We start from the raw sequence: 57671 nt of genomic DNA on the forward strand, positions 1-57671 counted from the left end.
TTAATGTATCCTAAATAGAAAAATGAAGCAGTGATAAAAATCATACTTTTGATTGAAAATGAGACGAATTTCAAAAACAAAATTGGAATTTGTAAGGTTTGTGAAACATAAGGGAGGAGAGAGGGAGGTATACGATTTTCGTGAATGGAGATATCTGTTTGGTAATAGATAAAACGGGATTCATTGAAAAGAGGTCGTTGTTCCTCTTTTCAATTATCCTGTTTTATTCTTATTTAAACTTGTGCAATTGCACGCGGAAATAAAACGTTATTTTCTAAATGTATATGCTCGAATAAATCAGATTCAAGAGCTTCAAGTCGTTGATAGACAAGACGATAAGTGCCACAAGCGCCTACTGGAGGAGTAAAGTCATTTGTAACTTTACGAAGTTCTTTAATAATATCACCAGCGTGGTTGTGTTCATTTTCTAATTCATCTACTACTTTGCGTAATTTCATATAATTTTCATCAGTTGGATTTTGTTCAAATGCTAAAATCAAAGGGAAATCTTCTGTTTCTTCTTTAATTAAATGTTGCTCTAATTCTGTTTTTAATTCATGGAATAGTTTATGAATTTGAGCTAAATGTGGTTGTCCTGCCCCATGAACGCGTAACACTTTTGTTACGTAGGGGCTTAACAACGGTAATTCTTCATTTAAATAGCGATGATGTTTATTCACAATATAATCAATTAATTCGCTATAAGAAGCTGTTTTCCAATCAAATTCAGATTCGTTTAATTGTTTTGTTTCATGATAGAGCGTATTTAACTTTGTTAAAATTTCTTCTGCGGATAAACTTCTTTCATTAATAGCATCGATAATCGGTCTATTACCACCACAACAAAAATCTATTCTATATGATTTGAAAAGGTCACTTGCTTTTGGAAATTGTGTAACAATATCGCCAATAACGGAATTTTCGGTAAAAATACGTTTCATATGAATACCTCCATAAAGTTTAAATGTTTAATCTGGGTTAAGGATATCAACAATTTAGCGTTCATGTGGTGATATAAATCACTTATAATGAGTGAGTTTTATCGTTAGTGATTTTCATATATGTTAGATTCACTGCGCTACAAGGTTGGGATATTAAATGATGAGCTGGATTAAAGGTGTGGAATTCATTATGGATGAGCGCTGCTATTATTAAAGTTTCACTTTATGGTATCTAGGTTTTAGTAATCTATATGAATTTAGGAAACCTATAATAAATGAGCCATTCATATGAATTTAAAATTGCAAAGAAAAAATAATGCAGTGATTTTACTCACAGTATCCTCTTTGAACATAGCTTATCTTTAATGAAAGAGGATATGGGGAATTTATTTTATATAGATATTGACCTCGATCCTTTTGTTTGATTCAGCAGCAAAGCATTATAAAAAACATTTGAAATATTTTTGTATGTAGTACGATATGACATTATTGATCAAAACTTTGGGGGAGAGTGTCGAAAGAATGAAGTTAATTATTCCAAAGCAGCATGGAGCGTGGGGAATGTTGCTTATTCCATTTATTTTAGGTGTATTAATTGGCAAAGGGACGTGGTACCATATTCCACTTTTTTTGGCATGGTTATTCGTATACTTAGCTACGTATCCTTTATTAATGTATGTAAAACACCCCCGAAAGAAGTATTACCTATATTATTTCTTTCTTTATTTTAGTGTGGCTTGTGTGTTCGCGATCGTTGCTCTTATATATGAATGGCGTATTTTGTTGTTCTCCATTGTTATGCTTCCATGCTTTTTCATAAATATTTATTTTTCACGTCAAAAAAACGAACGAGCTTTGTTAAATGATATATTTGCTATTATTTTGTTTTGTATAGGTGGAATAATTAGTTATTATTTCACAATGAAAACAGTTGATGAGAAAGCATGTGTAATTGCAGTGATATCATTTTTATATTTTATGGGAAGTACGTTTTATGTAAAGTCGATGATTCGTGAGAAAAAGAATCCAACGTATCGTTGGGTTTCGTGGGGGTACCATTCTTTACTTGTGATTATTACTTTAATTGTATCACCGTGGTTTAGCATTATCTTTATACCAAGTTTAGTACGATCCATAATATTTTATGGTAGAAATATTTCAATTTTAAAATTGGGTATTTTAGAGATTGTAAATTCGATTTACTTTTTTATTACAGTAATGTTGTTAGCCAAAGCCTTACTGTAATAATTTCTCGTAATTATTACAGTAAATTTGTGATGGTTCAGTAATATTTTGATAAGGAAACTGATTCAAATAGCTTTTTTACATTTCATATATATTATCCTGCTATTTGCGGGTAGTAATTGATTATGATTTGAATGCTAGATACTGAAAGGACTGTATAAATAATGACTTTCCATCAAACGTTAACGCCATATTATGATGAACTTTTTCCTGCAAATGAGAAACAAATAAATTTTATAGTCTCTTATTTACAAAAAGGTAGCTCTATACTGGATGTGGGCGCAGGAACAGGTAATGTAGCCCAAGCGCTAGTTGAAAAGGGTTTTGCTGTTACTGCAATGGAACCAGAGAAGACGCTGGCTGCAAAAATTCGAGAGAAGGCTGCAGTTTACGAAGGGATATTTAGTGTAAATACATTTGGGATGCAACAAATTGAAAATGTGCCTGGAGTATTTGATGGTATTTATTGTATTGGAAATACACTTGTTCATTTAGATAATACGAAAGAAATCTTTAATTTTATCTGTGGATCTTATGAAAAATTAAAAGCAAACGGAAAACTAATGATTCAAATTGTAAATTATGAAAAAGTATTAGATGAAAATAATTTCAAATTTCCGGTACTAGAGAAGAAACATTTCTCCTTTAAGCGTAATTATACGCTAGAAGGAGAAAAAGTATTATTTACTGCAACATTGAATGTGGATGATAAGGAATTGTCAAATAGTATTCCGTTATATCCTATTACGAAAAAACAACTCCTGCCTATGTTAAAAGAATGTGGTTTTCGGGCTGTAGAAACTTTCGGTAATTTTAAAAAAGAGGCGTATTTACCTAATGGGTCTGCATTAGTTCTTGTAGCTACAAAATAAATATGTGAAAAAGTACTTTAGTAAAGAAAAAGATTTTCATTTACTAAAGTACTTTTTTTATTTGTTTTCGCAAAATGTGATTCCAGTCATCTTTTTATCTTAGGGAAATTTTTATAATACATTTGTTGTTAACAGATAACAATCAGGAGGAATGAAAAATATGAATAGAGAAATTAAGCTAACAGAGGATATATATTGGGTTGGAAAAATTGATAATAGAGAAGTTCCGTTTCATCGTTTAATTTTAGCAAAAGGAACAACTTATAATGCGTATCTTTTAAAAACTGAAAAACCAACAGTGATTGATACAGTTGATCTAGAGTTTGGAAGAGAATTTGTAGAATATTTAAGTGAATTAATTGATCCACAAGAAATTCAATATATTGTAGTGAATCATACAGAACCTGATCATTCAGGTGGCTTGGCAGCACTAGCATCAAGGGCTACAAAAGCTACAATTGTATGCACAGAAATTGCAGTACCTGAGTTGCAAGAAATGTATAAATTGCATAACAGGAATTTTTTAGTTGTAAAAGATGGTGACACATTAGATATTGGTGGAAAAACATTGAAATTTAAGGAAACCCCATATCTTCATACAGAAGAAACAATGATCACGTATTGCATAGAGGATAAAATTTTATTCTCATGTGATATTTTTAGTACTCACGTAGCGAATGATGAAATTTTTATCGATGAAGCGAATGTAGATATCACAGAAGATTTTATTGGTTATTATAATGCAATTATTCATCCACATAGAAGATATGTTAGAACGTTAATAGAGGCATTAGAAGGTTTAGATGTACAAATGATCGCTCCATCTCATGGGTACATTTTACGAAAAGATGTCCAAAAATATATCGATTTATATGCAGAAATGAGTAAAGATACAACGCAAGGTAAAAAAGTAACAATTGTATATACAACTATTAAAAACAACACGAAAAAAATTGCGAATATCATTAAAGAAACATTCGAGGCAGATAATATTAAAGTAACAGTATTTAATGCTGATAAATCGGATAAAGCTCAGATTCTAGGAAGTATTCAAGAAGCAGATGCAGTCTTCATCGGATCGTCAACTAAATATGCAGATATGATTGGAAACTTAGAAGAAATTTTAATAGAAGTGAAGGAAATGAACTTAGAAGGGAAAATCGCAGCTGCATTCGGATCATACGGTTGGAGTGGTGAAGCAATCGAGGTAGTACAAGATTACCTAAATGAAACAAACATGAATGTCCAAAGTACATCAAATGTTATTAAATCTACAGGTATGACTCATGTTGAATTCCCTATTCGCATAAGATTCTCTCCAAAGAGTGAAGAAAAAACACAACAAATCAAACATGCAACAACATTTGTTACAGACTTATTATTAAGCTCTATTTAATAGAAAAACGTAGGTGAAGACATGGAAAAGAATTTTGTTATTATCGGAAGCGGAGTAGCTGCTGTAAATGCTGCAAAAATAGTTAGAGACCATGATAAAGATTCAAATATATTCATTTTTGGTGAAGAATCGCCTTTACCCTATAACAGAATTAAACTATCAAAAGAGTTATACACAGATTTGCATAGCGAAAAAGTTTTAATCAAAAAAGAGAAGTGGTACCAAAAAAATAATATATCAGTTTTTACAAATACAAAGGTGGTAAAAATAGATACGAAGCAGCAACATATTGTTACAGCGAATAATGAAAAAATTGCTTATTACAAACTGTTAATCTGTACAGGTGCAAATAATAAGAAGCTACGAATAGATGGAATAAATAAAAAAAATGTCTTTACGATTAGAGACATGCATGACGCGGATGATTTTAAAACATGTTTAGAAGGTAAAAAGAGTGTTGTAAACATTGGGGGAGGCGTACAAGGATTAGAAACAGCTTGGTCTATCGTGAATGCAGGTAAAAAAGTAACAATTGTAGAAGTTGCAGATAAATTAATGGGAGGACAATTAGATGAGAAAACGTCTCTTTTATTAAAACAAAAAATTGAAAGTGCAGGAGTAAAGGTATATTTAAATACAACTATTGATTCTATTCTCGGAGGAGAAGAAGTAACTGGAATTAAAGTAAATGGTGATCAACGAATTGCTTGTGATAGTGTTGTGTATTCAATTGGAGTCACTCCTAACATTTCACTAGTGAATCATACTCCTATCCACTTAAATAGAGGTATTGTTGTCAATGAGATGATGGAAACGAATGTGGAGTCTGTATATGCTGCTGGGGATGTAGCGGAGGTAAATGGTGAAATTGACGGTCTATGGGGACGAGCAATGGATCAAGGGAAAATTGCAGGTAGTAACATGGTTTCTATTTCTGCTACTTACAAGAAAGCAATTCCAGTTACAATCTTTAATGCGTTTGATATATCTTTATTTTCAATTGGATGTATTGATGAAAAACAATGTGATACAACGATTGTTGAAGAGGATGGCAAAGAGAAATATACAAGGTTGTTTATTAAAGATAATAAAATAGTAGGTGTTATCTCATTAGAAGGAGTAGTTGCATCTATCCCTTACAAATCCGCTATTGAAGAACAAGTATCATTGGAAGAGATCAATATAAAAAATACGAATATAAGTGAAATAATGAGCAAGGTAAAAGAGAAACTACAATCTTAATATGGTAATAGAAAGAGGCATTATAATGAAAAAATATATTTGTTTACCATGTGGTTATATTTATGATCCAGAAATTGGAGATCCAGACGAAGATATAGAACCAGGAACAAGTTTTGAAGATTTACCAGAAGATTGGGTGTGTCCAGTATGTGGAGAAGATACTGAACATTTTGCGCCAGTAGAAGAATAGCAAAAAAAGTAACGAGAAGATTATTTAATCTCTCGTTATTTTTTATAAGGAAAGAGTTTTTTATGTGATTGGGGTCACACGTGGGTACTTTAAGAAAAGATATAATAATGTAGATACGATTAGAATTCAGCAAAAGTAGAGAGGTTAGGCAAGGGATAAGAAAATTCTTACTGATTAAAGTTTCACTTTATATAATATATTTAAAGTTAGGTGAGGTAATGTGAAAGAAAAATGTTATCGTAAAAATACAGTGAAGCCTTGTCCAAGAAAGGTCCTCATTTTTCAGTCCCTATCTGATGAAGAAATTTTAAAAATAGCTTCAATGACAAAACATAAGCAATTTAAAAAGGGGCAACCATTAATTCATGAAGGAGAGAAGTCAGATACATTATTTATTATTAATCAGGGGCAAGTAAAGTTATCCAAATTAACTCTTCAAGGAAAAGAGCAAATCTTGCATATTTTAACAAGTGGTGAATGTTTTTGTGAATTAAATATATTTAATTGCGATGAGAAGAGTAATTTCAGTGCATATGCTATAGAAGATACAAAAATTTGTATGTTAACAAAAGTTGATATGGATAGTATTATGGAGCGGAATCCAGGTATTGCATTAAAATTGTTAAAAACCGTTACACAACGGTTAGCACACACGGAGAATTTAGCACACAATTTGGCAACAAATAATCCGGAAGTTAGAATCGCCTATATAATTCTAGAATTTTGTGAAACGTATGGTAAAGATACTGATAAAGGAATACTTATAAACTTACCATTGACACGAGAAGAAATGGCAAACTATATAGGAATGACAAGAGAAACAATTAGTCGTAAATTAAGTAAATTTGAAGATTTAGGATTTATGACGTCAATTGGAAATAAGCAGATTATAGTTGAAAATAAGTTAGCTTTTAGAGAATATATCGAGTAACTGGATAGGGTATATTAAACTAGATAAAAATCAATATTAAGGAGACTATGCATAATATTGAATTCCTTTCTACTTTTGGAAACATACTGCTCTTCACTTGTTCTTTCGTAGAATGAGCTCCTATCTCAAGATTCAGAGGGAGAATTAGGTGGGAGAGAAAGTGAAATTTTAACCAGTGGTACTGATTAAAGCTTCTATTAGCGTTTTGTTTCGAAACACTTTCGCTATTCCATAAGAAAAAAGCTATCGCATATGCGATAGCTTTTTTGTGAAGCAACCTTTTTAAACGAGCCGCTTCCGCTTTTAATCTATTAACGATTTGTAAAGATTTTATCGATTAAGCCGTATTCTAGTGCTCTTTCTGCTGTCATGAAGTTGTCGCGGTCTGTGTCGCGTTGTAGAACTTCTAATGGTTGACCTGTACGATCAGCAAGAATTTGGTTTAATTTTTCACGTAAGAATAGGATACGTTTTGCAGCGATTTCGATTTCAGTCGCTTGACCTTGTGCTCCGCCAAGTGGTTGGTGAATCATTACTTCACTGTTTGGAAGTGCATAACGTTTTCCTTTTTCACCTGCTGCAAGTAGGAACGCACCCATAGATGCTGCCATACCGATACAAATTGTTGATACTTGTGGTTTAATAAACTGCATTGTATCGTAAATTGCCATACCTGCTGTGATAGAACCGCCAGGACTGTTGATGTAGATGTGAATATCTTTTTCTGGATCCTGAGATTCCAAGAATAAAAGCTGGGAAACGATTGAGTTTGCTACGTTGTCATCAATTGCGCTACCAAGCATAATGATGCGGTCTTTTAATAGTCGAGAGTAAATATCGTAAGCGCGTTCTCCACGATTTGTTTGTTCAATTACTGTAGGAATTAAATTCATCTGTTATTTCCTCCTTTGAAAGCTTTCTTAGTCTTATAATACAATTATGGTCAATAAAGGTCAAACGAAACCACTTTAAATCAAAAAATATGTAGTTGTATCATGATTTATTCGCTATGTTTTTGGAATTCCCTGCTTATGTATCTTCAACATCATAACCGAATTATATAAATTTAAACGTAATAGGAGAAGTATGTTATTTATAAAAAACAAAAGAACGCCTTTTTTGTAGAAGCGTCCTTTTGGTTCCTATTCTTTTAAGAGGTAGGTTACTTTATTTAAAATGTGTTCGATTTGTTGTGCATTTTTACTATACATTTGGCTTGCCGATTTCGATTTTGTTTCTAAAGAAAATAATTCAAGATCAGCATGACATTTTTTTAGAGAAGCTAATAGCAATGGCTTATTTTGAGGCGAAGGCATTTGGATTTTGTCATTATAGATGTCGATAGTAAGTTGTCCGTAAGAGTCGACTTGTCCAAGAAAGACATTTTCTATTACAACTCCAATCTTCTCTAACTCCATGTGAAGCCAAGCGCGATTATGACCGCTAGCTGAAAGTGGTTCATCTAGTACATTGCCATCCATAATCACTGTATGTGTTTCCTTTTCGTTTGGCACTTTTAGTCCGATGTCTTTTGCGGTTAGTGGTTGTCTATCCTTCTTCAATAAGACGTTTAATTCGCCATTTGGCTCTAATACAGCAAATTCAACATCAGCTATGTTGAATACATCTTTTTTACGAAGGAGTTCGAGTAATTCATCGCTTGTATATTTTTCCTTCTTCAAATTATCTTCGAGTACTTTTCCATCTTTTATAAAAACAGTAGATTTTCCCTCAAAGAAGTCTCGTACTGTTTTGTTTTTTAAAGAAGCAAGTCCAGCGAGAAAAGGTACGATCGCAAAAACAAGTATACTGGAAACACCGTGGAAAAAGTTTTGTTCTAGACCAGTCGATACTTCAGCAGCGATATCACCAATTGTCATACCGGCTATGTATTCGAAAAAAGAAAGCTGAGAGATTTGTCTTTTTCCAAGCCATTTTGTGATAGCGAATAAAATAATCAAGATACATAAAGAACGTATAATGACAAGTGGCCATTCTGGTATGTGAATGTGAGGCATATAAATTCCCTCCAGTTTGCCTAAAATCCTTTATATTGTGGTTCTTCCCGTTCTAACATCGAAATTCTGTTCTTTAAATCAGCGATAACACTATCCATTTCTAACATACATTCATGGAAAACGCGTTTTGCTTCTTCGTCAGCCGCGTCTTGTGAAAGGGTACTTAAACTTGCTTGGGCACCTTTTAAACTAGCGAGACATGTTTTTACACTAGCAACAACGGTCATGGGAACACCTCTTATCCTTTTGGTTTAAATAGTAATGCGCCGATAAATCCGAATATAATGGCTGCGGAGATACCAGCACTGGTTACTTTAAACATACCTGTTATAACGCCGACAATCCCGTGCTTTGCCGCTTCTGCCATTGCTCCATGAACAAGGGCGTTTCCGAAACTTGTAATCGGAACGGTTGCCCCAGCTCCGGCAAAATCGATTAGTGGTTCATATAAATTAAATCCATCTAATATAGCACCAGCAACAACGAGTGTTGCCATTGTGTGAGCGGGCGTGAGCTTACCGACATCAAACATAAGCTGTCCGATTACGCAGATGAGTCCACCGATGACAAAAGCCCAGAAAAAAATCATTGCTCTACACCTCCAAATTCAATCGATACGGCATGAGCGATGCACGGAATGGTTTCTTCTTGTTGAAATGTAAGAGGAGACAATAAAGCGCCGGTCGCTACGACAAGCATTCTTTTGAACTCACCCTTCTTCATTCGGTTTAATAAATGTCCGTATACGACTGTTGCTGAACAACCTGCCCCGCTTCCGCCAGCTAAGACGGGTTGGCCTTCCCGATAAATGAGCAATCCACAATCTTGAAATTGCTCGCTCTTTACTTTTGTTCCGTGTTTATGCAGTAAATCATAGGAAATTTCACGTCCGACATGACCTAGGTCGCCCGTTACGATTAAATCATAGTGAGATGCATCAATTTGCATATCGCGTAAATGTGCTTCGATTGTATCGACAGCAGCTGGAGCCATCGCGCCTCCCATGTTAAAGGGGTCAGTTAAGCCCATATCAACAATCCGTCCAATTGTTGCGGATGTCACACGCGGTCCATCTCCTGCACTACTTAAAAGCGCAGCCCCAGCACCAGTTACGGTCCATTGAGCGGTAGGTGGTTTTTGACCGCCGTATTCAGTTGGATAGCGGAATTGTTTTTCCACGGCTGTATTATGACTTGATGAACCTGTTAATAAATATTTTGCACCTTTTGCATTTACAATGCTTGCACCGAGAGCAAGGCCTTCCATAGAAGTAGAGCAAGCACCAAATAATCCAAGATAAGGAGTGCCAAGTGTACGACAAGCAAAGCTTGAAGGTGTAATTTGGTTAATTAAGTCTCCGGCGAGTACAAATTGAATATCTTCTTTACGAAGTCTTGCTTTCTCCGTTGCGCGGCTACAAGCTTCTTCAAATAAAATTTTATGCGCCTTTTCATAAGAATCTTGCCCGAGCCATAAATCTTCATGAAGAGTATCAAAGTCTTCAGGGATTTTTCCTTTTGCTTCAAATGGCCCACCGATTACACCTGTTGAAATGATAACTGGTTTATTTTCAAATACCCATGTTCGGTGTCCTTGTAACATTTACAAGCCTCCCCATTGAATAAGAATGGTTTTAATAAGAGCGATTACGAAAGCAGAAAATACACCAAATAAAATAACGGATCCTGCTAATTTAAACATATTGCCACCTACCCCAAGGACAAAACCTTCCGTGCGGTGTTCGATGCATGCGGCGATAACAGAATTGCCAAAACCAGTAACCGGTACAGCTGTACCAGCGCCAGCAAATTGTCCAAGACGGTCATACACACCGAATCCAGTTAGCAACATAGAGATGAAAATGAGTGTCGCTACTGTTGGGTTTCCAGCAGATCTTTCAGTGAAATCGAAATAGGTGATATAAAAGGTAGAGATGAGTTGGCCAATAAAACAGATAAGACCGCCAACAAAAAAAGCTTTTATACAATTTTTTAAAACAGGCCGTTTCGGTTCGCGCTGTTGTGCGAATTTTTTATATTCCTGTTGTACAGGTGTTAAATTTTTGTCTTTACTGGACATTTGAATCCTTCCTTTTCTTTTAGAAAACGTACAATTACGTATCGGATTTTATTTCTGATTGAATGAGCTTTAATTGTTTTTTAATCTGATCCTTGTTTACTTCTTTTTTCTTAATTTTGTTCTCTAGCGTATCTAACAGCATGAAAATTTTTCGATCTGTACTTACTCGAATATCGAAAGTAGGATACTCATCGCTTAATTGTTTTTTGATTTTGGTGCGCAGAGGTTTTAAACCAAATCTTTCGTGATGCTCTGGTTTGACAGCTATGTAAAGATCTAAGTTGGAGTTAACGGCTGTGGCTTTTATTATTTCCTCCATAGCAAGTACTTTCTTCTTTGCCTCTTGAGAGATAGACTGATTAAAGGATTCTGTACTCATCTTCGTTAACTTTGGACCATTCTTTTCCTCTGTTCGTTTCGCTTCTTCTTTTTTTACTTTTTTATCTAATGGACTCCTACCACAGCCGGTAAATGAGCTGAGTAGGAGTACGAATAACGCGGTTATGATTCCAAGTTTTCGCATTACGATCATTCCATTTCTATTGCTTTATGTAATCTGAGTGAAAAAGGATGATATGGAATCATCCTTTTTCTGTTTCTCAAAAAGTGAGTGCCATGAGATGGTATAGTACTTTCACTTATTGTTGTCCGTATTGAGGCTCTTCTTGCTGAACTTCATCAACACGTGGGTTTAAAGAATCAATAATAGATTGTGTTTGTTGTGCAGCTGTTTGGAAAAGTTGTTTTGCTTGTTGGTTGTCCGTATCAAGAGCGAACCCTTCTAAGCTTGCTTGCGCACTTTTTAATCCAGAAACAGTTTGTTTTAATTTTGTAATTACAGTCATTGAATGAAGCCTCCTTAAGAATATGAATTCAATGATTATAATTTGTGAGTAGGACCTAAATTATAATTACCAAATTTAGGATTGATGATTTGTTTTTGAAGAAATAGTGAGGAGAGCTTTTTTATATGATAGTAGTTGCGTACATTGGCATAAGAAGATATAATTACCAATATATCATTTATGCGCCCATAGCTCAGTCGGATAGAGCGGTGGTTTCCGGTACCACGTCTGCCGGGGGTTCGAATCCCTCTGGGCGCGTCAAAAAGTCTTAACTTACATTTGTAGGTTAGGACTTTTTTATTTCCTTCTTGTTATATCTGTTCATAAGATTTACTATTAGTATGTGGTTATAAAAAATGATTGTTATATATTCATTTTGATTTTCAAGCGTATCAGTCGCCGTTATGAAGAACAAAAGGTGACCTGCATTTGGTCTCTCTCTTTGTTTTCACTTGGCACGGGGCTAAAAAAGGCACTGACCGCTTCTTTTTTGAGCGGATCCTCTCTTCTACTCAAAAAAGAAAGGTTTTATGTCAGTTCTTCAACTTGTATTTATATATATTTTTTATTGTTTTCTTTCAATATTATCCATTTTTCAGTTGTAAGATGTAAATTTCATTAATACATATAAATTAATAATATTTGGAATGGGTATCTGCGCAGGATTCTCCTTTTAGGGAACTTATTGTACAATAGAAACAAGGGGGAGATTAGTTTGAAGGCAAGTCTTTTACAAGAACAAAGCTTACGTTTGGCCATGACACAAGAGTTAAGACAAGCGATTACAATGCTCCAATATAATGTGCAGGAATTATCGGAGTTTTTGTATGAGCAATCGTTAGAGAATCCCCTTATTGAGTTAGGTGGCTTTGAGAGGGAGAAGAAAAAGAGCTCAAGCAAAAGTAAAAGTACAAGCAAACAAATTGATAATCAAATGGAAATTTACAGTGTGGATTCGACAACGATTCAGCAACACTTATTAGATCAAATACAGTATTATAAAATAGATGAAGAACAGCGAAAAGCAGCTTCTTTCATCATTATGAACATGGATGAGAATGGTTATTTACAAGAAACAAATGAAGAATTAGCAGAACTACTTGCAGCACATATTGATGTAGTGGACTGTTCTATGGAGCTTGTCCAGTCATTAGAGCCAGCGGGGGTGGGAGCACGTAATATTCAGGAGTGTCTATCACTTCAATTGAAGCGCTTACAAAAACGAGATGAGCTGGCAGAAATGATTGTGGATGAACATTTCGCGTATTTTGTTAAGAAAGATTGGCGGAAACTTAGCCATGTTATGAAATGTAATAATGAAGAATTACAATCAGCTGTTGATTGTATTACATCGCTTCAGCCAAAACCAGGGCTTGCGTTTAGCTCTGAAAAACCGCTTTATATTGTTCCTGATATGGCTGTTAAAAAGGACGGCGATCGTCTCGTTTTACAAATGAATGAACGTAACATGCCAAGGATTGAAATTCATTCAGAGTATAGTGCACTTCTTCATAATAGTGAAAGTGAGGTTGCTTCTTATGTATCTGAGAAGTATCAGCATGTGCAGTGGATTATGCGCAGTTTAAAGCAACGGAAACAAACGCTTTTGCAAGTGATGGAAATCATTATGAAGAAACAACATGATTTCTTTTGGCAGGGGCCAGAGTACTTAAAACCACTCTCCTTAAAAGAAGTAGCTGAAGAACTAAGTGTACATGAATCTACAATTAGCCGTGCTACCCGTAATAAATATGTACAAACGCCGCACGGATTGTTTGAAATGAAATCATTTTTTAGCAATGCAGTGGTGACAACAGAAGATGAGGCCGTTTCTACAAAACGTGTAAAGCAATTGATGCAAACGCTTGTAGAAAAAGAAAACAAGAAAAAACCACTTTCCGATCAGAAAATTTCAAAATTGTTAGAAGAAGAGCATGAAATCGTTATTTCTCGTAGAACAGTTGCAAAATATCGAGAACAAATGAACATTCCTGCTTCTTCTCTTCGAAAAACAATTGGATAGGTGAAGAAGATGAAGGTTGTTTTATATACGAAAACAGATTGTGGCCTTTGCGTGAAAGCAAAACAGATTTTGAAAGAGGTACAGCATGTATATTCTTTTGAAATCGAGGAAATAGATATATATGAAGACGATGAGCTTTTAGAAAAGTATCAACTTATGATTCCGGTCGTGGAAATTGACGGAAAACAGGCGGGATGCGGTGTCATTCACAAAGATGTCATAATAAACTATATAAAGAATGCAGTTAAGAGTTGAATAAGTTTCTATCTCCTGTTACAATAATAAACGTAGCAGGGATTATTTTTTTAAACCTAGTGGGACATAAAATGTCACTACGGGACACAAAGTGACCACGAGGGAAAATGAACCGATGCAGTGAGGAGAAAAGATATGCGCTCATGGATTCAAAATACAAAAAAATTATTACCTGATCTGCTACCTGTTATGCAAACGAGAATGCAAATTCTTCAGCACATTCGTCTCATGCAGCCGATTGGCAGAAGAAATTTATCTGCAAGTCTTGGTATGACAGAACGAGTATTGCGAAGTGAAGTACAAGTTTTGAAAGAACAAAACTTAGTTCACGTCGCCTCTTCTGGAATGACTTTAACAGAAGAAGGAACAACTGTGGTTCTTGCTTTGGAAGACTTTATGAAAGAAATTTCCGGGTTAAAGGTTTTAGAAAAACAACTTAAGGAAACATTAGACTTGGATGAAGTTTTCGTTGTTCCTGGTGATAGTGATGAATCACCCTGGGTCAAGCTGGAGATGGGCCGTGCTTGTGTGACTTGTATAAAAGATCATCTGACAGCGAATAATATCGTTGCTGTGGCTGGAGGAACAACGCTAGCTGCTGCTGCGGACATGATGCAACTAGATTGCAAAGATTTACATATGCTATTTGTCCCAGCACGTGGTGGAATTGGAGAAGGCGTCGAATTAGAGGCCAATACCATTTGTGCAAAAATGGCACAGAATACGATGAGTAATTATCGCTTATTGTATGTTCCAGACCATGTTAGTAGCGAAGCATATGCTTCCATTGTAACAGAGCCTTCCGTGAAAGAAGTTCTTGAGTTGATTCGATCTTCCAATATCGTCATTCATGGAATAGGTGATGCGTTAACAATGGCACGTCGCAGAAGTACTTCAGAAGCAGATTGGATGAAAATTAAAACAAGTGAAGCAGTCGGCGAAGCTTTCGGTTATTACTTCAATGAACAAGGTAATGTCGTTCATAAAGTACAAACAGTAGGTATGCAGCTAAAAGATTTACATCATGTATCTCACGTTGTTGCAGTCGCTGGAGGTTCTTCAAAAGCAAAAGCAATACAGGCTGTAATTAAACAAGGGCACACTTCGATTCTAATTACAGACGAAGGTGCAGCAAAACAGTTAACAAAGGGTATTACCCTTTAATATAATCCCCCAAGGAGGAAATTCAAATGACTAAAATTGGTATTAATGGATTTGGACGTATCGGACGTGTGGTATTCCGCGCAGCTCTTAACAACCCTAACGTGGAAGTAGTAGCAATCAACGACTTAACAGACGCTAACACTTTAGCTCACCTTTTAAAATATGACTCTGTTCACGGAACAGTAAACGCAGAAGTATCTGCTAACGGCGACAGCATCGTTGTTAACGGTAAAGAAATCAAAGTTATCGCTGAGCGTGACCCAGCACAATTACCATGGAGTGACTACGGAGTAGAAGTAGTAGTAGAATCTACTGGACGCTTCACTAAAAAAGCAGACGCTGAAAAACACTTAGGTGGATCAGTTAAAAAAGTTATCATCTCTGCACCAGCTTCTGACGAAGATATCACTGTTGTTATGGGTGTTAACCACGAAGAATACGATGCATCTCAACACAATGTAATCTCTAACGCTTCTTGTACTACAAACTGCTTAGCACCATTCGCTAAAGTTCTTAACGAGAAGTTCGGTATCAAACGTGGAATGATGACAACAATTCACTCTTACACTAACGACCAACAAATCTTAGACTTACCACATAAAGACTTACGTCGTGCACGTGCAGCAGCAATGAGCATGATTCCAACTACAACTGGTGCAGCTAAAGCGGTAGCATTAGTATTACCAGAACTTAAAGGTAAATTAAACGGTGGCGCAGTACGTGTTCCAACTGCTAACGTTTCTCTTGTTGACTTAGTTGTTGAACTTGACAAAGAAGTAACAGTTGAAGAAGTAAATGCAGCATTCAAAGCAGCAGCTGAAGGCGAATTAAAAGGTATCCTTGGATACAGCGAAGAGCCATTAGTATCTATCGACTATAACGGATGCACAAATTCTTCTACAATTGATGCATTATCTACAATGACTATGGAAGGCAACATGCTTAAAGTTCTTTCTTGGTACGACAACGAAACTGGTTACTCTAACCGCGTAGTTGACTTAGTAGACTACATCGCTTCTAAAGGTCTTTAATTCTTAAGTTTATAAGTTCTCAATGACAAAACGAGGGAGAGGGTTTGTTCCCTCTCTCTTCTTTCGTTTTAGAAGCAAATGTGATAAGCTTTTGAATGGGTTTTGTCAATCCTAACTAGTCGGAGGGAAATCCAATGAACAAAAAATCAATTCGTGACGTAGATTTAAAGGGTAAACGAGTATTTTGCCGCGTTGACTTCAACGTACCTATGAAAGATGGCAAAGTTACAGACGAGACTCGTATTCGTGCAGCTCTTCCTACAATTCAATATTTAGTAGAGCAAGGAGCGAAAGTTATTTTAGCAAGTCACTTAGGTCGTCCAAAAGGCCAAGTAGTAGAAGAAATGCGTCTTACTCCAGTAGCTGCACGTTTAGGTGAGCTTCTTGGTAAAGACGTGAAAAAAGCAGACGAAGCATTCGGACCAGCTGTACAAGAAATGGTTGCAGCAATGAACGAAGGCGACATATTAGTTCTTGAAAACGTACGTTTCTATGCGGGCGAAGAAAAGAACGATGCAGAATTAGCAAAAGAATTTGCAGCTCTTGCTGATCTTTTCGTTAACGATGCATTCGGTGCAGCTCACCGTGCTCATGCTTCTACTGCAGGTATTGCAGACTACCTACCAGCAGTATCAGGCTTCTTAATGGAAAAAGAGTTAGAAGTATTAGGTAAAGCACTTTCTAACCCAGAGCGCCCATTCACAGCGATCATCGGTGGTGCGAAAGTAAAAGATAAAATCGGTGTAATTCGTCATCTATTAGACAAAGTAGATAACTTAATCATCGGTGGTGGCCTTGCTTATACATTCGTTAAAGCGTTAGGTCATGAAATCGGACAATCTCTATGTGAAAATGACAAAGTTGATTTAGCAAAAGAGTTTATGGAACTTGCGAAAGAAAAAGGCGTAAACTTCTACATGCCAGTTGATTGCGTAATTGCAGATGATTTCTCTGAAACTGCAAACGTACAAATTGTAGATATCGATTCTATTCCTGCTGATTGGGAAGGTGTGGATATCGGGCCGAAAACAAGCGCAATTTACGCAGATGTAATTAAAAACTCTAAGCTTGTTGTATGGAACGGACCAATGGGTGTATTTGAAATGACTCCTTTTGCAGAAGGTACAAAAGCAGTAGGACAAGCATTAGCAGATGCAGAAGGTACATACTCTGTTATCGGCGGTGGTGACTCTGCAGCAGCTGTTGAAAAATTCGGTATGGCTGATAAAATGAGCCACATTTCTACTGGCGGCGGTGCGTCATTAGAATTTATGGAAGGTAAAGAACTTCCAGGTGTAGTTTGTCTTAACGACAAATAAGTAGCAGCCAAAGAAAAAGGACGGTGCAAAGCATGCGTAAACCAATTATCGCAGGTAACTGGAAAATGAATAAAACTCTATCTGAAGCAGTTAGCTTCGTAGAGGAAGTAAAAGGTCAAATCCCAGCAGCTTCAGCTGTTGATGCAGTAGTTTGCTCTCCAGCTCTTTTCTTAGAGCGCTTAGTAGCAGCATCTGAAGGAACTGACTTACAAGTAGGTGCACAAAACATGCACTTCGAAAAAAATGGTGCATTCACTGGCGAAATTAGCCCAGTAGCACTTAGCGACTTAAAAGTAGGCTACGTAGTACTTGGCCACTCTGAGCGTCGTGAAATGTTTGCTGAAACAGATGAAACAGTAAACAAAAAGACTCTTGCAGCATTTGAACATGGTTTAACACCAATCGTTTGCTGTGGTGAAACTTTAGAAGAACGCGAAAGCGGAAAAACATTTGATCTAGTAGCAGGTCAAGTGACAAAAGCACTTGCAGGTTTAACAGAAGAGCAAGTGAAAGCAACTGTTATCGCTTATGAGCCAATCTGGGCTATCGGTACAGGTAAATCTTCTTCTTCTGCAGATGCAAATGAAGTATGTGCGCACATCCGTAAAGTTGTTGCAGAAGCTGTTTCTCCAGAAGCTGCAGAAGCTGTTCGTATTCAATACGGCGGTAGCGTAAAACCAGAAAACATTAAAGAGTACATGGCACAATCTGACATCGACGGCGCTTTAGTTGGCGGTGCTAGCTTAGAGCCAGCTTCCTTCTTAGGCCTTCTGGGGGCGGTAAAATGAGAAAGCCAACAGCTTTAATCATTCTTGACGGTTTCGGACTACGTGAAGAAACTTACGGGAATGCTGTAGCACAAGCTAAGAAACCTAATTTTGATGGTTACTGGAACAAGTTTCCTCACACAACGCTTACAGCATGTGGCGAGGCAGTGGGTCTTCCAGAAGGTCAGATGGGTAACTCTGAGGTTGGTCACTTAAATATCGGTGCTGGCCGCGTAGTATATCAAAGCTTAACACGTGTGAACGTTGCAATTCGTGAAGGTGAGTTCGATAAGAACGAAACATTCCAAAATGCAATTAAAAGCGTAAAAGAAAAAGGTACAGCTCTTCATTTATTCGGTTTACTTTCTGATGGTGGTGTGCACAGTCACATGAACCATATGTTTGCTCTTCTTCGCTTAGCAGCAAAAGAAGGCGTGGAGAAAGTATACATCCATGCATTCTTAGATGGCCGCGATGTTGGACCACAAACAGCAAAAGGTTATATCGATGCAACAAATGAAGTAATTAAAGAAACAGGTGTAGGACAATTCGCGACTATCTCTGGTCGTTATTACTCCATGGACCGTGACAAGCGCTGGGATCGCGTTGAAAAATGTTACCGTGCTATGGTGAATGGCGAAGGACCTACTTATAAATCAGCACATGAATGCGTAGAGGACTCTTATGCAAATGGTATCTATGATGAGTTCGTATTACCATCTGTAATTGTTAATGAAGATGAAACGCCAGTTGCAACAATCAATGATGATGATGCAGTAATCTTCTATAACTTCCGTCCAGACCGCGCAATTCAAATTGCACGTGTATTTACAAACGAAGACTTCCGTGAGTTCGATCGTGGTGAAAAAATACCTCACATTCCAGAATTCGTATGTATGACACACTTTAGTGAAACAGTAGATGGGTACGTGGCATTTAAGCCAATGAACCTTGATAACACATTAGGTGAAGTTGTTGCGCAAGCGGGATTAAAACAACTTCGCATCGCGGAAACTGAAAAGTATCCGCACGTTACATTCTTCTTTAGCGGTGGTCGTGAGGCTGAATTCCCAGGAGAAGAACGTATCTTAATTAACTCACCGAAGGTTGCAACGTATGACTTGAAACCTGAAATGAGCATTTACGAAGTAACCGACGCTTTAGTAAATGAAATCGAAAATGATAAACATGATGTTATCATTCTTAACTTTGCAAACTGTGATATGGTTGGCCATTCTGGGATGATGGAACCAACAATTAAAGCAGTAGAAGCAACTGACGAATGTTTAGGAAAAGTTGTAGAAGCGATTCTTGCAAAAGATGGTGTAGCACTTATTACTGCGGACCATGGTAATGCTGATCAGGAGTTAACTTCTGACGGTGGGCCAATGACAGCTCATACAACAAACCCGGTTCCTTTCATCGTTACAAAAAATGATGTTGAGCTTCGTGAAGGCGGTGTTTTAGGAGATATCGCTCCAACAATGCTTACACTTTTAAATGTGGAACAACCGAAAGAAATGACAGGTAAACCAATTATTAAATAATTAAATTGCATATATAAAAGGAGAGAAAATATTATGTCAACAATTATTGATGTTTATGCTCGCGAAGTCTTAGACTCTCGTGGTAATCCAACTGTAGAAGTAGAAGTTTACACAGAAAGCGGCGCATTCGGACGCGCTATCGTACCAAGTGGTGCATCTACTGGTGAGCACGAAGCAGTAGAATTACGTGACGGTGACAAATCTCGTTACCTTGGTAAAGGTGTTGTTAACGCAGTAAACAACGTTAACGAAACTATCGCCCCAGAAATCGTTGGTTTTGACGTAACTGACCAAGCTGGTATCGACCGTGCTATGATCGAATTAGATGGCACTCCAAATAAAGGTAAATTAGGCGCTAACGCTATCCTTGGTGTATCTATGGCAGTAGCTCACGCAGCGGCTGACTTCGTAGGTCTTCCATTATACCGTTACCTTGGTGGATTCAATGCAAAACAATTACCAACTCCAATGATGAACATCATCAACGGTGGTTCTCACGCTGATAACAACGTTGACTTCCAAGAGTTCATGATCTTACCAGTTGGTGCTCCAACATTCAAAGAATCAATCCGTATGGGTGCTGAAGTATTCCATGCATTAAAAGCTGTATTACATGACAAAGGTCTTAACACTGCAGTAGGTGACGAAGGTGGATTCGCTCCAAACCTTGGTTCTAACCGTGAAGCATTAGAAGTAATCATCGAAGCTATCGAAAAAGCTGGTTACAAAGCTGGCGAGAACGTATTCTTAGGAATGGACGTTGCTTCTTCTGAGTTCTACAACAAAGAAACTGGTAAATACGATCTTACAGGCGAAGGCCGCAGCATGACTTCTGCAGAAATGGTTGATTTCTACGAAGGTCTTTGCAACGACTTCCCAATCATCTCTATCGAAGATGGTTTAGACGAAAACGACTGGGATGGCCACAAATTATTAACTGACCGTCTTGGCAAAAAAGTTCAATTAGTTGGTGACGATTTATTCGTAACGAACACTCAAAAACTTGCTGAAGGTATCGAAAAAGGTATCTCTAACTCAATCTTAATTAAAGTTAACCAAATCGGTACTTTAACTGAGACTTTCGAAGCAATCGAAATGGCTAAACGTGCTGGTTACACAGCAGTTGTATCTCACCGTTCTGGTGAAACTGAAGATGCTACAATCGCTGACATCGCAGTTGCAACGAATGCTGGCCAAATCAAAACTGGTTCTATGAGCCGTACTGACCGTATTGCTAAGTACAACCAATTATTACGCATCGAAGACGAACTAGGCGAAATCGCTGTTTACGATGGTTTAAAATCTTTCTATAACTTAAAAAAATAATTTAAATGTAGTTTTTAATTGTTTAAATTAAGTGATAAAAAACCTCCTATTTATGATAGGAGGTTTTTTATATGTTTGTAATGCATGTGAGTTAACATCAATAAAACAATTTAATATAATGAACCTGTGATATAAATAGAAAATGTTTAATCAAGAGAGGAAATGGGGTAATGGGAATGGTTAAACTGAGTACAGCGATAGATAATGAAGAATCTAATGAAATTACAGAATGGTTAGAAAAATACATTTTTCCAATTGATTTTCTAGAAGACTGCTACTTTGATGTAAACACCATTTTATATTCAGTCAATTTAGCCAAACATCATACAATAGTATGTTCAATTGTTCATAATTCCGAACCCGCCACTTTTTCTCCAGAAGAGCTAAACGCAGCTATATTAGAAGGGTGTAGAAAAACAGGACTAAATGAAGGGTGTTACTATTTTAACGTTAATGTTCATGATAATATTGCAAGGGTAGTAGAGAGTATTGGATCATATAGCTTAAAGAGAGCGGAAAAGAACTATGCGCTATTTCCATTGTATTACCTATTAACAGAAAACAGAGCAGTTGAAGGTGGCACAAGTTATACGGGGCTTATTGGAAGGAATAAAGATTGGATGCTAACAATTGAATTTGCAACGAAGATAAATTTCATAGTACATGGGAGTAAAGAGTTTTGTGATGTAGTATATCAGGCATTATATAAAAAGGACACTAGGTAACGTATTAGTGTTCTTTTTATGTTTTTTTAGGACGGATTTTTAGGGATATTGTGAACTTGATTCACATATTTAAAGAAATCTATAAGAGAATATTTCTTTTTTTAAAATAGCAAATCTCAAAAATCAGAAAATATAAACTTTTTATTTTAGGTCAATGTTTTTGACGTAAATTCAGCTCGGAAACCCAGTCATACCAAGGGTGTAAGCGTATAACATATGCTATTTTCTTTGTCAAGTTGATAAATTGCAGCTTTTTACAATTTATACTATGATAAGAATAGAAAACAGAAGATCGTATAAACATGAGGGATGATGAACATGAAGTTTACTAAGATTATTGTCCAAGTTGTAGCTCTTTACGTGTTTTACATGATTGGAACATGGGTGCAAGAAATGTTGGATATTCCAATTCCAGGTAGTTTGATTGGCTTATTTTTGTTGCTTATTTTACTTAGCATGAAGGTTCTTCCTGTGAAATGGTTTGATTTAGGAGCAGAAACACTCGTTGCTATTATGCCGTTTTTATTGATTCCGCCAACGATTGGTTTAATGAATTACGGTGCTTTTTTTATGAGTAAAGGAATTTCTCTTTTCATTACAATTGTAGCGAGTACATTTTTAATTATTATTGTCGCAGGACATACAGGACAATATCTTGCGAATAGAAAGGAAAAAGAAACGCGATGAGCCAAATATTAATCGGCATTGGTTGGGTTATCCTTACATTGTTATTATATCAATTATCTAAAAAGATTTATAAAGTATTGCCAACACCATTTACCATTCCAATGCTTGTAGCAACAGCATTAATGATTGTTTTATTACTTGTGCTGGATATACCATACCAAGCATACATGCAAAGTGGTGGCGGCTGGATTTCAAAACTGCTTGGTCCAGGTGTGGTAGCATTTGCTATTCCATTATATAAACAGCGTCATGTGTTGCAAAAATATATTGTACCGATTGCGGGTGGTGTATTAGTCGGAACAACAGTTGCGATTGCAAGTGACTTAGCGATTGCAACGCTTATGGGAACAGATAAAAGCTTAATTTTATCTTCTTTACCCAAATCCGTAACAATGCCAGTTGCAATGAGTGTATCTGAGCAAGTTGGCGGCGTTCCATCATTAACAGCAGCATTCGTTGTTGTAGCTGGGATTACAGGAACAATTACAGGTCCGCTTTTATTGAAATGGAGCCGCGTTACAAACTCTGTTGGTAAAGGGATTGGTTTTGGATGTGCATCACATATTATGGGTGTGATGAGAGCGATGAAAAACAATGAACATGAAGGTGTTATTGGATCGGTAACAATGACATTGACGGCTATTTTAACTTGTCTACTTGGACCGCTATTTGCAACCATGTTTATGTAATAGATGAAAGCGAGAGCAATAGGAACAGCTCTCGCTTTTCTGGTGGATTTGTGCTACAGTTAAATTAACTGAATCTTTGTAGGAGGTACGCCAGGTGCATACGTTATTATCAGTTTTACTTATTATTGTATCGATTTTTATGATTGTTATGGTACTTATGCAGTCTAGTAATAGTTCAGGCCTTTCAGGTGCTATTTCAGGCGGTGCAGAGCAATTATTTGGTAAGCAAAAAGCACGCGGAATTGAAGCGGTATTAAACCGTATTACAGTTGTTTTAGCTGTACTATTCTTTGCACTAACAATTGGAGTTACGTACTTAAGCATATAAGTAAAGGTCTTGCTTTTTGACAGATATGAAAAAAGAAGAAGCGTTAGCGGATTCGCGCTAATGGTTCTTCTTTTTTTGTCTCATTTGTATTTCATTATTCGCAAAAAGTTTCTAATTAGATTATGGAAATGGAACTATGGTAAACTAAGGGGAGAAACAATACGACTAGATTACAGAAGAGAAAGAGGAGAAGAAGATGATGAAATTAGCATCTCCGAAACCATTTACATTTGAAGGTGGAGACCGTGCTGTTTTATTACTACATGGATTTACGGGGAATTCAGCTGATGTACGTATGCTCGGGCGTTTTTTAGAGAAAAAAGGCTATACTTGCCACGCCCCAATTTATAAAGGTCATGGTGTACCGCCAGAACAACTTGTTCGTACAGGTCCTGAAGACTGGTGGAAAGATGTTATGGCTGCGTATCAACAGTTGAAAGATCAAGGATATGAGAAAATTGCGGCTGTTGGACTATCACTGGGCGGTGTATTCTCGTTAAAACTTGCTTATACAGTACCGATTTTAGGTGTTGTACCAATGTGTGCACCAATGTACATTAAGAGCGAGGAAATTATGTACCAAGGTATATTGGCATATGCACGTGAATATAAAAAACGTGAGCAGAAATCACCAGAGAAAATTGCAGAAGAAATGATGGAATTTAAAAAGACACCAATGAATACATTAAAAGCATTACAAGATTTAATTCGTGACGTACGCAATAATGTTGATATGATTTATACTCCAACATTTGTTGTACAAGCACGCCATGATGAAATGATTAATACAGACAGTGCAAACATTATCTATAATGGTGTAGAGTCCACGTTAAAAGAAATTAAGTGGTATGAAGATTCTACGCATGTTATTACGCTTGATAAACAACGTGATGAGCTACACGAGGATGTATATAACTTCTTGGAGCAACTAGATTGGTAAGATCTAGTTGCCTCTTTTTTTCATGAGGTATTAAAACCATTCTTTTTAGGGTGGAAGAGAGGGTCCGTCGATGGATAGAGGTGGTCAGTGCCTTTTTTCGCCCCATGCCGTGTGAGAACAGAAGGAGAGAATGAGTGGAGGTCTTCTTTTATAGACGCAACGTAGGTTCCAATAAATCAAAATGGGTTTATATAGAAATAAACTTTTAAGATGAGGATTACGCAGCAGAATAAATGGTGAAAAACGAGTGTTTATAGAAGTTTCACTTTATATAGAGTCAATGTTTCGGATACACTAAATAAGATGAGGATTTAAAGGAGGTATTTGTGCTTGGAAGATATCATTCAAGAACATATTGATAAATTATTGTTATTTATGAAAGAAGAAGCGTATAAGCCGCTAACGATACAAGAATTAGAAGCTGCTTTTGGAATTGAAGATTCCGCTGGCTTTAAAGATTTTGTAAAGGCACTTGTTATGATGGAAGAAAAGGGACTTGTTGTTCGTACACGCAGCAATCGCTATGGTCTTCCAGAAAAGATGAATTTAGTGCGCGGTAAGTTAATTGGACATGCACGTGGTTTTGCATTTGTCGTGCCGGAAGAGAAGAAGACAGGGGACGATGATATTTTTATCCCGCCCACAGAATTAAATGGTGCACTTCATGGCGATACAGTGTTAGCTCGTATTAATTCACAATCTAGCGGATCACGCCAAGAAGGTACGATCATTCGTATTGTAGAACGTGGTACGAAGGAACTAGTTGGTACATATACAGAATCAAAAAATTTTGGATTTGTACTTCCTGATAATAAACGTTGGACAAGTGACATTTTTATTCCGAAAAGTGCATCTATGGGTGCGGTAGAAGGGCATAAAGTTGTTGTGAAAATTACAAGCTATCCGCAAGATCGTTTAAGTGCGGAGGGAGAAGTTATTCAAATTCTAGGTCATAAAAATGACCCAGGGGTAGATATCTTATCTGTTATTCATAAACATCATTTGCCATTAGCCTTCCCGGAAGATGTAATGGAACATGCGAACAGTGTACCAGAAACGATTTCAGAAGAAGATTTAAAAGACCGCCGAGATCTTCGTGATCAAATGATTGTGACAATTGATGGTGCAGATGCAAAAGACTTAGATGATGCGGTAACAGTAACAAGGCTTGAGAATGGTAATTATAAGCTTGGTGTTCATATTGCGGATGTAAGTCATTATGTCGATGAAGGATCTCCAATTGATGTTGAAGCAGCAGAGAGAGCAACGAGTGTGTATCTTGTTGACCGTGTAATTCCGATGATTCCACATCGTTTATCAAACGGAATCTGTTCCTTGAATCCGAAAGTGGATCGCCTTACACTATCTTGTGAAATGGAAATTAACAATCTTGGTGATGTTGTGAGCCATGAGATTTTCCAAAGTGTCATTAAAACGACAGAGCGTATGACATACGCTGATGTAAGAAGTATTTTAGAAGATGAAGACGAAGAGTTAATTAAACGTTATGAGCCATTAGTACCGATGTTTAAAGAGATGGGTCAATTAGCGCAAATCTTACGTGAAAAACGTATGAGACGTGGTGCGATTGACTTTGACTTTAAAGAAGCAAAAGTACTAGTAGATGAAGAAGGTAAACCGACAGATGTTGTAATGCGTGATCGTTCGGTATCAGAAAAGCTAATTGAAGAGTTCATGCTTGTTGCCAATGAAACGGTAGCAGAGCATTTCCATTGGATGAACGTACCGTTTATGTACCGTGTCCATGAAGATCCGAAAGAAGATAAATTAGAGCGTTTCTTCGAATTTGTAACAAACTTTGGCTATGCGGTAAAAGGACGTGCGAATGAAATACATCCTCGCGCGCTGCAACAAATTCTTGAAATGGTACAAGGGCAGCCTGAGGAAGTCGTGATTTCAACAGTTATGCTTCGTTCGATGAAACAAGCTCGTTACGATGCAGATAGCTTAGGTCACTTCGGTTTATCAACAGAATTCTATACACATTTCACATCACCAATTCGTCGTTATCCAGATACGATTGTTCACCGATTAATTCGTGAATATATTATTAACGGTAAAATTGATAACGAAACACAAGCAAAATGGCGTGAAAAGTTACCAGAGATTGCAGAGCATTCTTCTAATATGGAACGCCGTGCTGTTGAAGCAGAACGTGAAACAGACGAACTGAAAAAAGCAGAGTATATGCTTGATAAGATTGGTGAAGAGTACGATGGTATGATTAGCTCTGTAACAAACTTCGGTTTATTCGTAGAGCTACCGAATACAATTGAGGGTCTTGTTCACGTTAGTTATTTAACAGATGATTACTACCGTTATGACGAGCAGCACTTTGCGATGATCGGTGAACGTACAGGTAACGTCTTCCGCATCGGTGATGAAATTACAATTCGCGTTATTAATGTAAATAAAGATGAGCGCGCGATTGATTTTGAAATCGTCGGTATGAAAGGCACTCCGAGACGTAAATTTAAAGATCGTCCAGTTGTGATTGAGCAGCCAAAAGACGGTAGAAAGAGACGCAGTGGTCGCGCCGAACGTAATAATGAGCGTGGTAGCGCACGTGGAAATGAACGTGGTAGCGGACGCAAACCCGAACGTGGTGGGCAAGGAAAAGCATCCGGTCGTCCGGGACAAAAAGATGGCAATGGTAAAAAGAAAAAGCCATTCTTTGAAAATGTTCCAGGATTTAAGAAGAAAAAGAAAAAGCGTAAGTAAGAGAGAGGTGGCTTCGCTTATATACTGAGCGAGCCACTTCCGCTTTTCTTATAGGATCCAGCTTCAGTGGCTAGAATCTCTGGTCGTTTAGCTCCCTTGGACGAAGCAAAAAGCGCTTCTCTGTCGGGAGCTCCAACGCCCCGAGATTTTAAACGAGCCACTTCCGCTTTTTAATAACATTTGTTACAATAGTACAAATAGAGGAGGGACAGATCATGCCAAAAGGTAGTGGTAAGGTTATTGCACAAAATAAAAAAGTATTTCATGATTATTTCATCGACGAAACATACGAAGCAGGGCTTGTTCTTCAAGGAACGGAAATTAAGTCTATTCGCGCCGGACGCGTAAACTTAAAAGATGCTTTCGCACGTATACATAATGGTGAAGTTTGGGTATATAATATGCATATTAGTCCATATGAGCAAGGGAATCGTTTCAATCATGAGCCGCTTCGTACAAGGAAATTACTTCTTCATAAGAAAGAAATCGACAAGCTGATCGGGTATTCAAAAGAGACAGGTTATACACTTGTACCAGTTAAAATCTATTTAAAAAATGGATTTGCGAAAATGGCACTTGGTGTAGCACGAGGGAAGAAACAATATGATAAGCGTCATGATTTAAAAGAGAAGGAAGCGAAACGCGAAATCGCACGTGCATTCCGTGATCGTCAAAAGATGTAATACAGAAATTTACATTTGTAAAATATTGAACGTATGATATAATAATTCATGTAAGGTCAGTGAACATTGAAAAACAGCTCATTAAGTAGCTATCACGAATATACTTCGTATGCTCCATTCTTATATGGGGACGTTACGGATTCGACAGGGGTAGTTTGAGCTTAAGTTGCGAGTCGAGGGGATCGGCCTCGTTAAAACGTCAAAGCCAATAACTGGCAAACAACAAAACAACTTCGCTTTAGCTGCTTAATACAGCTTAGCGGTTCCTCCCTCCATCGTCCATGTGGTAGGGTAAGGGACTCAAACTAAGTGGACTACGCCGGAGTTCGCCGTCTGAGGGCGAAGGAAGAGAACAATCAGACTAGCAACTTGGAAGCCTGTCGATAGGCCGAAGAGTTTGCGAAATGCCAATATATCGACTACACTCGTAGAAGCTTAAGTGTCAATATCTTTGGACGTGGGTTCGACTCCCACCGTCTCCACCAATACATATTTGGTGGTTTTTTTATTTTGTTGTGATATGAACCATAAGTTTGCCGAAACGGCAAGCTTATGGTTCTTTTTGTTTGTGGTAAAGTGATTGTTCTGAAAAATGAAGTGGATAGAGAATACGATTGTTGAGTATGTAATGTTTTTATGTAAAAGAATCAAAAAGTGACAATGGCATAAAAAATAATTCCATTTATAAAAAACAAAGAAGTTGGTATAGTACCAGCTTCTTTGTTTTCTTTCATATCCATACCGCTTTCTCCTTCATATATTTGTATATTATTTTAGTATAACGTAAATGTTTAGATTGAAAGTAGAATATTTAAAAGTATCTTGTTTAAATTTATCTCGCATTAACGGACAGTAACACTCCCACCTCACAATCCAGCGAAAGCAAAGAAGTTAGGTGGGAGATGAACTATCCGTAAAAGCCCGATTGGTGAGGGGGAATAATCAGTGGAATAGGAAGAAAACCACTTCCTAAGTATTGGAAGTGGTTCTCGCTTTCTTGTAGAAATAGATTACTAGCAAAATACCTATGACAATACTAATGATAATCGTTAGTGTAATATACATGGGGTCTTTATTTATTTCATTTGGAATAACTCGCTCTAAAAGTGGACCGATACATATCGTGAATGCTGTTAAAATTGTAATCCATGATTTTGTATATAGTGCGAACAAAATAAAAATAAGGATACATACGCCGGCGATGATATAGTTTTGCGTAGTAGTTGCTACAAAGTAATCTGTATCAAGTCGTCCATCTAACCAAAAATAAAAGCCAACCCATCCACCGATCGCAATGAAATGAGCTGCTACTAAAAGAAGAACTGAATTTTTAGTAGATGGGTATACTTTTGGAATTCCTTTAAATAGCGTAAATGCAAATATAACAAGGGCCAAGAATAAAGGTAATGATCCAAATAACAATATGTTTTGTGAAATCTTGAACTGCCCTCTTACTGCTGGAGCAAAGCACATATAGGCAAGAATAACTAAAATCGCTGCAGGAATGATTACGAGCAATCCTTCCTTGTCTACAGGCAGTTCTTTTCCAATATTCTTCATATGCTGTTTACGACTTTTTCCAATAATATGATCTACACTCTGTCCTCTTTTTTCAGCTTCCGTTAAATGAACTTCTAGTTCGTCCACTATTGTATTTATATCCTCATCTTTTTTTCCGCGTTGCAGTAAATACATTCTGAGTTCAATTAAAAATTGTTCAGACTTTGTTGATAACATTCTATTCGCCCCCTTTATTAATCACTTTTTCAACAGATAGCTTTAAATCAGTCCAGCGCTCTTTAAAGTTAGCTAATTCTTTCACCCCTAATTCTGATAGCTGATAGTACTTCCGCTTAGGGCCGGCAGTTGATTCCCTTAATACGCTCGTAACCAATCCTTCTTTTTGCATACGTAATAGTAATGGATAGATCGTGCCCTCACTAAAAGAGTGAAAACCATAGCTATGTAATTTCTCTGTTAATTCGTAACCGTATATTTCACCTTCTTGAATGATGGCTAAAATACAACCATCCAAAATTCCTTTTAGCATTTGCGTTGAGTCAGCCATTTTAGCCCTCCTGTTCGTATATCTTTTTATCCCGCATTAACGGGCAGTAATACTCCCACCTCAAAATGCGGCGGAAGCAAAGAAGTTAGGTGGGAGATAAACTGCCCGTAAAAGCCCGATTGGTTCAACTAATAATCAGTGGGGGATGAAGACCCCCCCACTGATTAAAGTTTCACTTTATATATCTTGTAATACAAGGGATATAATTGCGAGGATACCTTGCAATGCAAGTGTTGTAATAAAGGTAACATAAAATTAACTTGTAATGCAAGGTATGTGAATTTAATTTCAATGGTATTTCTCAATGTGCATATAAGTATGCTTTACAGGATTATGTACTTATTTTAGGAGTGATGATTATCAAATGGTAATTTCTGAATATTAAATAAAAATCAATTCATACGATAAGACTTGCTTATACGAGGAAGAAACTACGATTTAATGCTTCTGCAATTTATATAGCAGGATAATTTTGCTATAATATATGAGCATGACATATACATAGAGGAGTGCTAGAAAATGCGATCATTTAATATCGATGAATTTATTGCGAGTGTTTTACAATGGATACTAAATACAGCTCTAATCATATTATCCATCGTTCTATCTATCTTTTTAATTAATGAAACGATTACATTTATACAATACATATTTTCCGCAAAAAAATATACGTCCTATAAATTAGTTGAAAGCATTATTGTTTACTTTTTATACTTTGAATTTATCGCATTAATTATTAAGTACTTCAAATCGAATTATCATTTTCCATTACGTTATTTTATTTACATAGGAATTACAGCCCTAATTCGATTAATTATTGTTTCTCATGAAGAGCCATTTGAAACATTATTATATGCAGGATCTATTCTCATTTTAGTGATTGCTTTATATATATCTAATATGAGGGATTTAAAGAAACATTAAATATGATTTTGATGCAAAGCTATATCATATATGAAACCACTTTTGCATGAATTACATAAAGCATACTAAAAAGTAGTGCAGACCAAGGTATTGGTTCGCACTACTTTTTTAATTCTAGTGATGAAAAGAGACAAAACGTATGTTTACTTCTTCCTTGACCTTCAAGTTACTTGAAGGATTAGAATGTGAGTAGAGAGTTGTAAGGGAGCGTTTTGAAATGAAAACTGTTGAGAAATTAAATGAAGAATGGAGATTGAAAAAATGAGTCAAGAACCTAAACTGCGCCCATTAGAACGAGAAGATTTGAAATTTGTTCATGAACTTAACAACAATGCACATATTATGTCCTATTGGTTTGAAGAACCTTATGAAGCTTTTGTGGAGCTGCAGGATCTATATGATAAGCACATTCATGATCAAAGTGAACGTCGATTTATAGTAGAAAAAGATAATAATATGATTGGATTAGTTGAATTAGTGGAGATTGATTACATTCATCGAAGAACAGAATTTCAAATTATCATTGATCCAAAGTATCAAGGGTATGGTTATGCAGCGTGCGCAACCCGTTTAGCGATGAATTACGCCTTTTCAGTATTAAATATGCACAAACTTTATTTAGTAGTGGATAAAGAAAATGAAAAAGCTACGCATATTTACAAAAAAGTCGGCTTTACGATTGAAGGCGAGTTACAAGATGAATTTTTCGTTGATGGTAACTACCATAATGCAATCAGAATGTGTATTTTCCAGCATCAATATTTAGAAATGAAATCATAAGTTTTAATGTATGATGAAAAATAAATATTTATTAGCTTCTACACCAATATTTTTAGGGATTTTATGCTTAGTTATCTATAGTATGATTGGCTCAAGAGTGGAATCAGACGGTACTTTGGTGGAGCCTTTCTTCTTAATTCCATTAAGTTATTTATTTGTTTTTAGTGGTATTATTGCAATATTGTTTGTGGCTATCATTTCGATGTTCAAAAAAGGGAAACTTAATTAATTCAATTGATGTACCCTTTTAAATATATAAAAGGAAGCATAACTTAGGGTTATGCTTCTTTTTTGATTGTCCAAGGGTATGCTTCATCGTTAGTAATAAACAAAGAAGGCTCAATCTTTATAAAAAGATGGGCTTTTTTGTCTAATCATACATTCAATTATAAGCTTTTGATAGTAGAAGACTAATATCAAAAAGAAAGTAATGATAAAGCTTTGAATGGATTAAATTTCCGTACATCAGACATAATAATGCTTAAGAAATTCCAATTAGGGTGAGAAATTGCAGTGTCAACTGCGGATATTGGGTGATTAAAATGTGGAAAACGCTTGTTTCTTATCTTCCAGATTGGAAAGTGTTTGTGCAAACTTTTATAGTATTTTTCGTTCCTTATGTGACCTCAAGAGTTTTTAGTTGGATCCGTACATTAGAGAAAGAGTGATGAGGATGAAAGAGAAGGAATCAAAGATGAGGCAACAAACCGATACATATCAGGATAAGCCTTTTCAAAACGTAACAGATTATTTTACAGGCGATTTTACTTTGGATCTAGAGCTTGTAAAAAAAGAAATTAGTTATAACTCGGATGCCCACTTTCGAGAGTTTAACATAGGGGGGACAAATATTCGAGCGGCGCTTGTTTTTGTGGAAGGATTGTCGGATAAGGATCTCATTAATATGCATATTTTGAAGTCATTGATGTTTAATTTTTATGAAGAATATAAGAGTGCACCATCTTATGTGGAAGGTACCATTTCAAAAGAGTTTATTAAGAATCGCGTCCTTTCTATTAGTGAGGTAGAAGAAGTCTATTCTATAAAAGAGTTGATGGCAAAAGTGTTGATAGGTTCAACGGCACTTTTAGTTGATGGATTAGCAGGTGTATTAATTCTTGGTACAAAAAAAGGAAAAACACGCAATGTTGAAGAGCCGATATCAGAGGTGTCAGTTAGAGGTCCACGGGTAGGTTTCACAGAAGTTTTGTCTGATAATACTGCTCTTTTACGGCTACATGGCGAAAACGAGGGATTGTCATTAACAAAATTTTATGTAGGAGAGCGGGCAAAAAAAGAGTTGGTTATTGCCTATATGAAAGAGATTGCTGATTCGGAATTGGTAGAAGAGGTTAAGAAAAGAATTCAGAAAATCAATATTGATAATGTGCCAGAATCAGGATATGTGGAGCAGCTTATCGAAGATAATTACCTCAGCCCGTTTCCACAAGCACAGAGTACGGAGCGCCCTGATCGCGTCATCGCAGCGTTGATGGAAGGGCGTGTTGCGATTTTATTAGATGGAACACCTTTTGCCCTGATTGTTCCAGTTACATTTAGCATGCTGATGCAATCGCCCGAAGATTATTATGAACGTTGGATTCCAGGCACGTTTATCCGTTTATTGCGTTTTGGAGCAGCTATTATTTCTCTTTTTGCACCTGCTTTGTACATTTCCTTTATCTCATTTCATCCTGGATTAATTCCGACCAAGTTGGCTATTTCAATTCTTGGGGGACGGGAAGGAGTTCCGTTTCCTGCAATTATAGAAGCATTATTTATGGAAATAGCCATCGAAATTTTGCGGGAAGCAGGGCTACGCCTGCCTAAGCCGATTGGTTCAGCGATGGGAATTGTCGGTGGATTAATCATTGGACAGGCTGCCGTAGAAGCGGGAATTATTAGTCCAATTATGGTAATTGTAGTAGCGGCCACTGCTATTTCTTCCTTTGCGCTCGCTCATTATAGTGCGGCAATTCCACTACGGATCCTTCGCTTTGTAGCCATGTTTTGCGCTGCCATATTTGGACTATACGGAGTCATTCTGTTTTTTCTCGTTCTATGCAGTCATATAGCGAGATTGAAGAGTTTCGGCGTACCCTATGCCAGTCCAGCTGTTGTTTATCATGTAAGTGATTGGAAAGATTTCGTGATCCGCATGCCACTTCAGATGATGAAACGGCGCCCAAAAATGATGAATATGAAAGATTCGATACGAAAAGGAAGTGAAGAGGGATGATTACCAACTCTAAAGATCGAATTCCGACTTCGCAAGCGGCTGTCATTCTTATCAATTATATACTCGCAATAGGAATTCTCACCTTGCCCAGAACAGCTGCTGAGAAAGTAAACACACCAGATATTTGGATAACCGTTATTTTAGGCGGATTAATTGCGATGGTTGCAGGGATAATCATCGTCAAATTAAGTCAACAATTCCCTGGAAAAACATTTTATCAATATAATCAAGAAATTGTAGGGAAATGGGTAGGAGCGATACTTAGTCTATTTATTATAGGTTACTTTTTTATGCTTTCTTCATTTGAAGTCAAAACGCTGGAAGGAATAACAAGTTTCTTTTTACTGGAAGGAACACCTGGGTGGGCTATTATCATGCCATTTATGTGGGTGAGTCTCTATTTAAACCTAGGCGGAATAAACTCGATAGCACGTTTATTTGAAATTATATTTCCAATTACAGTCTTTATTTTCTTGCTTACTTCCTTTATGAGCATTGGAATATTTGAGATAGACAATCTTCGTCCTGTATTAGGGTTAGGGATTATCCCAGCACTAAAAGGCTTAAAAACAACAACGCTTGCATATTCAGGTGCCGAAATCATGTTGCTCCTTTTGGCATTTATGAAACAACCACGCCAAGCTGTAAAAGTCGTTCTAATCGGAACTGCTATTCCCTTAATTTTTTATGTCATTACAGTTGTGATGGTTATAGGAACGTTTTCTGTCGATGGAGTGTTATTGAGAACATGGCCTACGATCGATCTTATGCGAAGTTTTGAACTCCCCGGTTTGATATTTGAACGGTTTGAGTCTTTGTTACTTGTGGTATGGATTATGCAAATCTTTGCAACTTACACAATCTGCTACTATGCTGCTGCTTTGGGACTGGCACAGCTCTTTAATAAAAATATTCATTCATTTTTGTATGGGTTACTCCCGGTTATTTATATCGTTGCTCAAATTCCGAAAAACATTAATGATCTATTTAAATTTGGGGATGTGATTGGTAATGCGGCGATGATATTATTTGGTATCCTACCACTGCTTCTCCTTGTAATTTCGAGATGGAGGAAGAGAAAGAATGAACCGAAGTGTGAATAATGTACGACTTCTTTTAGCTTTATCATCAGTTCTTTTGCTTCTGGCTCTTACAGGGTGTTGGAGCAGTCATGAAATTGAAGAGCAGGGGTTCGCGGTAGGGCTGGCATTTGATAAAGGGAAGGAGACGAAAGTTGAGAAAGAGATAGAAGAACATGGAGGAGGTTATCGAAAAAGGAATCTTATAACATCGACCTATCAGTTTGTTAAACCAGAATTATCAGGTAAAGGAAAGGGCGGAGGGGGACAACAAAAAGCCTACATGAATGTTTCTGAAACAGGAGATTCTCTTCACCAATCGATTCGTGAAGTCGCATTAAGAAGGCAGCGTCCTATAATCTTCCATCACACGAAAGTCATTGTTGTTAGTGAAAGCCTTGCACGAATGTATAGTTTGAAGCAGTTACTGGATATTTATATCCGTGATAATGAGATGAGACCAAGTTGCCTCGTGTTAATTAGTAAGGGACGAGCTAGTGAGACATTGAAATCGAGGGAAGCAGGAGAAATTCCAGCGTTCCTTTTGCTTGGAATTGGGGATAATCAATATAGATCATCACGGATTTTACCCCCCGTGCCGCTTGCTAAATTACCAGGAAAGATACAATCAGGGGCTAGTTTTCTTTTGCCAAATGTGATTTCGGAAAATGGAGAAGTGAAATTTGCGGGAGCTGCCGTAATCAAAGGAAAGACAAAAAAGCTACGCGGTTTTTTGAATGAAAATGAGTTAGAAGGCTTAACATGGATAACTGGGAAAGGGAAAAGCGGTCTGGTGAAAAGCTTTGATGAAAAGACAGGAAAACCCATCCTGTATGAAGTGAAATCTATGAAAAGTAAAATCCAACCCCACGTTAAAGGAAATAACATCTCTTTTGATGTGAACATCCAATCAGAGGGACGGCTGTCTGAAAACTGGGTCGCTTCAGGGGAACCTTTTGAAAATAAGTTTCTAAAAAGTGTAGAAAAGTCCACGAAACAAGAAGTGAATCGATTGGTGAAGCATACATTAAAAAAGATTCAAAAGGAATATCAGGTCGATGTCGCTGGCTTCGGTAACAGATTAAAAATTGAGTATCCAAAAGTATGGAAAAAGGTCGAAAAAGATTGGGATAAAACATTTAGTAAGGCTCCAATCAAATATAGCGTAAAGTTAACGATCCAGGACTATGGTACGGAAGGATCTTAGAAGTGAGATTTTTTATTGCATGACATAGTATGAGAGAAATGAAAAAATGTTGGCGGAATAGTGAGTGACCTTCCGCCAACATTTTTTATGTTTATAATTTCCTAAGGGAGGTCTTTTAGTTTGTTGTAAGGCAAGATGTAGAATTGTATAAGTATATCTTCTCTTTATAAAGCTTTTCTTATTTCGCTACTTATTGTTTTTACACGCTCTTTATAATGTAGTTCTTTCTCAGCTATTTTCAGTCGATCAATGAAAAGATTAGCTAGCATTACCGCTGTATCCAACTGATAAAACGAGCGCACAATAGGGGGAAGAGAGTCGAAAATGACCTTATTTCCATATCCTTCTTTAAATTCTTCCCAATTGATCTCATTCGTTTCTAATATTCTCATTAGGTCTAATAGTGGATGACCAATCAATGCATTATCCCAGTCAACGATTGCTTTTACTTCTCCTTTGTAACCAATGAGGTTCACAGGTCGAATGTCCATATGTAGCAATCTTTTTAAAGAATCTCCTTCCTTTAATATTTGTTCAATTTCTGTTTCCTTGGGTAATTGAATGTTACAATTCGCAATTTGATTGAATGCTTCCATTCTTGTTACAAGGCGTTTGGCGAGTAGCTTACTGCAAGGTTCTTCATTTTCATTTTGATAAGTTAAATCCTCAATCGATATATTGTGAAGCTGGTGAGCGATTTCTCCGATTTTATAGGCGGAAATAGGGACAGAATCAGTCGCCACATAATCTGAAATCAAGAAATCTAGTTCTGTAGAAAGATGTAATTCATGAACTGCTGGTACCGAAAGGCCTTTAGAAAAGCAAAAATTAGAAAGTGCAGCCTCTTTTTGTAAGGAAATTCGGCTACTAAACAACCCGTCATTTAGGTTGTTAACCTCGCGCTCCCAAGGCACACGGAAAGCTAAGGGGCCTTTTTCAGAATCGCCCCGAAAAACAATATTTTGTACACCATTTCCTATGATGTCTAAATGTTTTACTGCTAGGTCTGGATACGTGTCAGTTAATATAATGTGTAACTTCTCTTTTAATTCTTCTGCTTTAGACTGCATATGAATCATTTTATTACCTCCTTATTTGCAAGGGTTTGGTTCTGATTATTCCGTTAATTTTATGTTATCATATATGATCTTTAGAGTAATGAAATATAAGCTCCCACTTATATAAAAAGGAAAAATAAAACCAATTGCTTTTCTCCTCATTATCTGCCAAGCTTAAGAAGATAAAATACTTCAGAGAAAGAAATTATAGGTGACGAATATGATTGAAATCAAGACTTCCGCACTTAGCGATGGAGAATTTAATAGAGGAGTATTCGCAAAGCGTGATATAAAAAAGGGCGAACTTCTACACGAAGCACCCGTTATCTCTTATCCGAATGAACAGCATGAGTTTATAGAGAAAACATTACTTGCTGACTACGCATTTGAGTATGGAGTGAATCATACGGCAATTCTTTTAGGTTACGGTATGTTATTTAATCATTCTTATACGCCGAATGCGACGTATGAGATCGTTTTTGAGAATCATACGTTTAAATTCTTTGCTTACAAGGATATAAAAGCAGGAGAAGAAATTCTGATCAACTATAATGGTGATGTTGATGATGATGAATTATTATGGTTTGATAGGGAAAAAGAAGAAAACGATAAATAATTAAGTGTAAAAAGAGCACATTCGATTGGATGTGCTCTTTTGTATGGAACAAAAATAAATTTTTGAAACCAAACTGCCCTTCTATCTATCTAATAAATGAAAGGAGGGGATACGATGGATGAAATAAAATTAGTCAAAAAGGCAAGAAAAGGTGACGATGCAGCTTTCGAACAGCTCATTCGTTTATATCAAGACCAATTGTATCGGACTGCTTATCTGTATGTACAGAATAAAGAAGATGCACTAGATGTTGTACAAGAAACAGTTTATAAAGCGTATTTATCCATAGAGCAATTAAAGAAACCAAACTATTTTTTGACATGGTTGACACGTATTCTTATACATAATGCTTATCAGTTACTAGGTGAAAAGAAAAAAGTGGCGAAGATAGAGGACGGAAGAGAAGCGGATACATATGGCGGGATGCCAAACAAATTACATCAAATTGAACAAAATATTGATTTGCAGGGAGCAATTCAAAGGTTGGATGAAAATTATCAAACAGTAATCATTTTATATTATTATTATGATCTTCCAATTCATCAAATTGCTTGGCAAATGAATATACCAGAGGGAACTGTAAAGACATATTTACACCGGGCAAGAAAATCTCTAAAAAAATTATTAGGGGGGAGTGATGAGAATTGGATAAGCAGTGGTTTAATGACGAAGTAAATAAAATTGATGTTCCGAAACAAGAATTGAATCTGACTATACAAAAAGGGATTGCTAGGGCGAAGGCGGAAAACCCAGTTAAAAAGATATATAAGAGGAGAAAAATTGCTTTGTTAACTGCCGCTTCAATCTGTATAGGTGTACTAGGCTCTGGATTTGTGTTTCCACAAATGAGCCGTGTCTTGGCGGAAGTTCCGATTATCGGGAAAATTTATTCGCATTTTCATGATATAATTGGTCAAAATCTGTCGGCAAGTAAGCTTGTAACAGAGTTAAATCAGCAGGCGGTGAGCAATGGGATTAGCGTAACAATGAATAGTGTTTATTATGATGGTGGTAGAATTGGCGTTACGTTTAAAGTAGATAATCCAGATCAAGTAGAGATCAGGCATAATTCTGCTAGAGGCTTTTACTACGATTTTAAACTTGTTGATGGAAGCCAAAAGTGGGGGAGGGCAGCTTCATTTGATGGCAAAATAACAAAAGACGGTTGGTTTGGGAATATTCATATTAATTATCCAGAAAAAGAACTTCCCCAAAATGCAACGTTACCCATTACGATTACATCTATCGGGGACACAAAAGGGGTTTGGAAATTTGATATCCCTGTACAGCAATTAGAAAATAAAATCATTCACCCTCAGCAATCCGTAAGTAGTGAAGATAAAGAACATACATTTAATTTTGAAAAGCTTACAGTTGGAAAAGGATCAATGGCAATCGACTATAAAGCAATGTATCCACTTGCTGGAGAAAATGATTTAGCGAGAATTGGAAAAGTGACGGATGATAAAGGAAATGAAATTGATTTTAACACGTCAGGTATTGAATTTGGAAGAGAAAAGGTTGGAAATCAGATAGAATCTAATGAACGATCTATTTTCGGGAAAATTCCAGAGGGAGCGGAATTTATTACGCTACATCCGAATGTGAGATTATCTGAAAAGCCGTCTATTCAGGCTTTAAATCAAAAGACGCCATTTGAAATACAAAGTACTCGTAGCGATTTGAAGATTGTCGTGAATAAAATTCAACATAAAAAACAGCGATTAATTGTGCAATATACACTTCAAAATGCCGATACAAAACATAAGTCTATGGATGAATTGATCAATTGTGGAGAAGTTATGAATTTAATGGATTCTTCATATGTAGATAAGGAATTTGCACCAATTGGTCATGTTATAAAAGGAAGCGATGTAAAGGTATTGAATAAGGAAAAGCTACAATTCCAAGCGACATTTAAGTTGGATGGGGAATATGGTGTAAAGAATTTTAGTCTAAAAAATTATGTGCTAGAAGTAGAAATGTCACCATATCATCCTGAAAAACCATTACCATCAGTTCAAATTCAATTAAAATAATACGTACAAAAGGATGCCCTTAACATATAAGGAGGCATCCTTTTATATTACAAAAGCCTTACAGTTTTGTAATGTCTATTTTTGATGTGACAAAATATAGACATTTTTATCAGTTTGAAAAGTTCCATCTTTAAACATATTTTTTCACATTGACATGCGATATAATAGAGTTTTGTAAAGGAAGAGATTAGATTTTAAATTTTTCTATCTTAAACTTGGTTATATCGGAAAATTTTTGAAGGTAAAGTTTTCTTCTCGATTTTTTGATAAGATAGAGACGGAAGTTATCTTACAAAACTATTTAGGTAATCTATGTGATGGCCGATTATCTACTTATTTTCAGCATGGCATTACATGTAGTGTAGTGAATGAACTTGTAAGCGGAATGGAAGAAAATAAGAGAAATGGTTTTAAAAATGCCGAAACTATATATCCATTTTGATTTTCCACCATATAAATCGCTGCTATGAAGAACAAAAGGTGACCTGTACTCATTTTCTCCTTTTGTTTTAACTTTGCAGGGGGCAGGAAGAGGGGCTGACCGCTTCTATGCATGGCTAGACGCCCTCTCTCACCTAAAAAGAAAGATTTTATGTCGGTTTTTCAATTTGTATTTATATATCGAGAGGATAGGCCATTAATTATTAATAGAAATAGAGGAATCATAGAATGAATATGCAGGAAGTATATAAATATTTACGTACAGTATTACCAGAAGAACATGTAAAACAAGATGAGATGTTAAAGAATCATACGCATATAAAAGTAGGGGGAAAAGCAGATGTGTTTGTACAGCCTACTACCTATACTGAAATTCAACAAGTTGTACAGTATGCAAATAAACACAACATTCCAATTACGTTTTTAGGAAACGGCTCGAATGTCATTATAAAAGACGGTGGTATTCGCGGGATTACATTAAGTTTGACTCATATTACGGATGTTACTGTGAACGAGCAGACAATTGTAGCACAAAGTGGTGCAGCGATTATTGATATATCAAGAATAGCATTAAAGCATTCTTTAACAGGTCTTGAATTTGCTTGTGGTATACCAGGGTCTGTTGGAGGGGCTTTATATATGAATGCAGGTGCATACGGTGGTGAGGTAGCATATGTATTAACAAAAGCGGTTGTCATGACAAAAGAGGGAGAGCTAATTACTCTTTCAAAAGACGACTTTGATTTTGGATATCGTAAAAGTACATTTGCCAATAATCACTACATCATACTTGAAGCTACATTTGAACTTGAGAATGGTGTATATGAAGAGATTAAAGAAAAAATGGATGATTTAACGTATAAAAGAGAATCGAAACAGCCATTAGAATATCCTTCATGCGGTAGTGTTTTCAAGCGTCCGCCTAATAACTTTGCTGGTAAGCTTATTCAAGACTCTGAGCTACAAGGAACGCGAATTGGCGGTGTGGAAGTTTCAACAAAACATGCTGGATTCATGGTAAACGTTGATAATGGAACGGCGCAAGATTATATCGATTTAATTCATTTCGTTCAAAAGACAGTTAAAGAGAAATGTGGTGTTACGTTAGAAAGAGAAGTAAGGATTATTGGAGAAGATTTAAATTAAATAATTTCTAAAAAAGTTTTTGGGTATAATTGACAATATGCTTTTCATTCACTATAATGGCTATAATTTAACATATTCAATACGTTGAAAGAGCCCAGTAGCAGTTTGTCACTGTTGTCGAGAAAGCTAGGGGTTGATGGAACCTAGCACAAACAAACTTGTGAATTACACTCTGGAGTATCTTAGGTAATGCTAAGCGGAGTAGCAATCGATATTATTGCTAAGAGTGGCATGAATAGTAGTATGATACTATTTGTGCAATCTGGGTGGTAACACGGTTCATAATCGTCCCTATGTCTAATGTAGACATAGGGGCTTTTTGTTTTTTAATTGGAATTTTAAATAGTAAAGGGGATGGGAAGACATGAACATTATTGATGAATTAGAATGGCGCGATGCCGTTAATCAACAAACTGATGCAGACGGATTACGTGAATTAATAGAAGAGAAAAGGATTTCCTTGTACTGTGGTGTAGATCCAACTGGTGACAGTATGCATATTGGACATTTAATTCCGTTTATGATGATGAAACGATTTCAATTAGCTGGACATCATCCGGTTATTTTAATTGGAGGAGCAACAGGAACAATTGGCGATCCAAGTGGACGACAAACAGAGCGTCAGTTACAAACATTAGCACAAGTGCAACATAATGTGGATGCTTTAACAGCACAAATGAAAAAGCTATTTGACTTTGGCGGTAATAGTGAAGTGAAAATGGTAAATAACTATGACTGGACGCATCAAATCAATATTATCGAGTTTTTACGAGACTACGGTAAAAACTTTAGTATAAATAGTATGTTAGCGAAAGATATTGTAGCAAGCCGTCTAGATACGGGGATTTCATTTACAGAATTCACATACCAAATATTACAAGCGATGGATTTCCATCACTTATACAAAGAAGAAGGTGTCCAATTACAGATCGGTGGTAGCGACCAGTGGGGAAATATTACGAGTGGTTTAGATTTAATTCGTAAATTAGAAGGGCATGAAGCAAAAGTATTTGGGTTAACAATTCCATTGTTATTAAAGTCAGACGGTACGAAATTCGGTAAGTCAGCAGGCGGAGCAGTTTGGTTAGATCCTGAAAAAACAACGCCATTTGAATTCTACCAGTTCTGGGTGAATACAGATGACCGTGATGTAGTTAAGTACTTGAAATACTTTACGTTCTTAACGAAGGATAGAATTGATGAATTAGTAGTTAAAGTGCAAACAGAGCCACATAAGCGTGAAGCGCAAAAAGTGCTAGCAGAAGAAATGACGAAATTTGTTCATGGTGAGCATGCACTGTCCCAAGCACTAAAAATTACAGCAGCATTATTTAGTGGGGATATTCAATCATTAACTGCGGATGAAATTGAACAAGGATTTAAAGATATGCCGACTTTCCATGCTTCAAAAGAAACAAAAAATATCGTTGAGTGGTTAGTTGATTTAGGAATTGAACCTTCTAGACGTCAAGCCAGAGAAGATATTAATAATGGAGCTATTTCTATGAACGGTGAAAAAGTGACGGATGTGAATACAAATGTTACAGCAGAAAATTCATTCGATGGAAGATTTGTTATTATCCGTAAAGGTAAAAAGAATTACAGCTTGGTGAAATTAGGAGAAGAAAGTTTGTTATAGAGTAGAAGTGAGGAGATATCCTCATTTCTACTTTTTTACTATACACAATTTCGCCACAAAAAAATCAGTATATTAAGACTATTATAGAGGTTTGTCGAGCCTTTTTGTCGAATAAAAATAATATATAAATCGCTGCCACAAAGAACAAAAGGAGCCTTGCACTCATCATCTCTCTTTGTTTTAAAATTGGCATGGGGCAGAAAAAGGCCCTGACCGCTCCTATGCATGGCTGGATGCTCTCTCCCATCTAAAAAGAAAGCTTTTAAAAATAAAAAAGCCCGAATCATGATTCGGGCTAGTAAACGGATTAGTAAGCTAAGCTGAATAATCCTTTAATGTGTGATAAGTAACGAACGTTACTTGCTTCTTTCATTAATGATGCTGGTAAGCCTTTAAGTGGAGTTGAGCTTGCTCCGATTGTAGCAACAGCATCTTTACGACCTAGACTTGCAAGTGTTCCAGAGTTTACTGGTGCAAACTCTTCGAATGCTTTGCCTTCTAGTGCTGCGTATAAGTTGTATCCAATTAACTCACCCATTTGCCAAGCGATTTGTGCAGTTGGTGGGTATGGGCGACCTTCTGGACCGAAGACAACAGCGCTGTCTCCAGCAACGAATACGTCTTTGTGAGAAGTAGATTGTAGGTATGCATCAACAGTTGCACGGCCACGGTTTACTTCAAGACCTGATTCACCGATTAATGGGTTACCTTGTACGCCACCTGTCCAAACGAATGTGTTTGCAACGATTTTTTGACCGTCTTTTAAGTCGATTTCATTGCCAGCAACGTTTGTTACAGGAAGACCTGTTAAGAATGTAACACCGCGTGCTTCTAAGCTAGTAGTTGCACGTTCAATTAAATGGTCAGGTAATACTGGAAGGATTTTTGGACCTGCTTCAACAAGAAGTAATTTTACTTCTTTAGGGTTTACGCCGTGGCTTTTTGCAAGTTTAGGCATAATGTCAGCAAGCTCACCAACTAGCTCAACGCCAGTTAATCCGCCACCACCGATTAAGATTGTAGCATCAGCTTCGTTTTTCGTTTTAGCGTATTCGCGAATACGGTCTTCAACGTGTTTGTAGATTTTGTTTGCATCAGCAGCAGATTTTAATACCATGCTGTTTTCTTCTAGTCCTGGAATGCCGAAGTAAGCAGTTTTACTTCCTAAAGCAACTACAAGTGCATCGTAAGATAAAGTAGTGCCACCAGCTAGTTTAATTTCTTTGCTATCAACTGAGAATGACTCAACTGTTGCAATTTTAAGATCGATGTCTTTGCCTTTGAAAAGTTTTTCAAGTGGCATTGCAACTGCTTGTTCAGAAACGTTACCTGCTGCTAGGCGGTGTAATTCTGTAATGATTTGGTGTGTTGGGTATTGGTTGATTACTGTAACTTGTGCTTCTGATTTGCTGTAATATTTACGTACATTTAAAGCAGCAAGAAGTCCGCCATAACCAGCGCCTAAGATGACAATTTGTTTTGACATAGTATGATATCTCCCGTCTTTACTAATTGTTGTTATAAGATAAATTATTTATTATTGCGTTCTGCACTAATTTGAAGATAAGCATTGATAAAACGGAACATTTTTTGTGCTTGTGGATCTTTTAGTAATTTTAACAGACCGAAAAGACCGATAACTTCAGAGCTTTCTTCAGCACGATCTTTTGCTTCGATAGCAGTTGCTGCCATGCTTTTCACTGTATCTTTTACAGGTTCTACAATCTCTTGGATTGCGCCAACAGTGTCGCTTTTTAATACTTCGTCAGTAGCAACAGTTTGAGCGAAGTCATAAGACTTAGTTAAAATGTTAACAAGCTCAGTTAATTTTGGAAGCTGTTCTACTAGTGTAGTTAATGACTCTTGTACCTCAGGTTTTAACAACTGATCAAGTACATCAAGTTGTCCTTGGCTAGCAGAAATTTGTAAAGATTCTTGTTCAGGCTTTGTTTGAGTGATAGTTTCTGGCATCTCCAATTCTCCTTTACGATAGCAATACTCTTATTTTTTTAGAAATAAAACATTCCTATTACAGGTAAGCGCTAGCAAAAATTTGCGAAACTTTATGCAAAGCTTCACAAAACGCAATAAAATGCCTTTAAATTTATGATTACAAGTAGAAGGCAATCATAAATCTAAAACCATAATTTCTTACCTATTATTTATGAACTTGTCCGATACATGGCTTGTCCCTATAATGGAAAGTTCCTTTATCGGAAAGTGTATATAATATATATCCTTTATTATATACTATATACACCCAGGTTAACATAAAAATGATCCCTAATTATTTGATTTTGAGTCCATAACTTAGTATTAGCAAGGGAAAAAAGCATATATTTTATTTTACTGTTACCTAAAATGTACTGAATTATAGAGAGGAAAAGGAAAAAATGAGCAAATGAATGTTCATTTTTTCCTTTTTTTCTGATTAAGATTGATTTGTTTGCGGGATAAGCATGGACGAATCCCCATTCTTTTCTAGGTGACATTCACCCCAAGTGCAAAGAGAATCAAGAATTGCTTCTAAAGACCAACCATAGTCAGTAAGAGAGTACTCAACTTTTGGTGGGACTTGATTATAAACCTTCCTTTGAATAACTCCATCTTCTTCTAATTCACGTAATTGTTGTGTGAGCATCTTTTGCGTAATGCCAGGCATTAAACGCTTTAATTCACTTGTTCGTTTTGTTCCTTTTGTTAAGTGACAAAGAATAACGACCTTCCATTTTCCGCCGATTACTTCTAAGGTTGCTTCTACAGGAATATTATATTTCTTCATAATTACAACCTCCGTTAAAAAATTTTTATACTCACATATGGAAATTTTTCCTTATGTTACTTTTTAGTGCCTATAGTACTTTAAAGTACGTACTGTTTTTCATATTAAACATGTTTCATAATAGCATACGTAAGAGGCAGATGAGTAGTACGGTACCAAAAAGTAACTATGTTACCTTTTGGTATCTATAGTACTTTAAAGTGCGTTCTTTCGAAAAAGAATGAAACCATTCATAATAGCAGTTGTGAGCAGTAAAACTGTGTTTATTAGCAGATAAAAGGGCCTTTTTATCATACTATTATGATTGGATTTCTCATATTAAGGAGGAATTCGATTGAGTTCATATACAGTACCGTCTTCAGATGTTCAAACAAATAGAAGAAGTGTGTTTGCTTTATTAGCATTAGCGATTAGTGCGTTTGGCATTGGTACAACTGAATTTATTAGCGTCGGTTTATTGCCATCTATTTCGAACGATTTACATGTTTCAGTTACAACAGCAGGTTTAACCGTGTCTTTATATGCGCTAGGAGTAGCATTTGGCGCTCCTGTATTAACGTCGTTGACAGCTAGTATGTCACGGAAAACATTATTAATGTGGATTATGATTGTTTTCATTATTGGTAATGGTATTGCAGGAGTGGCAACAGGCTTTGGTGTACTGCTTGTTGCGAGAGTTGTATCTGCATTTGCGCATGGAGTATTTATGTCGATAGGTTCAACAATCGCTGCAGCTCTTGTACCAGAAGATAAACGTGCTAGTGCAATTGCTTTTATGTTCACAGGCTTAACAGTCGCAACTATCACAGGTGTACCAATTGGAACATTTATAGGTCAACAATTTGGCTGGAGAGCTTCGTTTATGGTTATCGTAGCAATTGGAATCGTTGCCCTTATCGCAAACAGTTTGTTAATTCCATCTAGTTTAAAAAAAGGTACGTCTGTATCATTTCGCGATCAATTTAAATTAATAACAAACGGAAGACTATTACTTGTTTTCGTAATTACCGCATTAGGGTACGGCGGAACATTTGTAACATTTACGTACTTGTCTTCATTATTACAAGAGGTGACAGGGTTTAAAGCAAGTACAGTTACAATCATTTTGTTAGTATATGGGATTGCAATTGCGATTGGGAATATGATTGGTGGAAAACTATCGAACCATAATCCAATTCGTGCATTATTCTATATGTTTTTCATTCAAGCGATTGTGCTATTCGTACTCACATTTACGGCGCCGTTTAAAGTGGCGGGGCTTATTACGATTATTTTAATGGGATTATTCGCGTTTATGAATGTTCCAGGATTACAAGTGTATGTTGTGATATTAGCTGAACGCTTTGTTCCGAGCGCTGTAGATGTTGCTTCTGCAATTAACATTGCCTCCTTTAATGCAGGGATTGCTCTTGGGGCTTACCTTGGTGGCATTGTAACGAATTCATTAGGGTTAATTCATACAGCGTGGGTCGGCGCAATTATGGTAGTTGGTGCAGTCATATTAACGGCATGGGGTATGGGATTAGAAAAACGAGATCAGGAAAAAAGTTAGTATTCATAAGTGAACCATATTATACAAATAAAAAGATGAAGGAGAGAAAAAGAATATGATTAAGAATTTACAAGATCGTGTAGCGTTGCATAACGGCGTGGAAATGCCTGGGTTTGGTTTAGGTGTATTTAAAGTAGAAGAAGGACCTGAACTTGTTAATGCAGTGAAAACAGCGATTAAACAAGGATATCGTAGCATTGATACAGCGTCGATTTATGCAAATGAAAAAGCGGTAGGAGAAGGAATCCGTGAAGGGATAAAAGAGGCAGGCGTCTCAAGAGAAGACTTATTTATTACTTCAAAAGTATGGAATAGAGATCAAGGATATGAAGAAACGTTAGCTGCATATGAAGAAAGTCTAAAAAAACTAGAGCTTGATTATTTAGATTTATACCTTGTTCATTGGCCTGTAGAAGGAAAATATAAAGATACGTGGAGAGCATTAGAAAAGTTATATAAAGAAGGACGCGTACGTGCAATTGGCGTGAGTAACTTCCAAATCCATCATTTGAAAGATGTAATGGAAGGGGCAGAAGTGAAACCGATGATTAACCAAGTAGAATATCATCCGCGTTTAACGCAAAAAGAATTGCGGGACTTCTGTCGTGAACAAGGTATTCAAATGGAGGCTTGGTCACCTCTTATGCAAGGGCAGTTACTAGATAATCCTGCGTTACAAGAGATTGCAGATAAATATGGAAAAACAACTGCGCAAATTATCTTGCGCTGGGATTTACAAAATGAAGTTGTAACGATTCCAAAATCAACAAAAGAGCACCGTATTATTCAAAATGCGGACATATTTAATTTTGAATTAACAAAAGAAGATATGGAACAAATTGATGCGTTAAATCAGAATCATCGCGTTGGTCCAGATCCGGATAACTTTGATTTCTAAAATGAACAGAGGAGAAGGGCACAAAAAATTTGTGCTCTTCTTTTTAATTGTAGAAAACTAAAAATTCAAACAAAACATTTACTCTGTATATGAAATAGGATATCTTAAATTTATAATATGAAATTTTCCTAGGGAGGCACATATGAACAATCATCGTACAAATCATTTCCGCATGTTAATTGTTACTGCACTATTTGCTGCTATTATTGGTATTTTGGCCCAAGTTACAATTCCTCTGCCGCTCGTTCCGATAACAGGACAAACATTAGCGATTGGTCTTACTGCTACAATTTTAGGTTCACGCTATGGCACTTTATCTGTACTGTTATATGTTTTAATTGGTGCAACTGGAATTCCTGTTTATGCTGGGTTTAGTGGCGGTTTATCCGTTTTATTTGGTCCTACAGGCGGCTTCCTATTAGCCTTCATTCCAACTGCTTTTTTAATTGGTTTGTTAACTGAGAAGACAAAGCTTACATTTTGGAATTCGTTAATGGCAAATGTTTTAGGAATGTTTGTGACATTAACGATTGGGACTGTATTCTTAAAGTATGTGGCATCGCTAGGATGGCAAGCTGCTTTCATGGGTGGTTTTGTGCCCTTCCTTATTGTAGGTGTAATAAAAGCTGCATTAGCTGCATGGGTTGGGATTCAGGTAAGAGGAGCGTTAGTGCGTTCGAAATTATTATTGCAAGAAAACTAAATGATGATAGAAACACGCCTAGAATGATCTCTGCGCGTGTTTTTTTATAGCGTCTTAAGAAGGGAAAAGTAATGTATAAAAAGACTTTTTAACTAGATACTATACAGTAGTAAATTTGTTATTTTATAAGGGGTTGTGAACATGAATATTAAACAATCGTATAAGTTATTGGTTGCTTTTTTGAGTGTTTTATTTGTATTTGCGAATTTATTATTCCCACTCCAAAAAGCATTCGCGGAAGTAATGGATCACACAAAGTACGAAATGGATTGGAGTTATAGTAAGTCAAAAAAGAAACCAATCCGAACAGAACTTATCAAAACAGCAGATGGAAAAATCGCCTTTTGCTTGAATGTAGATTTGAAATCACCAAGCGGTCAAGATTTACCCGAAATGGGGAAAGTGGATATTGGTGTATATCGCGTGTTATTAAATGGATATCCGCAAAAGAGTCCACAGGAATTAGGTGTCTCCGATTGGAGAGAGGCGCATTATGCGACACAGCTCGCTGTATGGAATGCGCTGGGACAAGTGGATATTAATGATTTAGATTTTCGTAATAAAAATGTAGAAAAAGTAATGAAAGATATTGTTGCGAAAGCAAAGAGCAGTGAAGAAGTACAAGAAATTACGATGAGTGTTACGCCGTCAGAAAAGCAAGAAGCGGTATTAAAAGATGAGTTCTTCGAAACAGATTTATATACGGTGCAAACAAATGCGAAAAGTGGAACGTACCAAGTGCAAGCAACTGGTGCGCCTGCAGGAGTTAAATTTGTGAATGAAAAGGGCGAAACAAAAACACAGTTTAATGTGGGGGAAAAGTTCCGTATTTTAATTCCGAAAGAGACAGCATCTGGTGAATTTAGCTTTAAAGTATCGGGAACTTTAACAAGATTACAAGGTATCGCGCATAAGGGAACACCGAAAATTCAAGATGCGGTAGTTTTATTAGAGCGCAGTGAAGAGAAAACAAGCCCGGATCTAGCGGTAAGCTGGAAAAAGGCTGAAGTTCCGCAGAAACCGAATAAACCTTATAAACGATAAAAAAGCGCTGGCGTTTGCCAGCGCTTTTTTCTATTATTATTCAGCTTCTGATACAACTGTGAAGCGTTCGTTCACGTGTTTTGGATTTTCGATTTCATCAAGTGCAGCTACAGCGAAGTCTTCGTAACTTACATAGCTGTCGCCTTTTTCGTTAACAAGAAGGTGATCTTTACCTGCTTTGTAAGAGCCAGTACGTTTTCCTAATGCGAATAGAGCAGAAGGGCTAATGAATGTCCAAGTGATATCGTTTGTTTGTTGTAAGATCTCTAGGTTTTTCCCTTGGTTTTGAGCAGTTGCAAGGTATTCATTTGGGAAACCTGGTGTATCAAATACGCGAGTTGTTTTTGCTTCATCTACAAATAAGCTTCCAGCACCGCCGACAACAAGTAATTTCGTATTAGGAGCATCTTTCATTGCTTCAATTAATACGTTACCTGCATCTACGTGAAGACGTTCTTGACCTGCTGGAGCACCAAATGCGTTCACCACTACGTCAAATGCTTGAAGATCATCAGCAGTAAGGTCGAATACGTCTTTTTCTAAAACTTTTACATTGTCTTCTGTAATTTTTGCAGCGTTTCTTACGATTGCAGTGACTTCGTGACCGCGATCAAGTGCCTCTTTTAAAATGCGACTTCCAGCTTTTCCGCTTGCTCCGATAATTCCGATTTTCATAATATATACCTCCAAATGCTTAATAGAATAAATGTTAAAAATATATATGCAAAAATAAATCGATGTAGTTAAGCAGATGTTTTTATCACCCTGTTGTAACTAGTATAGTTACAGGTTTTGTTTTTGTCAATCGCTTTGTTTATAAAAAATATTTCTTCAAATAGTATGTACGTTTCTAAAAATAACAAGTCACATTTCTTAACAAGTAACACGATTGCGTTATAAAACCTAACATTTGGAAGTGATAACCTGTCGAAAAATGTTGATTTTTGAATATTTTTTAAATATAATTCAATTTATGAAAAGAAAAGGGAGGGGACTAATCGTATGAACATTTTAGAACAGTTCGTTTCATCAACGAATACGATTCTTTGGTCATATATTCTTATCGCAATGTTAATAGGCCTAGGGCTTTATTTTTCTTTTAAATTGAAATTCGTACAAATTAGCCATTTAGGGGAAATGGTACGATTAATGAGTGATGGATTAACTGGAAAGACACGTAAAAAGGGCAGCGTATCTTCTTTCCAAGCTTTCTGTATGAGTTCAGCAGCCCGCATTGGGATTGGGAACTTGGCTGGTGTAGCGCTAGCTATTTCTATGGGAGGGCCTGGCGCAGTATTTTGGATGTGGGTAATTGCAATTATCGGGGCATCTTCAAGCTTTGTAGAAAGTACACTTGCACAGATTTATAAAGTAAAAGATGGCAGCGGCTTCCGTGGTGGTCCTGCTTATTATATGGAAAAAGGTTTAAACAAACGTTGGATGGGAATTTGGTTTTCTATTCTGATTACAATTAGTTACGGTTTAATTTTCAACTCAGTACAGGCAAATACAGTTACGCTAGCATTTAAAAATGCATTCGGTTTAGAGCGTTATGTTGTAGGAATCGCATTAGCTGTATTAGTCGCGGTTATTATTTTTGGCGGTGTTAAAAGTATTGCACGTATGTCAGAGATGATCGTTCCACCAATGGCAATTCTTTATATAGCAGTAGCTGTTTTCGTTGTTATTAAAAACTTCTATTTACTACCAGATGTCTTTACGGAAATCTTTAAAGGTGCATTCGGTTTAGATTCAGCTGTAGGTGGCGGTATTGGAGCAGCGATGAAGTATGGTATTCAGCGCGGATTATTTGCGAATGAAGCAGGTATGGGTAGTGCGCCGAATGCGGCTGCGACAGCAGATGTAACACACCCAGCTAAACAAGGATTTATTCAAACAATTGGAGTTTTAGTAGACACATTTTTAGTATGTACATCAACAGCATTTATCGTACTATGCTCTGAAGCATATAAGGCAACGAATTTAGAAGGAATTGAATTAACACAAAAGGCGCTAAGCTCACAAATTGGTCCATGGGCAAGTAGCTTCTTAGCGATTATTATTTTCCTATTTGCGTTTAGCTCACTTCTAGGAAACTATTATTATGGTGAAACAAATATCGAATTCATTAAGAAAAGTAAAACATGGTTAATGATTTACCGTGCTGCAGTAGTTGGAATGATTCTATTCGGTTCTGTTGCAACGCTTCAAATTGTTTGGAGTATGGCAGACTTATTTATGGGGTTAATGGTAATCACAAACTTAATTGCGATTACACTTCTTGGCCGATTTGCATATGCTGCGTTGGCAGACTATGTAAAGCAAAAGAAACAAGGAAAAGATCCGGTCTTCAACGCGGATTCTATTCCAGGTTTAACAAATACAGAGTGCTGGGACAAGCCAGTGGTAGAAAAAGAAAAAGCTGTATAATGAAATGGGAAACGAGCATCAAGTCGAACTTGATGCTCGTTTTTTGATGGGGATAAATTAGGTGGATGAGGTAAAAGACGAACGTTAACTTGAGTTTTATAAGAAAATGTAATTTTTTTAGAAATATGAAGATGTGAGTTGGAATTTGTGTTAGAATGGATAATGGCTTCGGAGATAAGAGGTTAGCCGGATTGTATTTGTTATTTTTATATTTTGAGTGATGAATGGAAAGTTCGGATTATTTCTTATTTTATGAGGTCAGACGTTCAACGTTAAAAAACTTTAGGGAACGTTGAAGAAGGTTTAAATGGAGGATTTTATATATGAAGTTTGTTATGTTTCTTGTAGGATTACTTGTTGTATTTATACTGGGTTTTCTTATAAGTGCGGATCGAAAGAAAATCAAGTATAAACCAATTGTGGTTATGCTTGTTATTCAGTTGGTATTATCATATTTCTTATTAAATACGCAAGTTGGTTATATTTTAGTAAAAGGAATTTCAGATGGATTTGGAGCGTTACTTACATATGCGGAATCTGGAATCGTTTTCGTATTTGGTGGTCTTGTTAATAAAGGAGAGATTTCCTTCTTCTTAACAGCATTATTGCCAATCGTGTTCTTCGCCGTATTAATTGGAATTCTGCAGCACTTTAAAATTTTACCGTTATTTATTCGTTCAGTTGGTTATCTACTTAGTAAAGTAAATGGTCTAGGGAAACTAGAATCATATAATGCAGTAGCGGCAGCAATCGTCGGACAGGCTGAAGTATTTATTACGGTAAAAGATCAATTAAGAAAAATACCGAAGCATCGTTTATATACACTTTGTGCTTCTTCTATGTCGACAGTATCTATGTCGATTGTTGGATCGTATATGAAAATGATTGATCCAAAATATGTAGTAACAGCACTTGTATTAAATTTATTTAGTGGCTTTATCATTATTCATATTATTAATCCATATGACGTTACTGAAGAAGAAGATACACTTAAGTTAGAAAATAAACAAAAGCAATCGTTCTTCGAAATGCTTGGCGAATATATTATGCTTGGATTTACAATTGCAGTAACAGTGGCTGCAATGTTACTTGGTTTTGTAGCGTTAATTACAGCGATTAACAGCTTGTTTGATTCTATTTTCGGTATTACATTCCAAGCTATTCTAGGATACATTTTTTCACCACTTGCATTTGTAATGGGTATTCCGCAATCAGAGATGGTAACGGCGGGACAAATTATGGCGACGAAATTAGTATCAAACGAATTTGTTGCGATGCTTGACCTTGGAAAAGTAGGAGGAGAACTATCAGCCCGTACAGTTGGTATTCTTTCTGTATTCCTTGTATCATTTGCAAACTTTTCGTCTATTGGAATTATTGCAGGAGCAACGAAAGGGATTGATGAAAATCAATCAAATGTTGTTTCTTCATTTGGATTAAAGCTTGTATATGGTGCAACGTTAGTAAGTATTTTATCAGCAATTATTGTTGGTGTTATGTTATAGGAATAAAAAGCAGTGAGCAGAAGCTCATTGCTTTTTTATTTCATAAACATAAATTCTAGCGAGATTTGTAAGGGAGAAATTAACATATCATTTATTGAAAAAATTATGTTGCATTTCGCCTAGATAACGCTTACAATTTGTTTGTGGGTGGTATCAGTTTCATACCTTAAATCAAGTAGGGAAGAAGAGACCACTAATTGTAAATTATAATTTATGTAAACGCTTACTGGTTTTAGGTTACAGTTTAAAGTAAATAGTATTTTAGAGGTTTAATTTTTTTAACATCAATGGTCAGACGTCATTCGTTGGACAACCAATAACTCATGGAAAGTGGAGGATTCACATATGAAACTAGTTATGTTTCTAGTCGGTTTACTTGCTGTATTTGTACTTGGTTTTCTTGTAAGTTCAGATCGGAAGAAAATTAAATATAAACCAATTGCAATTATGCTTGTTATTCAATTAGCATTGGCATACTTCTTATTAAATACAAAGATTGGGTATGTGTTAGTTAAAGGAATTTCAGATGGCTTTGGAGCCATTTTAAAATATGCGGAATCCGGCGTTAATTTTGTATTTGGTGGACTTGTAAATAAAGGAGAATTTACGTTTTTCCTTTCAGTATTACTTCCAATTATTTTCCTAGCGGTGTTAATTGGGATACTACAACATCTTAGAATTTTACCAATCATTATTAAAGCAGTTGGATTTTTATTAAGTAAAATAAATGGTTTAGGAAAGCTTGAATCTTATAATGCAGTAGCAGCGGCAATTGTTGGTCAAGGGGAAGTATTTATTACAGTAAAAGATCAACTTAGCAAGCTGCCAAAAAATCGTTTATATACACTTTGTGCATCTTCTATGTCAACAGTATCAATGTCAATCGTCGGTTCTTACATGAAAATGCTTGATCCCAAGTATGTAGTAACAGCACTTGTTTTAAACTTATTTAGTGGATTTATTATCATTCATATTATCAACCCTTATGATGTAAGTGAAGAAGAAGACATTTTAGAATTACAAGAAGATAGGAAGCAAACGTTCTTCGAAATGTTAGGCGAATACATTATGCTTGGATTCTCTATTGCAGTAACAGTAGCAGCAATGTTAATTGGATTCGTAGCATTAATGGCAGCAATTAACGGTTTGTTTGATTCTATTTTCGGCATCACATTCCAAAGTATTTTAGGATATGTGTTCTCACCACTAGCATTTGTTATGGGTATCCCAACATCAGAGATGCTACAAGCAGGACAAATTATGGCAACCAAATTAGTAACAAACGAATTTGTTGCGATGCTTGATTTAGGAAAAGTAGCTGGTGACTTATCAGCTCGTACAGTAGGTATTTTATCAATCTTCCTTGTATCATTTGCAAACTTCTCATCTATCGGGATTATCGCAGGTGCAACGAAGAGTATCGATGGAAAACAAGCAAACGTTGTATCCTCTTTCGGATTAAAGCTTGTGTATGGTGCAACGTTAGTAAGTATATTATCAGCGGTTATCGTTGGGGTTATGCTATAAAAATAAGGAAAGCAATGGGCGCGTGAGCTCATTGCTTTTTTTATTTAACTTACTTTGTTTAACTTACGTTTAAAAGCAGGCCTTTTTAAATATGTGCCAAGACGCCATACGTATTCAACTGGCCCTATGCGATACCTTTTTAACCAACAGGTGCTAGCATATAATTGGATGACGTAAATTACAATTGTTAAGACAATGCCAAAGAAGTAGCCGATTTTCCCATATAAACCAAGTCCATACGCATAAAAAATGGTGGTAGCAATGATGGATTGCGCTAAATAGTTACTAACTGACATTTTTCCTATGTTAGCCATATATTCTAATAAGCGTGATGCTTTTTTGTAATGAAATAATAAAATGATAGAGCTTCCGTAAAAAAGGGCCATACTTATCGGTGTAACACTGTCTTTTAACATAATGAGAAGAGGTTGTTTTGTTAATAACTCTAAGATTTTTACAGCGAAAGAGAAAATACCACTCATGAGCCATAGCTTTTTGAGAGGGGAGACATGTTTATCAATTTCGAAAAGCCACCCTTTTTTACCGACATACATCCCTAATAAGAACAGTGGAGTCATGAAAATCAGTGCAAAAAGCGATATGAAAAATGTTCCGAAAAAACCAGTAATCCCAATATATTTAAAAGGATCTTCATTAAGGCGGAAGCTTACATGTTCTATATAACTACCAGTTTCATGAACCTGTTGTTCTTTTGCGATATAAGGGGCAAAGTCATCGGACATATTGGTGCTTGGTTCAAAGGGATAAGACATCAGCATAGTTAGTACTAGTATGATGGATGCCCAAATGATCAATGTTTTGGGCTTTCGATTGATAAACATCATTAATAAGATTCCTATAATTCCATAACCGAATAAAATATCTCCGTCCCAAATAAAAGCTCCATGAATATATCCAATAATTAACAAAATGATGATACGTCTTATATAAGTGGGAAAGAAACGCTTTTCTTTTGCTATAATGCTCTTTTGTAGCAAAATAATACTAATCCCAAATAGAAAAGAAAATAGGGAAATGAAATTGTGGGTGCCAAAAAACTGAATAAGCCAATTTGCCCCCGCATCAATGTTTTCGAATACATAAGTAGGCTGTTCACCGCTAAACATTCCAAATTGAATTAATGTCATGTTAACAAGTAAAATACCGAATAAAGCAAAACCGCGAACGGCATCGATTGCTTCTACACGTTGTTTCATAGAGATGTTCTCCTTCCCGTTTGTACTCTATATTGAAAATAATACCATTTATAATAGTAGTCCTATATAGAATGAGCGAAGATTTAAGCTGATTTTAATCCGATGTTAAGGTGAAAAGTGATTTAAAGGAGAAAAAAATCACCTTAACGAATTCATTAAGGTGATAAGGATATTACTCAGCAGGAGGAGTAAACGTACGTTTTTCCAATTCCGCATCTAACATAAATAGAGCGTTAGAGTCGCTTGTAATACGTTTTAGTTTTTGGATGATGCTGTCGAAAGAAGCTTCTTCTTCAACCTGTTCGTCAACGAACCATTTTAAGAATGTAATTGTCGCGTGCTCACGCTCATCCCAAGCGATATCGGATAAGTTGTAAATACGCTTTGTTACTTCACGCTCATGCTCAAGTGCGATCTCAAATGCGCTTAAAACAGATTCATATTCATTGTTAGGGTTTTCGAATCCAGTAATAATGGCGCGCTCTCCGCGGTCATTAATGTAATTGTAAAGTTTCATTGCGTGGAAACGCTCTTCTTCTGCTTGTACAAGGAAAAAGTTTGCAAATCCATCATAGCTTTCTGCTGTGCAGTAAGCAGCCATTGCCATGTAAACATGGGCAGAGTAAAATTCAAAATTCATTTGGTCGTTAAGCGCATCGTGTAATTTAGTAGATAACATAAATTCTCTCCTTTGTATGTTGTCGGAACCATTATATCATAATTGATAAATATTCTCATTTATTTTCGAAACGATTAGAAAGCTTCTCGACATGTGCCTCCATAATATCTTGT

The 57671-nt window shown here is 36.4% G+C and carries 59 protein-coding genes, 1 tRNA gene, 1 other RNA gene and 1 other annotated feature (1 of these 62 cut by a window edge); of the genes, 42 read left to right on the forward strand and 19 right to left on the reverse strand.

Annotated elements, in window-relative coordinates; translation table 11 throughout:
* Positions 1-233 precede the first annotated feature (233 nt).
* Positions 234-941, reverse strand: coding sequence for an iron-sulfur cluster repair di-iron protein (gene ric, locus ACM6HU_RS15615; RefSeq protein ID WP_016112499.1), 708 nt, complete (start codon positions 939-941; stop codon positions 234-236).
* A gap of 522 nt (positions 942-1463) precedes the next feature.
* On the opposite strand from ric, the gene ACM6HU_RS15620 reads away from it, so the two are divergent.
* The 6 genes from ACM6HU_RS15620 to ACM6HU_RS15645 all read left to right on the forward strand — a co-directional run bounded on the left by ACM6HU_RS15620 (position 1464) and on the right by ACM6HU_RS15645 (position 6817).
* Positions 1464-2186: a YwiC-like family protein gene (locus tag ACM6HU_RS15620; RefSeq protein ID WP_016112498.1), complete on the forward strand. Its 723-nt coding sequence runs from the start codon at positions 1464-1466 to the stop codon at positions 2184-2186.
* A gap of 164 nt (positions 2187-2350) precedes the next feature.
* Positions 2351-3058: a class I SAM-dependent methyltransferase gene (locus ACM6HU_RS15625; RefSeq protein ID WP_414848252.1), complete on the forward strand. Its 708-nt coding sequence runs from the start codon at positions 2351-2353 to the stop codon at positions 3056-3058.
* A gap of 160 nt (positions 3059-3218) precedes the next feature.
* Positions 3219-4454 (forward strand): FprA family A-type flavoprotein, encoded by a 1236-nt coding sequence (locus tag ACM6HU_RS15630; protein WP_016112496.1) that lies wholly within the window; start codon positions 3219-3221, stop codon positions 4452-4454.
* Between the two features lie 21 nt (positions 4455-4475).
* Entirely contained in the window at positions 4476-5696 is a 1221-nt protein-coding gene (locus ACM6HU_RS15635; RefSeq protein WP_016112495.1) for an NAD(P)/FAD-dependent oxidoreductase, read from the forward strand.
* 25 nt (positions 5697-5721) lie between these two features.
* A complete protein-coding gene (gene rd, locus ACM6HU_RS15640; protein ID WP_000759862.1) occupies positions 5722-5886 on the forward strand; it encodes a rubredoxin in 165 nt (54 codons plus the stop codon).
* A gap of 220 nt (positions 5887-6106) precedes the next feature.
* Positions 6107-6817 carry a Crp/Fnr family transcriptional regulator gene (locus ACM6HU_RS15645; protein WP_016112494.1) on the forward strand — a complete coding sequence of 237 codons (711 nt, stop codon included), beginning with the start codon at positions 6107-6109 and terminating at the stop codon, positions 6815-6817.
* A 311-nt stretch (positions 6818-7128) separates the two neighbouring features.
* Here the strand turns inward: ACM6HU_RS15645 and clpP are convergent, their stop codons facing one another.
* From clpP to ACM6HU_RS15685, 8 genes are all read right to left on the reverse strand, one after another.
* On the reverse strand, positions 7129-7710 hold the full coding sequence (clpP, locus tag ACM6HU_RS15650) for an ATP-dependent Clp endopeptidase proteolytic subunit ClpP (protein ID WP_001049163.1): 582 nt from the start codon (positions 7708-7710) through the stop codon (positions 7129-7131).
* 249 nt (positions 7711-7959) lie between these two features.
* On the reverse strand, positions 7960-8835 hold the full coding sequence (locus ACM6HU_RS15655) for a DUF421 domain-containing protein (protein WP_077294618.1): 876 nt from the start codon (positions 8833-8835) through the stop codon (positions 7960-7962).
* A gap of 20 nt (positions 8836-8855) precedes the next feature.
* Positions 8856-9062 (reverse strand): DUF1657 domain-containing protein, encoded by a 207-nt coding sequence (locus ACM6HU_RS15660; RefSeq protein WP_003201916.1) that lies wholly within the window; start codon positions 9060-9062, stop codon positions 8856-8858.
* 11 nt (positions 9063-9073) lie between these two features.
* Entirely contained in the window at positions 9074-9424 is a 351-nt protein-coding gene (gene spoVAE / locus ACM6HU_RS15665) for a stage V sporulation protein AE (RefSeq protein ID WP_016112492.1), read from the reverse strand.
* The gene (gene spoVAD / locus ACM6HU_RS15670) at positions 9421-10437 is read right to left on the reverse strand and encodes a stage V sporulation protein AD (RefSeq protein WP_016112491.1); all 1017 of its coding nucleotides are present in this window, start codon (positions 10435-10437) and stop codon (positions 9421-9423) included. Before spoVAD ends, spoVAE begins: the two co-directional genes overlap by 4 nt.
* Positions 10438-10914 carry a stage V sporulation protein AC gene (spoVAC, locus tag ACM6HU_RS15675; RefSeq protein ID WP_016112490.1) on the reverse strand — a complete coding sequence of 159 codons (477 nt, stop codon included), beginning with the start codon at positions 10912-10914 and terminating at the stop codon, positions 10438-10440. It lies immediately after the preceding gene.
* 34 nt (positions 10915-10948) lie between these two features.
* Positions 10949-11437, reverse strand: coding sequence for a YhcN/YlaJ family sporulation lipoprotein (locus tag ACM6HU_RS15680; protein WP_016112489.1), 489 nt, complete (start codon positions 11435-11437; stop codon positions 10949-10951).
* 115 nt (positions 11438-11552) lie between these two features.
* Positions 11553-11759: a DUF1657 domain-containing protein gene (locus ACM6HU_RS15685; RefSeq protein WP_003201925.1), complete on the reverse strand. Its 207-nt coding sequence runs from the start codon at positions 11757-11759 to the stop codon at positions 11553-11555.
* A 182-nt stretch (positions 11760-11941) separates the two neighbouring features.
* On the opposite strand from ACM6HU_RS15685, the gene ACM6HU_RS15690 reads away from it, so the two are divergent.
* The 17 genes from ACM6HU_RS15690 to ssrA all read left to right on the forward strand — a co-directional run bounded on the left by ACM6HU_RS15690 (position 11942) and on the right by ssrA (position 28470).
* Positions 11942-12017 (forward strand) — tRNA-Arg (locus ACM6HU_RS15690).
* A 457-nt stretch (positions 12018-12474) separates the two neighbouring features.
* Positions 12475-13782, forward strand: a complete 1308-nt coding sequence (gene rpoN, locus ACM6HU_RS15695) for an RNA polymerase factor sigma-54 (protein ID WP_016112488.1) — start codon at positions 12475-12477, stop codon at positions 13780-13782.
* 9 nt (positions 13783-13791) lie between these two features.
* Positions 13792-14037: a glutaredoxin family protein gene (locus ACM6HU_RS15700; protein ID WP_016132395.1), complete on the forward strand. Its 246-nt coding sequence runs from the start codon at positions 13792-13794 to the stop codon at positions 14035-14037.
* A 135-nt stretch (positions 14038-14172) separates the two neighbouring features.
* Positions 14173-15201: a gapA transcriptional regulator CggR gene (gene cggR / locus ACM6HU_RS15705; protein WP_016112486.1), complete on the forward strand. Its 1029-nt coding sequence runs from the start codon at positions 14173-14175 to the stop codon at positions 15199-15201.
* A gap of 26 nt (positions 15202-15227) precedes the next feature.
* Entirely contained in the window at positions 15228-16232 is a 1005-nt protein-coding gene (gap, locus tag ACM6HU_RS15710; protein WP_016112485.1) for a type I glyceraldehyde-3-phosphate dehydrogenase, read from the forward strand.
* A gap of 134 nt (positions 16233-16366) precedes the next feature.
* Positions 16367-17551, forward strand: coding sequence for a phosphoglycerate kinase (locus ACM6HU_RS15715; RefSeq protein WP_016112484.1), 1185 nt, complete (start codon positions 16367-16369; stop codon positions 17549-17551).
* A gap of 32 nt (positions 17552-17583) precedes the next feature.
* A complete protein-coding gene (gene tpiA, locus ACM6HU_RS15720; RefSeq protein WP_016112483.1) occupies positions 17584-18339 on the forward strand; it encodes a triose-phosphate isomerase in 756 nt (251 codons plus the stop codon).
* Positions 18336-19865, forward strand: a complete 1530-nt coding sequence (gene gpmI / locus ACM6HU_RS15725) for a 2,3-bisphosphoglycerate-independent phosphoglycerate mutase (protein WP_016112482.1) — start codon at positions 18336-18338, stop codon at positions 19863-19865. Before tpiA ends, gpmI begins: the two co-directional genes overlap by 4 nt.
* 33 nt (positions 19866-19898) lie before the next feature.
* Positions 19899-21191, forward strand: a complete 1293-nt coding sequence (gene eno / locus ACM6HU_RS15730) for a phosphopyruvate hydratase (protein WP_016112481.1) — start codon at positions 19899-19901, stop codon at positions 21189-21191.
* A gap of 176 nt (positions 21192-21367) precedes the next feature.
* On the forward strand, positions 21368-21916 hold the full coding sequence (locus ACM6HU_RS15735) for a hypothetical protein (RefSeq protein WP_229161399.1): 549 nt from the start codon (positions 21368-21370) through the stop codon (positions 21914-21916).
* A gap of 318 nt (positions 21917-22234) precedes the next feature.
* Positions 22235-22603 (forward strand): CidA/LrgA family holin-like protein, encoded by a 369-nt coding sequence (locus ACM6HU_RS15740; protein WP_077294615.1) that lies wholly within the window; start codon positions 22235-22237, stop codon positions 22601-22603.
* On the forward strand, positions 22600-23292 hold the full coding sequence (locus ACM6HU_RS15745) for an LrgB family protein (protein WP_016112478.1): 693 nt from the start codon (positions 22600-22602) through the stop codon (positions 23290-23292). The genes ACM6HU_RS15740 and ACM6HU_RS15745 overlap by 4 nt, the downstream gene beginning before the upstream one ends.
* Before the next feature lie 94 nt (positions 23293-23386).
* A complete protein-coding gene (gene secG / locus ACM6HU_RS15750; RefSeq protein ID WP_016112477.1) occupies positions 23387-23620 on the forward strand; it encodes a preprotein translocase subunit SecG in 234 nt (77 codons plus the stop codon).
* Between the two features lie 199 nt (positions 23621-23819).
* Positions 23820-24560 (forward strand): alpha/beta hydrolase, encoded by a 741-nt coding sequence (locus tag ACM6HU_RS15755; protein WP_175637011.1) that lies wholly within the window; start codon positions 23820-23822, stop codon positions 24558-24560.
* A gap of 330 nt (positions 24561-24890) precedes the next feature.
* A complete protein-coding gene (rnr, locus tag ACM6HU_RS15760) occupies positions 24891-27302 on the forward strand; it encodes a ribonuclease R (RefSeq protein ID WP_077294610.1) in 2412 nt (803 codons plus the stop codon).
* Between the two features lie 215 nt (positions 27303-27517).
* Positions 27518-27985 (forward strand): SsrA-binding protein SmpB, encoded by a 468-nt coding sequence (gene smpB / locus ACM6HU_RS15765; protein ID WP_001123909.1) that lies wholly within the window; start codon positions 27518-27520, stop codon positions 27983-27985.
* A 126-nt stretch (positions 27986-28111) separates the two neighbouring features.
* Positions 28112-28470, forward strand: a transfer-messenger RNA (tmRNA) gene (ssrA, locus tag ACM6HU_RS15770).
* Positions 28471-28954: 484 nt separating this feature from the next.
* On the opposite strand, the gene ACM6HU_RS15775 is transcribed toward ssrA, so the two are convergent.
* A complete protein-coding gene (locus ACM6HU_RS15775; RefSeq protein WP_275857291.1) occupies positions 28955-29722 on the reverse strand; it encodes an NADH dehydrogenase subunit in 768 nt (255 codons plus the stop codon).
* Between the two features lies 1 nt (position 29723).
* On the reverse strand, positions 29724-30053 hold the full coding sequence (locus ACM6HU_RS15780) for a PadR family transcriptional regulator (RefSeq protein ID WP_016112472.1): 330 nt from the start codon (positions 30051-30053) through the stop codon (positions 29724-29726).
* Positions 30054-30572: 519 nt separating this feature from the next.
* Between ACM6HU_RS15780 and psiE the strand changes: the two genes are divergently transcribed.
* The 6 genes from psiE (at position 30573) to ACM6HU_RS15810 (ending at position 36282) form a co-directional block, all read left to right on the forward strand.
* Positions 30573-30977 (forward strand): phosphate-starvation-inducible protein PsiE, encoded by a 405-nt coding sequence (psiE, locus tag ACM6HU_RS15785; protein ID WP_016112471.1) that lies wholly within the window; start codon positions 30573-30575, stop codon positions 30975-30977.
* Between the two features lie 261 nt (positions 30978-31238).
* Positions 31239-31757: a spermidine N1-acetyltransferase gene (speG, locus tag ACM6HU_RS15790; protein WP_016112470.1), complete on the forward strand. Its 519-nt coding sequence runs from the start codon at positions 31239-31241 to the stop codon at positions 31755-31757.
* Positions 31758-31770: 13 nt separating this feature from the next.
* Entirely contained in the window at positions 31771-31986 is a 216-nt protein-coding gene (locus tag ACM6HU_RS15795; protein WP_077294698.1) for a DUF3955 domain-containing protein, read from the forward strand.
* A gap of 465 nt (positions 31987-32451) precedes the next feature.
* Entirely contained in the window at positions 32452-33996 is a 1545-nt protein-coding gene (locus ACM6HU_RS15800) for a spore germination protein (protein ID WP_414848253.1), read from the forward strand.
* Positions 33993-35099: a spore germination protein gene (locus ACM6HU_RS15805; RefSeq protein WP_077294602.1), complete on the forward strand. Its 1107-nt coding sequence runs from the start codon at positions 33993-33995 to the stop codon at positions 35097-35099. The genes ACM6HU_RS15800 and ACM6HU_RS15805 overlap by 4 nt, the downstream gene beginning before the upstream one ends.
* Entirely contained in the window at positions 35080-36282 is a 1203-nt protein-coding gene (locus tag ACM6HU_RS15810; RefSeq protein WP_016112467.1) for a Ger(x)C family spore germination protein, read from the forward strand. Before ACM6HU_RS15805 ends, ACM6HU_RS15810 begins: the two co-directional genes overlap by 20 nt.
* Positions 36283-36446: 164 nt before the next feature.
* Here ACM6HU_RS15810 and ACM6HU_RS15815 read toward each other — a convergent pair whose 3' ends face one another.
* Positions 36447-37361, reverse strand: coding sequence for a phosphotransferase family protein (locus ACM6HU_RS15815; protein ID WP_077294600.1), 915 nt, complete (start codon positions 37359-37361; stop codon positions 36447-36449).
* A gap of 199 nt (positions 37362-37560) precedes the next feature.
* On the opposite strand from ACM6HU_RS15815, the gene ACM6HU_RS15820 reads away from it, so the two are divergent.
* From ACM6HU_RS15820 to tyrS, 6 genes are all read left to right on the forward strand, one after another.
* The gene (locus tag ACM6HU_RS15820) at positions 37561-37956 is read left to right on the forward strand and encodes an SET domain-containing protein (protein WP_003201985.1); all 396 of its coding nucleotides are present in this window, start codon (positions 37561-37563) and stop codon (positions 37954-37956) included.
* A gap of 114 nt (positions 37957-38070) precedes the next feature.
* Positions 38071-38631: a sigma-70 family RNA polymerase sigma factor gene (locus ACM6HU_RS15825; protein WP_077294594.1), complete on the forward strand. Its 561-nt coding sequence runs from the start codon at positions 38071-38073 to the stop codon at positions 38629-38631.
* Entirely contained in the window at positions 38601-39995 is a 1395-nt protein-coding gene (locus ACM6HU_RS15830; protein WP_077294591.1) for a DUF4179 domain-containing protein, read from the forward strand. Before ACM6HU_RS15825 ends, ACM6HU_RS15830 begins: the two co-directional genes overlap by 31 nt.
* Before the next feature lie 235 nt (positions 39996-40230).
* A complete protein-coding gene (locus tag ACM6HU_RS15835; protein WP_016112463.1) occupies positions 40231-40437 on the forward strand; it encodes a hypothetical protein in 207 nt (68 codons plus the stop codon).
* 227 nt (positions 40438-40664) lie between these two features.
* Positions 40665-41582 carry a UDP-N-acetylmuramate dehydrogenase gene (murB, locus tag ACM6HU_RS15840; RefSeq protein WP_016112461.1) on the forward strand — a complete coding sequence of 306 codons (918 nt, stop codon included), beginning with the start codon at positions 40665-40667 and terminating at the stop codon, positions 41580-41582.
* A gap of 75 nt (positions 41583-41657) precedes the next feature.
* Positions 41658-41878 (forward strand) — a binding site (T-box leader).
* 68 nt (positions 41879-41946) lie between these two features.
* The gene (tyrS, locus tag ACM6HU_RS15845) at positions 41947-43221 is read left to right on the forward strand and encodes a tyrosine--tRNA ligase (protein WP_077294588.1); all 1275 of its coding nucleotides are present in this window, start codon (positions 41947-41949) and stop codon (positions 43219-43221) included.
* Between the two features lie 307 nt (positions 43222-43528).
* Here tyrS and ACM6HU_RS15850 read toward each other — a convergent pair whose 3' ends face one another.
* The 3 genes from ACM6HU_RS15850 to ACM6HU_RS15860 form a co-directional block, all read right to left on the reverse strand.
* On the reverse strand, positions 43529-44707 hold the full coding sequence (locus ACM6HU_RS15850; protein WP_016112459.1) for an NAD(P)/FAD-dependent oxidoreductase: 1179 nt from the start codon (positions 44705-44707) through the stop codon (positions 43529-43531).
* 44 nt (positions 44708-44751) lie between these two features.
* Positions 44752-45192: a DUF1641 domain-containing protein gene (locus tag ACM6HU_RS15855; protein ID WP_003201998.1), complete on the reverse strand. Its 441-nt coding sequence runs from the start codon at positions 45190-45192 to the stop codon at positions 44752-44754.
* A 460-nt stretch (positions 45193-45652) separates the two neighbouring features.
* The gene (locus tag ACM6HU_RS15860) at positions 45653-46003 is read right to left on the reverse strand and encodes a winged helix-turn-helix transcriptional regulator (protein WP_016112458.1); all 351 of its coding nucleotides are present in this window, start codon (positions 46001-46003) and stop codon (positions 45653-45655) included.
* 334 nt (positions 46004-46337) lie between these two features.
* On the opposite strand from ACM6HU_RS15860, the gene ACM6HU_RS15865 reads away from it, so the two are divergent.
* The 4 genes from ACM6HU_RS15865 to ACM6HU_RS15880 all read left to right on the forward strand — a co-directional run bounded on the left by ACM6HU_RS15865 (position 46338) and on the right by ACM6HU_RS15880 (position 50200).
* On the forward strand, positions 46338-47555 hold the full coding sequence (locus tag ACM6HU_RS15865) for an MFS transporter (protein WP_077294585.1): 1218 nt from the start codon (positions 46338-46340) through the stop codon (positions 47553-47555).
* 55 nt (positions 47556-47610) lie between these two features.
* Positions 47611-48453, forward strand: coding sequence for an aldo/keto reductase (locus ACM6HU_RS15870; protein ID WP_016131095.1), 843 nt, complete (start codon positions 47611-47613; stop codon positions 48451-48453).
* 142 nt (positions 48454-48595) lie between these two features.
* The gene (locus ACM6HU_RS15875; protein ID WP_016131094.1) at positions 48596-49156 is read left to right on the forward strand and encodes a biotin transporter BioY; all 561 of its coding nucleotides are present in this window, start codon (positions 48596-48598) and stop codon (positions 49154-49156) included.
* Positions 49157-49297: 141 nt separating this feature from the next.
* A complete protein-coding gene (locus ACM6HU_RS15880) occupies positions 49298-50200 on the forward strand; it encodes a thioester domain-containing protein (RefSeq protein ID WP_016112455.1) in 903 nt (300 codons plus the stop codon).
* A gap of 36 nt (positions 50201-50236) precedes the next feature.
* On the opposite strand, the gene ACM6HU_RS15885 is transcribed toward ACM6HU_RS15880, so the two are convergent.
* Positions 50237-50875: an NAD(P)-dependent oxidoreductase gene (locus ACM6HU_RS15885; RefSeq protein WP_077294576.1), complete on the reverse strand. Its 639-nt coding sequence runs from the start codon at positions 50873-50875 to the stop codon at positions 50237-50239.
* Between the two features lie 327 nt (positions 50876-51202).
* On the opposite strand from ACM6HU_RS15885, the gene ACM6HU_RS15890 reads away from it, so the two are divergent.
* The 3 genes from ACM6HU_RS15890 to ACM6HU_RS15900 all read left to right on the forward strand — a co-directional run bounded on the left by ACM6HU_RS15890 (position 51203) and on the right by ACM6HU_RS15900 (position 55662).
* Positions 51203-52630 (forward strand): alanine/glycine:cation symporter family protein, encoded by a 1428-nt coding sequence (locus ACM6HU_RS15890; protein ID WP_077294573.1) that lies wholly within the window; start codon positions 51203-51205, stop codon positions 52628-52630.
* A 323-nt stretch (positions 52631-52953) separates the two neighbouring features.
* On the forward strand, positions 52954-54135 hold the full coding sequence (locus tag ACM6HU_RS15895) for a NupC/NupG family nucleoside CNT transporter (protein WP_077294570.1): 1182 nt from the start codon (positions 52954-52956) through the stop codon (positions 54133-54135).
* A gap of 345 nt (positions 54136-54480) precedes the next feature.
* On the forward strand, positions 54481-55662 hold the full coding sequence (locus tag ACM6HU_RS15900) for a NupC/NupG family nucleoside CNT transporter (RefSeq protein ID WP_077294567.1): 1182 nt from the start codon (positions 54481-54483) through the stop codon (positions 55660-55662).
* 44 nt (positions 55663-55706) lie between these two features.
* On the opposite strand, the gene ACM6HU_RS15905 is transcribed toward ACM6HU_RS15900, so the two are convergent.
* The 3 genes from ACM6HU_RS15905 to ACM6HU_RS15915 all read right to left on the reverse strand — a co-directional run.
* Positions 55707-56879, reverse strand: coding sequence for a DUF418 domain-containing protein (locus ACM6HU_RS15905; RefSeq protein WP_016131091.1), 1173 nt, complete (start codon positions 56877-56879; stop codon positions 55707-55709).
* 172 nt (positions 56880-57051) lie between these two features.
* Positions 57052-57558 carry a ferritin gene (locus ACM6HU_RS15910; protein ID WP_016112449.1) on the reverse strand — a complete coding sequence of 169 codons (507 nt, stop codon included), beginning with the start codon at positions 57556-57558 and terminating at the stop codon, positions 57052-57054.
* Positions 57559-57613: 55 nt separating this feature from the next.
* Positions 57614-57671, reverse strand: the end of a protein-coding gene (locus ACM6HU_RS15915) for a MazG nucleotide pyrophosphohydrolase domain-containing protein (RefSeq protein ID WP_016112448.1). The gene runs 263 nt beyond the window's last position; only the last 58 of its 321 coding nucleotides appear in the window; its start codon lies off the right edge, out of view; it ends in the stop codon at positions 57614-57616.

The sequence above is a fragment of the Bacillus sp. IT-79MI2 genome, from assembly GCF_949768135.1.
Lineage (GTDB): Bacteria > Bacillota > Bacilli > Bacillales > Bacillaceae_G > Bacillus_A > Bacillus_A pseudomycoides.

Excerpts from the sequence above, each read along its gene's own strand:
- ric (WP_016112499.1), bottom strand. The coding sequence starts at position 941 with ATGAAACGTATTTTTACCGAAAATTCCGTTATTGGCGATATTGTTACA.
- ACM6HU_RS15620 (WP_016112498.1), top strand. The coding sequence starts at position 1,464 with ATGAAGTTAATTATTCCAAAGCAGCATGGAGCGTGGGGAATGTTGCTT.
- ACM6HU_RS15625 (WP_414848252.1), top strand. The coding sequence starts at position 2,351 with ATGACTTTCCATCAAACGTTAACGCCATATTATGATGAACTTTTTCCT.
- ACM6HU_RS15630 (WP_016112496.1), top strand. The coding sequence starts at position 3,219 with ATGAATAGAGAAATTAAGCTAACAGAGGATATATATTGGGTTGGAAAA.
- ACM6HU_RS15635 (WP_016112495.1), top strand. The coding sequence starts at position 4,476 with ATGGAAAAGAATTTTGTTATTATCGGAAGCGGAGTAGCTGCTGTAAAT.
- rd (WP_000759862.1), top strand. The coding sequence starts at position 5,722 with ATGAAAAAATATATTTGTTTACCATGTGGTTATATTTATGATCCAGAA.
- clpP (WP_001049163.1), bottom strand. The coding sequence starts at position 7,710 with ATGAATTTAATTCCTACAGTAATTGAACAAACAAATCGTGGAGAACGC.
- ACM6HU_RS15655 (WP_077294618.1), bottom strand. The coding sequence starts at position 8,835 with ATGCCTCACATTCACATACCAGAATGGCCACTTGTCATTATACGTTCT.
- ACM6HU_RS15660 (WP_003201916.1), bottom strand. The coding sequence starts at position 9,062 with ATGACCGTTGTTGCTAGTGTAAAAACATGTCTCGCTAGTTTAAAAGGT.
- spoVAE (WP_016112492.1), bottom strand. The coding sequence starts at position 9,424 with ATGATTTTTTTCTGGGCTTTTGTCATCGGTGGACTCATCTGCGTAATC.
- spoVAD (WP_016112491.1), bottom strand. The coding sequence starts at position 10,437 with ATGTTACAAGGACACCGAACATGGGTATTTGAAAATAAACCAGTTATC.
- spoVAC (WP_016112490.1), bottom strand. The coding sequence starts at position 10,914 with ATGTCCAGTAAAGACAAAAATTTAACACCTGTACAACAGGAATATAAA.
- ACM6HU_RS15680 (WP_016112489.1), bottom strand. The coding sequence starts at position 11,437 with ATGCGAAAACTTGGAATCATAACCGCGTTATTCGTACTCCTACTCAGC.
- ACM6HU_RS15685 (WP_003201925.1), bottom strand. The coding sequence starts at position 11,759 with ATGACTGTAATTACAAAATTAAAACAAACTGTTTCTGGATTAAAAAGT.
- ACM6HU_RS15700 (WP_016132395.1), top strand. The coding sequence starts at position 13,792 with ATGAAGGTTGTTTTATATACGAAAACAGATTGTGGCCTTTGCGTGAAA.
- cggR (WP_016112486.1), top strand. The coding sequence starts at position 14,173 with ATGCGCTCATGGATTCAAAATACAAAAAAATTATTACCTGATCTGCTA.
- gap (WP_016112485.1), top strand. The coding sequence starts at position 15,228 with ATGACTAAAATTGGTATTAATGGATTTGGACGTATCGGACGTGTGGTA.
- ACM6HU_RS15715 (WP_016112484.1), top strand. The coding sequence starts at position 16,367 with ATGAACAAAAAATCAATTCGTGACGTAGATTTAAAGGGTAAACGAGTA.
- tpiA (WP_016112483.1), top strand. The coding sequence starts at position 17,584 with ATGCGTAAACCAATTATCGCAGGTAACTGGAAAATGAATAAAACTCTA.
- gpmI (WP_016112482.1), top strand. The coding sequence starts at position 18,336 with ATGAGAAAGCCAACAGCTTTAATCATTCTTGACGGTTTCGGACTACGT.
- eno (WP_016112481.1), top strand. The coding sequence starts at position 19,899 with ATGTCAACAATTATTGATGTTTATGCTCGCGAAGTCTTAGACTCTCGT.
- ACM6HU_RS15735 (WP_229161399.1), top strand. The coding sequence starts at position 21,368 with ATGGTTAAACTGAGTACAGCGATAGATAATGAAGAATCTAATGAAATT.
- ACM6HU_RS15740 (WP_077294615.1), top strand. The coding sequence starts at position 22,235 with ATGAAGTTTACTAAGATTATTGTCCAAGTTGTAGCTCTTTACGTGTTT.
- ACM6HU_RS15745 (WP_016112478.1), top strand. The coding sequence starts at position 22,600 with ATGAGCCAAATATTAATCGGCATTGGTTGGGTTATCCTTACATTGTTA.
- ACM6HU_RS15755 (WP_175637011.1), top strand. The coding sequence starts at position 23,820 with ATGAAATTAGCATCTCCGAAACCATTTACATTTGAAGGTGGAGACCGT.
- smpB (WP_001123909.1), top strand. The coding sequence starts at position 27,518 with ATGCCAAAAGGTAGTGGTAAGGTTATTGCACAAAATAAAAAAGTATTT.
- ACM6HU_RS15775 (WP_275857291.1), bottom strand. The coding sequence starts at position 29,722 with ATGTTATCAACAAAGTCTGAACAATTTTTAATTGAACTCAGAATGTAT.
- ACM6HU_RS15780 (WP_016112472.1), bottom strand. The coding sequence starts at position 30,053 with ATGGCTGACTCAACGCAAATGCTAAAAGGAATTTTGGATGGTTGTATT.
- psiE (WP_016112471.1), top strand. The coding sequence starts at position 30,573 with ATGCGATCATTTAATATCGATGAATTTATTGCGAGTGTTTTACAATGG.
- speG (WP_016112470.1), top strand. The coding sequence starts at position 31,239 with ATGAGTCAAGAACCTAAACTGCGCCCATTAGAACGAGAAGATTTGAAA.
- ACM6HU_RS15795 (WP_077294698.1), top strand. The coding sequence starts at position 31,771 with ATGAAAAATAAATATTTATTAGCTTCTACACCAATATTTTTAGGGATT.
- ACM6HU_RS15800 (WP_414848253.1), top strand. The coding sequence starts at position 32,452 with ATGAGGCAACAAACCGATACATATCAGGATAAGCCTTTTCAAAACGTA.
- ACM6HU_RS15805 (WP_077294602.1), top strand. The coding sequence starts at position 33,993 with ATGATTACCAACTCTAAAGATCGAATTCCGACTTCGCAAGCGGCTGTC.
- ACM6HU_RS15810 (WP_016112467.1), top strand. The coding sequence starts at position 35,080 with ATGAACCGAAGTGTGAATAATGTACGACTTCTTTTAGCTTTATCATCA.
- ACM6HU_RS15815 (WP_077294600.1), bottom strand. The coding sequence starts at position 37,361 with ATGATTCATATGCAGTCTAAAGCAGAAGAATTAAAAGAGAAGTTACAC.
- ACM6HU_RS15820 (WP_003201985.1), top strand. The coding sequence starts at position 37,561 with ATGATTGAAATCAAGACTTCCGCACTTAGCGATGGAGAATTTAATAGA.
- ACM6HU_RS15825 (WP_077294594.1), top strand. The coding sequence starts at position 38,071 with ATGGATGAAATAAAATTAGTCAAAAAGGCAAGAAAAGGTGACGATGCA.
- murB (WP_016112461.1), top strand. The coding sequence starts at position 40,665 with ATGAATATGCAGGAAGTATATAAATATTTACGTACAGTATTACCAGAA.
- tyrS (WP_077294588.1), top strand. The coding sequence starts at position 41,947 with ATGAACATTATTGATGAATTAGAATGGCGCGATGCCGTTAATCAACAA.
- ACM6HU_RS15850 (WP_016112459.1), bottom strand. The coding sequence starts at position 44,707 with ATGTCAAAACAAATTGTCATCTTAGGCGCTGGTTATGGCGGACTTCTT.
- ACM6HU_RS15855 (WP_003201998.1), bottom strand. The coding sequence starts at position 45,192 with ATGCCAGAAACTATCACTCAAACAAAGCCTGAACAAGAATCTTTACAA.
- ACM6HU_RS15860 (WP_016112458.1), bottom strand. The coding sequence starts at position 46,003 with ATGAAGAAATATAATATTCCTGTAGAAGCAACCTTAGAAGTAATCGGC.
- ACM6HU_RS15870 (WP_016131095.1), top strand. The coding sequence starts at position 47,611 with ATGATTAAGAATTTACAAGATCGTGTAGCGTTGCATAACGGCGTGGAA.
- ACM6HU_RS15875 (WP_016131094.1), top strand. The coding sequence starts at position 48,596 with ATGAACAATCATCGTACAAATCATTTCCGCATGTTAATTGTTACTGCA.
- ACM6HU_RS15880 (WP_016112455.1), top strand. The coding sequence starts at position 49,298 with ATGAATATTAAACAATCGTATAAGTTATTGGTTGCTTTTTTGAGTGTT.
- ACM6HU_RS15885 (WP_077294576.1), bottom strand. The coding sequence starts at position 50,875 with ATGAAAATCGGAATTATCGGAGCAAGCGGAAAAGCTGGAAGTCGCATT.
- ACM6HU_RS15890 (WP_077294573.1), top strand. The coding sequence starts at position 51,203 with ATGAACATTTTAGAACAGTTCGTTTCATCAACGAATACGATTCTTTGG.
- ACM6HU_RS15895 (WP_077294570.1), top strand. The coding sequence starts at position 52,954 with ATGAAGTTTGTTATGTTTCTTGTAGGATTACTTGTTGTATTTATACTG.
- ACM6HU_RS15900 (WP_077294567.1), top strand. The coding sequence starts at position 54,481 with ATGAAACTAGTTATGTTTCTAGTCGGTTTACTTGCTGTATTTGTACTT.
- ACM6HU_RS15905 (WP_016131091.1), bottom strand. The coding sequence starts at position 56,879 with ATGAAACAACGTGTAGAAGCAATCGATGCCGTTCGCGGTTTTGCTTTA.
- ACM6HU_RS15910 (WP_016112449.1), bottom strand. The coding sequence starts at position 57,558 with ATGTTATCTACTAAATTACACGATGCGCTTAACGACCAAATGAATTTT.